The sequence below is a fragment of the Brevibacillus sp. B_LB10_24 genome (genome assembly GCF_046036945.1).
Lineage (GTDB): Bacteria > Bacillota > Bacilli > Brevibacillales > Brevibacillaceae > Brevibacillus_C.
This window is the reverse complement of sequence record NZ_JBJQOQ010000001.1, coordinates 1-56,123: the sequence shown is the minus strand read 5'-3', so window position 1 is coordinate 56,123 and position 56,123 is coordinate 1. Positions and strand designations below refer to the sequence as shown.

Genomic DNA, 56,123 nt, shown 5'->3' with positions numbered 1-56,123 from the left:
GAGATATTTACCTGCAGGAAGCAGGGAACGACAATATTCAAAGCCGCTGCCCGTTTTTCGATCTCCTCCGCCAGCGACATTCGATCAAGCGAATGGATATAGTCAAACCGGCCCACCACTTCTCTTACCTTGTTGGTCTGCAGGTGACCGATAAAATGCCAGGTCCCCTTCTCGCCAAAACACTGCCACTTCGGCAAAGCGTCCTGTACCCGATTCTCTCCGATATGCCCGACGCCTGCAGCCAGAATTTCCCCAACGGCGGCGGCATCGACGTATTTGGTGACGGCGATGATTTTTACGTCTTCCCGGTCTCGGCCGCTGCGCCGGCAGGCAGCCTCAATCCGCTGCTCAATCTCCCTAAGGCGGTTTTGCACCATTTCTTTCGTCACAAGTTGCTCCATCCTAAGTAACATCCCCTTCCGCTCGCCAACCGATGAACGACGCCATTCGGCCGGTCTTACCCGCTTCTCCGCGATGAGAGAAAAACAGATCCTTTCGACAGTTCGTACACCATTCCGTACGCAAAATCCGCTCTTTTGCCACTCCCGCCTCTTCGAGGAGCAGCTCATTGAGGAGCGGCAAATCAAGCAAATAACGGCCGTCCTCTTTATCTGGCACCACCGCCGCGCTCCAGCGAGCGGTTGCGGCTTGCACCTGTTTTATAATTCGCTCGTCCACCTGGTAGCAGCACCCGCCGATCGCAGGACCGATTGCCACCAGCAGTTGGGACGGATCACTGCCGTACTCTCTTGCAAATGCCTTGACCATTTCCGAGGAAATCTTCCCGACCGTGCCCTTCCAGCCGGCATGTGCAAGGCCGACCGCCTTGGATTTGGGATCGAGAAAGTACAGCGGAACACAATCGGCATAAAAGGATGTGAGCAGGATGTCAGGCAGGTCTGTATGTAATCCGTCTACGGAAGGAATCGCCTCCCGCAGCTGTTCTCTTCCCGCTCCCCGTCTGTCTGCCGTTACCCGGCAAGCAGCCGTGCCGTGTACCTGGTCGCCGCAAGTCCAGGATGAAAAAGGAAACCCCAGCCGCTTCATCAGAAGTCGCCTGTTGGCAGCAACCTCCGCCGGATCGTCCCCCACGTGCAAGCCGTGATTCTGGGAGGAAAACGGAGGCCGGCTGTTGCCGCCTGTCCGAAGCGTAAAACCCGCGCATAACCCGGGATGCATCGCCTCCCACTCGACCAGGCGGAGCGTATGGGTATGATCAGACTTGACAAATGATTCCAACTTGACAACCTCCCGGCACGTTCTCAGCTACTCTCATCTTACCCAGTTTCGACCAAAGCCGCAACACGTACAAAAGTACCACCTCACGGCCAAGAGACCCGAGTCTGCCTCTGCAGCCCGGGCCCGATGTGAGATCGCATCTTCATGCACGGTATTCATCGTCCTGTTTTGCCTCCAGCCGAAGCGCCTCCTCCAGCCGCACCAGAACAACGTCTTTGCCTATTTTTACAATGTTTCTCCAGGGGATCACATAGTCGTTTCCAGAGCTGAACAGACCGAGGAACTTTCCCGGACCGGGAATGATAATCGCTTCGACCCGGCCCTGCCGAAGGTCAATCTCCAGGTCGGATATCTGTCCCAGACGTTTGCCGTCCAGGATGTTGACGACCTCTTTCGTCTGAAATTCCGATATTTTCACCATACCGCTCACCCACTTTTTATCCTCCATACACCATGTATATGTAGGCGGGTGCTGCTTTACTCCAAGAAACCAGACCGGCAAGGCCATTATTTGGCCCTTGAGCTTCCTTGACGTCCTCTTGACATGTACATTTCAGACGATTACGATGCTAAAAAACAGTAAGGAGATTGCGATGAAAAAAAGCATCGGATGCTTTCACGCCCATTACTCCAATATCGTCCATGTAGAACATGCGCTTGCACCCTATGAGGTTGAACTTGTCCACTTTGTCGATCCTGGCTTGGACCGGCTCAAAGCGGATGCGGATTTTACGCCGCAAATCGCTCAGAAAAAAGTAAAAGATACGCTTGATTGGATCACTGCATGCCGTGCAGATGCAATTCTCATCACCTGTACGTACTTTTCGGCCATGATCGAGGACAACCTGTTTTCTTCCGTTCCCGTCATCGCCATTGACGATCCCTTATTTCACCTCATCTGCGAAAGCGACAAGCCTTACATCCTGGTTTTTACCAACCCGGAGACGGTAGACGGCACCATGAACCGCTTGCATCTGTTCAGCAAGCGGCATGGCAAAGCCATTCAGGTACAGCCGTTCTTGTTGGAAAATACGTTTGAACTGATCATGCGGGGGAGGCAAAAAGAATACACAGAAAAGGTCGCGGCTGAATTGGAACGGCTCACGGCCATACACCCGGACAAGGCCATTTCCGCCGCGCAGTTGTCCATGGCTCCGGCAGCAGAAATCGTTGAAGCCAAAACAGGGCCTTTATTGGAAATCACTTGAAGTCACTGCCTGCCTATCTGGAAGACATTCTGGAATGTAAACGAAAAAGAAAAGAATAGAATGCATAAAAAGGAGCTTCCGCCTGGCAGGAAGCTCTATTCAAAGGCTAAATTTGCACGTGTTTTTGCATGTGGGCGATGGCCGCCTTTTCCAGCCGGGAGACCTGTGCCTGTGAAATCCCGATCTCCTCCGCTACTTCCATCTGTGTTTTCCCTTCGTAAAAGCGCATGGATAAGATCATTTTTTCCCTTTCTCCCAGCCGCTGCATGCCTTCCCTGAGGGCGATTTCCTCTACCCACAACACGTCCTTGTTCTTCTCGTCGCTGATCTGGTCCATGACATAGATCGGATCGCCGCCGTCCTGGTAAATCGGCTCAAAGAGCGAGACGGGGTCCTGGATCGCGTCGAGTGCGAATACGACGTCTTCCTTGGGGACGTTCAGCTCTTCTGATATCTCCATGATCGTCGGTTCACGCGAGTGCTTGTTCGTCAGGTTGTCCCGTACCTGAAGGGCTTTGTAGGCGATGTCGCGCAGAGACCGCGAGACGCGAATCGGGTTGTTGTCGCGCAGGTAGCGGCGGATTTCCCCGATAATCATCGGTACAGCGTACGTGGAAAATTTGACGTTCTGCCCCAGATCAAAATTGTCGATGGCCTTCATCAAGCCAATGCAGCCTACTTGAAACAAGTCGTCGACATATTCCCCCCGGTTGTTAAACCGCTGGATGACGCTGAGGACGAGGCGCAAATTGCCGTTCACCAGCTTTTCACGCGCGGAATACTCGCCACCTTGCAATCGCTCGAAGAGTTCCCGCATCTCCTTATTGGTCAGTACGGGAAGCTTTGAGGTGTCTACTCCACAGATCTCTACCTTGTTGCGCGTCACGTCATTCCCTCCTTGGAGAAGCAAAAGTTCCTATTCCGGATGTCGAAAGGCCGCGTGGCGGGCGCCTTAGCTGCCGAGTGGAGGGGTCCGCAAAATGGACATCCACTTTCTGGTACGGTCTAGGAACAGTATCTCCCCGAGGTGGGAAATTATGCGTTACACCATCTTGTTGAATTCTTTTCGCAAACGCTTGATAATTCGCTTTTCAAGCCGGGAAATGTACGACTGGGAGATGCCCAAAAGATCGGCCACGTCCTTCTGGGTCTTCTCTTCTTCACCGGAGAGGCCGAAGCGCAGCTCCATGATCGTCCGCTCCCGTTCGGTAAGCTTATCCAACGCCTTTTTCAACAGTTTTCGATCTACCTGATCTTCGATATTGCGGTAGATCGTATCGTTCTCCGTTCCCAGCACATCGGACAGCAAGAGTTCATTTCCGTCCCAATCGATATTGAGCGGTTCATCAAACGAGACCTCCGAACGGATCTTGTTGTTTCTGCGCAAGTACATCAAGATCTCATTTTCGATGCAGCGAGATGCATACGTCGCCAGTTTGATGTTCTTCTCGGGATCGAATGTATTGACCGCTTTGATGAGACCGATCGTCCCAATGCTGACCAGGTCCTCGATGTTGATCCCGGTGTTTTCAAACTTTCGGGCGATATAGACAACCAGCCGAAGATTTCGCTCGATCAGCATGCTTCGTACGGCCACGTCTCCAGATGGAAGGCGAGCGAGCAGAATTTCTTCTTCTTCCCGGGTCAGAGGGGGTGGCAGGGCTTCACTGCCGCCGATGTAGTAGATCTCTTCTCCGCGGACACCCAGCAGCAATAAAAGTCGATACCAGAATAATTGGACAGAGAGACGAATTTTTACGTACATTGCTAGCCCTCCTGTTCAAAAAGATTAGACTCCTCTTCTGCAGCAGCCTGCAAAAGAGCGGGATGAACGATGGCCTGGTAGTTGCCGTTGGCCGCCAATGGGATTGGATTCAGTCCGATGAGAACCTTCTGGCTTTCAAATCGTCTGCCGTTTTGTCTGACGACGAGCGTCTCCGGCTTGATTGCGACAAGAAAATCCATGCCGCGCGATACACTGCGAAAGGGAACCAGCCTCAGCCTGCTTTGCCACTCTTGCGGCAGCCTGGGAATGATCTGCTCGAGACTATCCAGCTTCTCCTCCCGGGCGACCAGACCGGTCAATTCGGCAGGCAGCAGGTGAGTGAACAGACGAGCCTCCATAATCGTTACGGGTATCCGCGTGATCGGCTCGTAGAGCTGGTTGCCCGTGTCAACCAATCCTCGGCAGATCACGCTTTCCCCGGCCACCTTGGCTGCTACTTCCACGAGGAAGGCCTCTAACCGCCTCGGTTCCGAGATGGCTTGATAGCTCCGCCGGCTGAGAAAGTAGACCAGCACAAAACCGGACAGAACCACGATCGCCGTCGGCTTGGAACCTGCTCCAAAGCTGTCGCTGTGCACCGCCAAGATCCCGCCGACCACTTCACTCTGCGAGGCCAAAAGGTAATGCAGTCCAAATACCCCGCCACCGAATACAAAGGCGACAAAATAAAAGATGCAGAGGTTTTGCAGGAAGCCGAGCAGCCTGCGAAAACCAAAGGCGATCCACAGCATCACTGAGGAGAAAGACAGCTTGACCGCCCATTGAAACAGCCCGGCGAATTCGGGCAAAAAGTAAAAGGCGACATAGGCAGTACCGAACGCTGCCGCTGCAGCCAATCTCCACCAGTTGATTTTTTCTTTGCGGAAGAAGGCGGTAAACCACAATAACAAAACATCGATCGCAAAATTGAGGAGTAAAATGATATCGAGGTAGACAACCACCATCCTCACCCCCGTCCGGCAAGGACAGTATATCTCAATGTTTATTCAAAGTCTGTCACTTCTTGACAGCTTACCTGCACTTTTTTTGTAGAAAGGAGTGGACAAAAAAACAGCCTATCCCGGCAGGATAAGCTGTTTTTAAAATCGATTTGGTTCATCATCCGGACTACTTCTTGTTTCTTCGGCGATTGCGCAGGAAGGCGGGAATGTCCAGATTGTCGAGATTGCTCATCGAAAAGACGGACTTCTCGGCTTCTTCTTCGCGGCTTCTGGTGGTTTGCGAAGCAGACGGCTGCTGCTGTGCCGGACGGGCGCTGCCTGCCGCGGGACGGCGTTCTGCAGCGCTTTGCTGCTGCTTCTCTTCAAATCCGGTGGCGATTACCGTAACGACGATCTCGTTTTTCAGGTCTTCGTTGATCACTGCGCCAAAAATCATGTTGACGTCGAGGTCGGCAGCAGATGAAACGATATCGGCTGCTTCATTTACCTCGTACAGGCTCAAATTCGTTCCGCCCGTAATGTTCATCAAGACGCCGCGTGCTCCGTCAATCGAGGTCTCCAGCAGCGGGCTGGAGATGGCACGGCGGGCAGCTTCCGCAGCGCGGTTTTCCCCGCTGCCGATACCGATCCCCATCAAGGCGGAGCCGCGTTCGGTCATAATCGTCTTCACGTCGGCGAAGTCGAGGTTGATCAAGCCAGGTACGGCGATCAACTCGGAGATGCCCTGGACACCTTGACGCAGCACGTTGTCCGCCTCGCGGAACGCTTCGAGCATCGGCGTGTTTTTATCGACAATTTCCAGAATCCGGTCATTGGGAATGACGATGAGTGTATCCACTTTTTCTTTCAGACTGGCAATCCCGCTCTCCGCTTGCAGCGAACGCTTGCGGCCCTCAAAGGAGAACGGACGCGTGACTACGCCCACTGTCAGGGCACCAAGCTCCTTGGCGATTTCTGCGATGACAGGGGCGGCACCAGTACCTGTGCCTCCGCCCATCCCAGCCGTAACAAACACCATATCTGCACCCCGCAGGGCGTGTTCGATCATTTCACGGCTCTCTTCCGCCGCTTTTTTCCCTACTTCCGGGTTGGCTCCGGCTCCCAAACCGCGAGTCAGCTTCTCGCCGATCTGCAGTTTCGACTCGGCACCGGACAGGTGAAGAGCTTGAGCATCCGTGTTGACGGTAATAAATTCTACTCCTCTAACGCCTGCAGCGATCATGCGGTTGACGGCATTGCTCCCGCCTCCGCCGCATCCGATCACTTTAATTCGGGCAAACTGTTCCATCTCTAAGTCAAATTCCAGCATCTTGCCTGTTCCTCCTCATCTTTGCTACACGCGAAAGGAGCATCTGCCCACGATAAGTCCTGAGGGCGCCCTTGTTTTGTATTTCTGAATGATATTTAACCGCTAAATAAACTCGCTAAACCAATTCTTTACCCGCTCCATAAAATTGCCTGATTCCTTCTGCTTGGGAGCGGCCGGTTTTGCACTTGGCTTGACGGCGGCTGGCGCGCGTCCGCTCTTTCGTTCGACAAAGGAAGTGGCGTATTGAATCAACCCCACCCCGGTCGTGTAAGCGGGATCGCGGACTCCTATGTAATTGGGGATCGCGATGCGGACAGGAGCGTCCAATTCCTCTTTGGCCAGCTCAAGCATCCCCGGCATTGAGACGGTTCCGCCTGTCAATACATAGCCGCCGGCGACGTCTTCGTGGAAGCCCATGCGGTACACTTCTTCTTCGATCAACGCAAAAATTTCCACAGCGCGCGGCTCGATAATGTTGGCCAGATCCACCTGTGTAAACTGCTTTTCCACTTCGCTGCCAATCCGTGTCACCTTGAACCGCTCTTCCTCCGATGCCTCGTCAACCAGTGCACAGCCGTGCTTTACCTTGATCTTTTCGGCTACATCGGTATGGGTTCTCAGCCCGAGGGCAATGTCGTTGGTAATGTGATCGCCGCCGATGCCGATGCAGGAAGTCGCAACCAGCTGTCCCTGCTCGAATACAGCGACAGTCGTGGAGCCTGCCCCGATGTCCACCAGGACTACACCCAGGTTTTTGTCGTCTTTGGTCAAAGCAACCTGGCTTGCTGCCAGAGGCTGCAAAAAGATCCCGGCAACTCGCAGGTCGGCGCGCTCGACACAGCGTACGATGTTGTGCATGATCGTTTTGGAACCGGTCACAATCGTTCCTTCCATCTCCAAGCGGACGCCAATCATCCCTCGCGGGTCTTTGATGCTTCCCAAGCCGTCAACGATAAACTCCTTGGGTACGACTTCGATTATTTCGCGGTCGGGCGGAAAAGCAACGACTTTTGCCGCTTGTATCACCCGCTCGATATCTTCATCTCTTATCTCCCTGTCTTCACTGGAAACAGCTACGACACCTTGAGTTTCAAACAATTCGATGTGGTTGCCGGTAATCCCGACAAACACGTTTTCGATCGAAACGCCTACCATGCGCTCGGCGTGATCGACGGCTTCCCGGATGGCATGCACGGTTTGGTCGATATCAACAATAGCCCCTTTTTTGATCCCTTCGGAGTAGGCTTGTCCTACACCGATGATGTTGATCGAGCCAGTCCCGATTTCGCCGATAATGACGCGAACCTTGGACGTCCCGATGTCTAAGCTGACAATAAGTTCGTTATGGTTACTCACCAAACCAGTGACACCTCCTCCATCAAAACTTGACTATCTTCGCAACACCTGCATATTCTATTCCACACCGGACAATCATTCCCTTTTTTCTCATGATGGTTTTTCAAAAAAAAAGTACATTGTACCTAGATCTCTGGAAGGATTTGTCGGAACACCCGCTTAATCGCGCTGGCTCAGCCATTTGGAGAGGATAATCCGGCGGATGACAGCCAAGTTGTTAAACAAGCGGACGCCAAAGGCGACAATCGCAGCCAGATATAAATCTATACCCAAAAACGCGCCAAGAAACGCCAGTCCGGCGGCCAGTGACGTGTTAAAAAAGAACCCGGAAATAAACACTCTCACGTTGAACATGCGCTCCAGATAAGAGCGTATGCCACCGAAAATCGTGTCAAGTCCCGCAAGCAGGGCAATCGACAAGTAATTGCTGTACTCCTGCGGGATTCGCAAATCCAGCAAGAACCCAACTGCAACGCCGATGATCAATCCTAGTACCGGAAGCCACATTGTTTTACGAATCTCCTTTTGCTTTCACTGGTTTCATATAGTGAATCGTCTGATTCCCTGTATAAGGCGGCAGCGTCAAGGCATCCCGTTTTTCCAAAACGACCGTCTTGTTGGCGAGCTGGAACGTTTCTTCAATGCCGCTTAACTTCAGGCCCGATACCAGCACCTCCGGGTCGCCTAAAGCAGCAATCTCGTAAGGCGGCCTGATCGTGTTGGTGTTTACCTGAATGTACTGTCCGACATTGCGGATGGCGCTCGTGGACACCAGCCGCTGGCCGTTGATCGAAACGGCTTTTGCCCCGTTGACCAAGAGCTCGTTGACCAGCCAGCGAAGGTCTTCATCGATTAGCAGATCCGGCAGCGCGGCTGCCTCGGCGGGACTTCCGTCGTCCGTGCCAAGCGGTCCCGGCGGAAGCTTCATGTCCTCGATGCGCACCATCACACCCGCGCCCTCTGCTTTTTCGAGGCCGGCGAGCTTGCGGGCGCGCGCCAGCTCTTCCCTCATGACCGAGATGCTCTCCCGCTCGTTTAAAGACGTGTCGTACTGGTACAGCAGGTGCTCGAATTTGGAGATGTCGTTTAACAGGTTCTGATGCTTCTCTATTTCTTTTTGCAGGGATATCCGAAGTTCATTCAAGCTGCGTGACTCCACCTTCTCCGGTTTGAGCGTACTCTGCAATTGAGTAGCCAGCATAACTCCAATAATAACACTAATAGCTGTCAGAATAAACGTAATTTTACGGTTTTGTCCCAGCATTCCAAACGCTTCCTTATCCCCTTACGATGAGGTATTTTGGGTTTTTACATCGCCCACCAGGGCTGGTATTTGCAACAGGTCTTTTTTTGCGGTTTCGATCTGGACAAACCCCTGCAGGATGTCCATGACGCCGCCGGGAAGATTTAAGGCGTTCTCCAGGGTAGCGGGGTCGCCGATCGCGCTGATGACGAACGGCACGGCTGACTTGACGCCGTTGACGATGATCGTCGGTCCGACACAGCGGATCGCCGAGTTGCCCATGACCCGCTGGCCGTTGATGCTGATCGATTCCGCCCCGGCGGCACGCAGTTCATTGACGACGAGGCGGACATCCTGCTCGTGAATGATGTACTTCGTCACGTCGCCGGAGTTGGACGCATTGGGATTGTCCTTCATCGTCACGACAATGCCCGGTCCCTCTACCGGAACCATCCCCGCCATCATCCGGGCTGCCTCCAATTCGTTCAGAATGGCCGCTGCTTCGGTCTGGTGCTCCGCCATTTTCTCCTCTTCCTCCGCAACCTGGCGCTGAAGCTTCAGTAAATCTTCCTCCAATTGGCGGGTTTGTTTCTTTTCCGCCAGGATCCTTTCGTTCAGACTGACCTCTTGCTGCCACTGCTGATCACCTTGTCTCTCCATCGCCCGCAGCCTGGTCAATTCGATCGAACTCGCAATGAGAAAGCCTGTACATATGGTCACAAACGTTAAATAGATGTGAAATTTACGTACCCTCATTACCTTGCGACTCCTTTTGTTCATCCGGCTTGTCCGGTTGGTCAGTTTGTCCCTGCTGCTGGTCTCCCGATCCCTCCGTTTCCTTCGGGGCGGCGTACTCGCTGAACCATGTAGCCTCCAGCATATTTATCACACCTTTTTTGCCTTCGGGAATATCGCTGGCTATCGCCGGGTAGTATGCCATCCTCTCCGCCAGTTGGTAAATCACCGTTCTCACCTCGTTGCCGTCCCTCATGTACAGCGTCAGCCGCTGCTTGTCGTACGGGGTCGGGGTCAGGGCGATCTCCGAAATTTCATTGCGAATCGACACCGGAAGTTTGGCCAGTGCAGCGGAGAGTTCCGGCAGCAGCTCAGGTGACGTCCAATTGCGGACGAGGGGGTCGTCTATCACATTCGCTTTCATTTTGTTATCGTCTAAATGAACCCCATTTTCCAGCAGCGGCAGAAAGTCTCCTTTGGCGTCAACGAGAAACGCGACCCGTTTGTACTCGATGACGTCAAGCCGGATTACGCCGGGAAACTTGCGGGATACGGTGATCGATTTGACTCCGGCAAGCTGCTTGAGGTTTTCCTGCACGTCCTTTTGCCAAACGTTAAAAAACTGCATACCAGGAGCGAGGCCAGAGGCGGCCGTGATTTCTTCCTTGGTGTACAGCACGTTTCCCGTAACCTCTATCACCGCTACCTTGCTGTACGAGGAGCGAAAAAACAGGACGGCCAATACGAGCAGAAAAAACAGCAGAAGCAAAAACAGCACGCGGCGATTTCCCTTGCGCTTTGGTTTGATTTGCTTTACCTGCGGAATGCGTTCCTCATAAACCGCCATCTCTTGCCCCTCCCGTTGTGTCTGCGGCAATTTGCCCTCATTCCCAAAAGCATTGAAAAGCGGCATACCTCGATATGCCGCTTTTCCTTCATCATCAGCTTATACTAGTTGTACGCTGAATGTCAGCACCCAGTTGTTGGAGCTGCCACTCTAGCCGTTCGTATCCACGGTCAATGTGATGTACTTGCTCGATCGTGGTAACCCCCTCAGCGCCTAAGCCGGCTAATACGAGGGCGGCTCCAGCACGCAAGTCCGTCGCTTCCACCGCAGCACCGTACAATTTATTGACGCCACGAATAAACGCAGTACCCAAATCTACAAAGATAGAAGCACCCATTCGCGTTAATTCATTGACGTGTTTGAATCTTCCTTCAAAAATGGTCTCCTTGATCATGCTTATTCCTCTGGCCTGTGCCAGAAAAACCATCATTTGGGCTTGTAGGTCGGTTGGAAAGCCGGGGAACGGTTGAGTAATGATCCGATCGATTGCACGCGGCCTGGTAGTGCTTTTAATTTCCATTATATCATGGTAGGTTTTGATTTCAACACCGCAGTTGCGGGCAATCTCGATTAATGCTGTCAAGTGTTCCGGCATGGTATTGGTCAGCTGAATATGGCCTTGGGCCACGCCAACCGCAAGCACGTGAGTACCGGTGACAATTCGGTCTGGAATGATGCGATAGCTGACAGTCCGCAGGCGGGGAACGCCCACGATCTCGATCGTATCCGAGCCTGCCCCCCGTACCCTCGCCCCCATCGCATTCAGGAAGCTTTGCAAATCGACAATCTCCGGCTCGCGGGCTGCATTGCAAATCCGGGTCGTGCCCTTGGCCAAAACAGCAGCCATCATGAGATTTTCTGTTGCCCCAACACTGGGAAAAGAGAGAAAGATATTGTTTCCACGAAGCTGTTTTGTACGAAAAGTGGTATACCCATCAACCTCTTCAATTTTCGCGCCAAGCGCTGTTAACCCGGAAAGGTGTAGATCAATCCGCCGCTCTCCGATGACGCAGCCACCAGGGCGGGAAATGGTCACTTCACCAAACCGCGAAAGGAGTGGCCCCATCAAGAAAATCGAAGAGCGCATCAACCCCATCAAATCATCCGGAACATGCGTGACAGAAATGGAGGTCGTATCCAAACTGACACATCCGTCTACGTGGCTGGCTTTCGCACCGAGGGCTGTCAATATTTGTAACATTACATCAATATCTTTTAAATGCGGGACGTCGTAGATGTGAAATTGCCCCTCCGCGAGTACGGTGGCCGCCAGGATGGGAAGGGCCGCATTTTTAGCACCATGAATGCGAAGCGTTCCGGACAGAGGTCTTCCACCTTCGATAGTAAAAGTTTCCAAACTTTCACCTCCGTGTTACCCCTCGCCCACCACCAGTACTTCCGGATGCAAGTCGATGCCATCTCTCTCTTTAATCGTTTGTCTGACATGCTCCATCAGGGTGAGGACGTCGGTAGCCAAGGCACCCCCACGATTGACGATGAAATTGGCGTGAATCTCCGAGATTTGTGCTCTTCCGTAACTGAATCCCTTCAGGCCTGCCGCTTCGATCAACCGACCGGCGTGATCTCCGGGGGGATTGCGAAATACACTACCTGCGCAGGGCATCGTCAAAGGCTGTGTCTGACGGCGGCGATTCTTGTTGGAAGCCAAAGTAGCGGCTATCTTTTTGCGATCACCTGTACGCAGTTGGAAGACCGCTTCCAGCACGACGCCTTTCTTTGCCTGCAACAGCGACGTGCGATAACTAAACTCCATTTCCTCGTTAGTCAACACCTTCGTTTCGCCGTCTTCAAAGAGGACTTCGGCTTCTTTAAGAATACGTGAAAGATCTGATCCATGGGCCCCTGCATTCATGTACACGGCTCCGCCAACCGTACCTGGAATCCCGCCGGCAAACTCCAATCCCGTCAACCCCATTTTTCCTGTTTCAACCGTCAAGCGAACCATGGAATATCCGGCACCAACACGCACCTCTTCACCCTTAAACTCACAGTGACTTAAGCCCTCAGTCACTTTGAACACAACTCCACGAATCCCTCCATCCCTCACTAGAAGGTTGGAGCCGCGTCCAATTACACTCCACGGGAGGCCGTGACGATTGACAATCTGTACTGCTGCAATGATGGACGCTTTGTCTTTCGGCTGGATTAACAAGTCTGCCGGACCGCCGATTCGCCAAGTCGTATGGTTGGCAAGAGGTTCATTGACTAACACTTTACCAACGTCAGCTTGTATCAACTCTTCTGCAATCTCTTTCATCTTCGAACCTCCTGACACAAATGCTAGGTAGGAACCTGAGTCTTATCACGTGTTTGCTTCATACTATGCTGCCGCCTACAACGGCGTGACAGACGCCTAGCGGCGGGAATCGCACAGGTTTCCGAGCAGGTGGCTGATGGCGCGGGCGGCGTCCGGTTTGCCGAGCGAGAGAGAGCTCGCGTGCATCTTCTGCCATCGCTCATCGTCCAGCAAAATCGCTGCCAGCGCCTGTTCCAGCGTCTTCCCTGAAAGTTCGCTCTCCAAGAGGACAGCGGCAGCACCCGACCGTTCCAGACCTCGGGCGTTTTTCTCCTGATGGTTGTTTGTCACATACGGAGATGGAATCAAAATGGCGGGGATGCCGAGCGCTGTCAACTCGGCCAGCGTCGAGGCGCCTGCACGTCCAACGATCACATGGGTTGCCGCCAAAACATCCGGCATGTTGTGGATAAACGGCAGCACTGACACGTTGCCAGGCAGCTCCCCTCTTTCCCTTACAGCCGCGGAAATACGGTCATAATGGACCTCTCCGGTAACGTATATAAAATGATAACCAGTATATGTCGACAGGACTGGGATGAGTTCTAGTGTAGCGTCATTAATAGCTTTCGCCCCCCGGCTTCCGCCGACGATCAGGACGATTCGCTTCCCATCCGCCACTCCGAGCGATTTCCGCCCTGCCTCCCGGTCGCCGTGAAGCACTTCTGTCGCGCAAGGATTGCCCGTAAAGACGGCCTTTTCCCGCGGAAAGGAGTCCAGCGAGTCCGCAAACGAGACAGCTACCTTGTCCGAAAAACGGGCCAAAAAGCTGTTGGTCAAACCGGGAACGGCATTTTGCTCGTGGATCAGCGTCGGAATCCCGAGGCGGGCTGCCGCATAGACGACTGGCCCGCAGACGTAGCCGCCTGTTCCAACCACGACGTCTGGCTTCCACTCGCGCAGGATCTCCTTGGACCGCCCCACCGAGCGAATGAATTTCCACGCTGTCCGCAGGTTTTCCCACGTCAGCTTTCGCTTGAGCCCGGCGATGTCGATCGCTTCAAACGGAATGCCCTGCCTCGGCACCAGCTTGGCTTCGAGACCGCTCTTCGAACCGATATACAAAAAGCTAGCCTGCGGTTCCTGACGCAAAATTTCTTTTGCTACCGCAAGCGCTGGATAAATGTGTCCGCCTGTACCTCCACCGGTCAGGACGACGCGCATATTCATCACCTATTTTCTAAACTTCCGAATTAGCGGGAGAAGCGGGATATGTTAAGCAATACCCCCACTCCCGTCAGCACCAGCGTCAGGGACGATCCCCCGTAGCTGAGAAACGGCAGCGTGATTCCGGTTACCGGGAACATGCCGGTCACGACCCCGACGTTGATGATCACTTGCACCGCGATGGTTCCGATAATCCCCAACGCCAACAGGTTGCCGAACAGATCCGGGGCGGTGATCGCCACCCGCATGCCTCGCCACAACAAGAGCAAGAAAAGCAGGAGGACGAAGGTTCCGCCGATAAAACCCAACTCTTCGGCAATAATCGAAAAGATAAAGTCGTTATACGGTTCCGGCAGGTAAGCAAACTTCTGCCGGCTTTGGCCGAGGCCGAGTCCAAAGAGTCCGCCCGGACCAATCGCATAGAGCGATTGGATGATTTGATAGCCGGCGCCGCGCGGATCGCTCCACGGGTCGATGAAGGCGGTGATCCGGTCCATCCGATAGGGAGCGGAGATAACCAGCCCGGCAAACCCGACCAACCCGAGAAAGGCAAAAAAGAGGTAGTGGCTGATCCGCGCACCGGCGGCGAAAATCATCAGGATCGCCGCCCCCATCAAGACCGTTCCTGTCCCCAGGTCGGGCTGCAGCATGATCAAGCCAAAACAGGCGACCGGGATGGACAGGGCGGGCATCAACCCTTTGCGAAAGAGCACGATCTCCTTTTGACGGTCGGAAAGCCATCTGGCGAGAAAGGCGACCACGCCAAATTTGGCAAACTCCCCCGGCTGAATGCCGAACGAACCGATTCCCAGCCAGCTCTTGGAGCCGTTCACCTCGATCCCGACCAGCAAAACCACGACCAACAGTCCGATGCTGGCCAGGTACCCGACCTTCGCCCATTTCTTCCAGACCCAGTAATCAATGTTCATCATGATGTACATCGCGGTGACTCCAAGCAGGGCAAAGATAACCTGACGCTTTACAAAATAGTAAGGATCGTGCAGGATGTTTTCTGCGTAAACCGCACTGGCGCTGTAGACCATCACAATGCCGATTCCGAGCAGGCAGAGCGTTGCAAAGAGAATTACGAAGTCAGGAGCAGTACGTACCTTCGTCATCGCAAGCCATCCTTTCTTGCCCCGCCCCGACGAAGGGACGGACTTATAGGCTTGTTTTCAGTCTATGCACGCTATTTTTAAACATGCTCCCCCGCACTTCAAATGACGGGAACATATCCCAGCTCGCACAGGCAGGACTGAGCAGTACGACGTCGCCTTCCTGTGCCAGTCCGGCAGCGGCGCTGACGGCCTCATCCACAGTATCGACGCGAACGGACTGGCTGATTCCTGCCTCAACGGCCCGCGCAAGCAAAATGTCCGCTGTCTGGCCGTACGTGACGATCGCCTTTACATGCTGCCTGAGTACGGGCACCAGCTCGCGAAAATCGGTCCCCCGGTCCAATCCTCCGGCGATCAGCACCACCGGCTGCCGGAAGACGCCGATCGATCGGCTGGAGGCTTCCGGATTGGTCGCTTTGGAATCATTGTAATACTTTACACCGGCAATTTCATCGACGTATTCCAGACGGTGCTCCACTCCGCGAAAGCGGGACAACACCCTGGCGATTGCTGCATCATCCGCACCGGCCAGCTTGCAGATCACGATCGCTGCAAGCGCATTTTCCAAATTATGGTCTCCCGGCAGGGCAACATCGGCTGCTGCCATGATCTCCTTCGGCTCGCCGCCCGCTTCCCTGAACAAGATTCGCCCGCTCTGGACGAACGCGCCTGCCGAAACCGGCTGCGTCCGGCTGAAGTAGTAGATCTTGGCCGGCAGGTGAAGTCCCCATTCCCTTACCTCTGCCTGATCGTAGGAGAGGACAGCGTAGTCGTCCGCCGTTTGATTGGCGAACAGCTTCGCTTTGCTCTCCCGGTAATCCTGCACCGTATGGTGGTAGTCGAGATGGGCCTGATACAGGTTGAGCAGGGCGCCGATTCGCGGCCGAAACGAGATCGTCCCCTTCAGTTGAAAGCTGCTCAATTCTGCGACCAGCCACTGGTCTGCCGTGACCGCTTCCGCCAATTCGCAGAGCACGGTTCCGATATTGCCGCCCACCTTGGCGTCGATCCCGGCCTCCGCCAAAATCAGACCGACGAGGGTAGTCGTAGTCGTCTTCCCGTTGGAACCGGTAATGCCGATCAGCGGCGCCTTGGACAATTGGTACGCCAGCTCTACCTCCGTCATCACCGGGATCCCCAGTTCCAACGCTCTGGCGACCGGTCTTGTCTCGTAGGGAATGCCCGGATTTTTGACGACGAGGTCAACACCGGCATCGATCAAATCCTCTGGATGTCCGCCTGTTATGACGTGAATGCCAAGGGCCTCCAGTTCCTCTGCTCCAACTGCTTGTTCGCGCGGCTTTTGATCGTTGACCACGACCTTAGCACCAAAGCGGTGAAGCAGTTTTGCAACTGCCACACCGCTTTTGGCCAGGCCCAGAACGACTGCGCGCTTGTCTCGATAATATTCCATGTCAGCGAACCACCTCTAAGTAAACACCTAATCCGGCGAAGACCATCGCCACCAGCCAAAAGGTCACGACTACACGCCACTCAGACCAGCCGGTCAGTTCGAAGTGATGGTGCAGCGGACTCATGCGAAAAATCCGCTTGCCTCGCGTCTTGAACGAAACGACCTGAAGAATGACAGAGAGTGTCTCCACCACGAATACTCCCCCGATCACAGCCAGAAGCAGCTCCGTCTTGGTCATGATGGCGACACCTGCCAGCGCCCCGCCAAGTGCCAGGGATCCGGTATCCCCCATGAACACGCGGGCCGGATGTGCGTTGAAGACGAGAAATCCGAGTACGGCTCCTACGATTGCGGCGCTGAATACGGCAGTGTCCGCTTTGCCCAGCATCCAGGCGATGATCGCATAGGCTCCGAAGGCGATCGCGCCGGTCCCGGCCAGAAGTCCGTCCAGGCCGTCCGTGATGTTGACCGCATTTGTCGTGCCGACGAACAGAAAGACGAGAAAGGGAAAATACAGCCATCCCAAGTGAATGTCCCAGGAGGTTCCCGGCACGTGCAAGCTGGTATCGTGCCCCATTGTAACCAGCAAGGCATAGGCGAGGATCGCCAGCAGAATCTGGGCGAGAAACTTTTGTTTCGCCGTCAGGCCGAGATTTCGCTTCTTGTTAATCTTAATAAAATCATCTAAAAAGCCAATGAGTCCATAGCCCAAGGTAACGAGCATCAGAAAGAAGATCTCCATCGACAGATTGGCAAATTTGAGCACTGTAAAGATCAGAGCAAGCATAATGATCGTACCGCCCATCGTCGGCGTTCCCGCTTTTTTTTGATGGGACTGGGGTCCCTCGACGCGGATGCTCTGGCCGAACTTCATCCGGCGCAGCACCGGAATAAACAGCGGGCCCACCAGGACGGCGATCAGAAATGCAGCGATTATCGTAATGATAAGTACGTTGTCAAAGAGCATGCCATAACCTCCTTTCTTGATGTGTTCGCCCGTTCAACACCACCTCGTCACTTTTTTGGACGCAGCGCAGCGATTGCTTCGCGAGCTGCTTCCCGATCGTCAAACGGCAGCACCTCGCCCTTGATGATCTGGTAAGTCTCGTGGCCTTTTCCGGCGATTAATATCACATCGTCGGCGCCAGCCTGGCCGACAGCGTAAGCGATCGCTTCCCTGCGGTCCGGCAGACTGAGGTAGCGGGAGGCAGGCACACCCGCAAGCCCCGCAACCATGTCAGCGATGATTGCTTCCGGGTCTTCCGAGCGCGGATTATCTGAAGTTAAGACGGTAAAATCAGCGTATTTTGTTGCAATTTGCGCCATAATCGGGCGCTTGCCCCTGTCCCGGTCGCCGCCGCACCCGACGACGCAAAAAACCCTTCCCTGGGCAAATTCCTTAATTGTGGTCAAGGCATTTTCCAAGCTGTCCGGAGTATGGGAGTAATCCACCAAGACCGCAAAGTCCTGGCCAGCCTTGACCGCCTCAAAGCGGCCGCTGACTCCTTCAACGGCCTCCAGTGCCTGCTTGATATCGGCGAGCGGAATCCCTTCCACCAGGGCTGCCGTCAACGCCGCCAAGGCATTGTAGACGTTAAACTTGCCCATTAGGCGGAGGCTCAGCTTTACGTCACCGGCGAAGGTGCGGGCGGTGAAGGTAACCCCGCCGCTCGACAGTTTGATCTCTTCCGCCCGCACGTCGGCGGGCCGATCAATCCCGTATGTAAGCACGCGTGCCGCGGTGACCCGGGCAAACTGTGCCGAGACCGGATCGTCCGCGTTCAGCACGGCAGTCTTTGGCGAATCGTGACGATAGCCATTGCCGAGCTGGGCAAACAACAGCGATTTGGCCGCAGCGTACTTCTCCATCGTCTGGTGGTAGTCAAGATGGTCCTGCGTCAAATTGGTGAAGACAGCCGTGTGGAAGTCAACCCCCCAGACCCGCCCCATGTCGAGCGCGTGGGAAGAGACCTCCATAATCGCGTATTCCGTATGCGCATCCAGCATGCGCCGGAAGCTCTTTTGCAGGAACAGGGCATCGGGTGTCGTGTTCTTCAGCTCTTCGCTGACGTCTCCGATCCGCATATGTATCGTGCCGATGAGACCTGTTCGTTTTTGCTTGTGGCGCAAAATGTGATCCAACAAGTGGGTCGTCGTCGTTTTTCCATTTGTTCCCGTTACCCCGATCACTTTCAAGGCTGCAGTGGGCGACCCGTAAAACTTATCGGCGATCATGGCTGCCGCCCGGCGGGTATCGGGTACAACGATCACCGTTCCGGCAAGGTCCAGTTCCTTCTCCGCCAGCACGGCAGCGGCTCCCTGCTGCAGGGCCTGCTGCGCAAACGCATGGCCGTCTACCGTAAACCCTGACAGACAGACAAACAAATCTCCCGGACGTACCTCGCGAGAGTCAGCCGTTATGCCTGTAATCGCGACCTGATCGTCGCCCAATATGCGAACTGGCAACAGCGGTGCAAGTACATTCCTCAGTTGCATGACAGAGGCACCCCATTTTCCAACTAGTATAGACAAAAGCCTTGCGGTTTCAAAACCGGAATGACTTCCTCTACGAAATTTCATTTTATAGCTAATTGGATGTTTTGTCACCAAGGTAGATACGAATTTTTGAACCTTCTTGGACTTTTTCTCCCGCTGCAGGAGATTGCTTGACGATGTAGGAGCCCTCTCCCGCTACGTCGAGCGGAAGCGTATAATAGGAGCCGGCGACTTCGTCGATCTTCATGCCCAGAAGGTTGGGTACTTCGATGAATTTGCTGTCTCCGTACCTTTCCTCGCGCTCGATCTGTCCTTGCCGCTTGGGTACTTTCATATACTGCAAAGACGATTCCAGTATGTTTCGCACCAACGGAGCCGTGACCGTGCTGGCAAACGCTGCCGTCTTCGGGTTGTCGACCGCGACGTAGACGAGGATCTTCGGGTCGTCCGCCGGGGCAAATCCGATGAAGGAGACGATGTACTCGCTCGCAGAATAGCCGCCCCCTTTTACCTTTTGCGCCGTACCGGTCTTGCCCCCGACACGGTAGCCTTCGATAAAGGCGTTTCGCCCTGTCCCTTTGGCGACGACGCTCTCTAATGCATAGCGAACTTTTTCCGAGGTCTCCGGAGTGATCACCTGCCTGACTTCGACCGGTTCCGTGCGGCCGACGACACTGTGCGTAATGCCGTCGCGCCACTCCTTGGCGATGTACGGCTTCAGCAGCTTGCCGCCGTTGATCGTCGCGGCGACTGCCGCCATTTGCTGAATCGGCGTTACGGAAACGCCCTGGCCAAAAGAGGTCGTCCCCAGTTCGACCGGTCCGACGCGATTCAGTTTAAACATGACGCCGTTTTCTTCGCCGTTTAAATCGATCCCGGTCTTGTGGCCGAACCCAAATTTGTCGATGTAGCCAAACAGCCGATCCTTGCCCAGCCGCTGACCCATGGTGACAAACCCGGGGTTGCAGGAGTTCTCGACGACTTCCAGCATCGTCTCCTGGCCGTGCCCCTGCCGCTTCCAGCAGCGCAGCTTGGCGCCGGCGACCATGATGTAGCCCGGGTCGTAAAAGCCTTCATCCAAACTGACGACTCCTTCGTTGAGCGCGGCGGCAAGGGTGACGATCTTAAACGTGGACCCGGGCTCAAACGTTTTCCAGATCGGCAGGTTGCGGTTGTAGATTTCTTGCGGCACGTCCTTGTAAGAGGACGGGTCATAGGTGGGACGGCTGGCCATTCCCAGAATCTCGCCGGTATTCGGGTCCATCGCAATCGCCAGCGCGTCGTCGGCTAGGAAGGTGACCATCGCCTCGTCCAGCTCCCGCTCCAGGAATCGCTGAATCGTGCTGTCGATCGTCAGGTACATGTCCATTCCGTTAATCGGCGGCACGTAGGTGTCTGATTCGCCCGGCATCAAGCGGCCTCTCGCGTCCGAGGGAAACGCCACGTAGCCGTCTTTCCCTTGTAAAAACTGATCGTAGACGCGTTCCAAGCCGGTTAGCCCCTGATTATCAATCCCGGTGAAGCCCAATATATGGGAGGCAAACGCGCCTTCCGGATAAAAGCGCTTGGAGTCCTCCGCCACTTGGATCCCCGGCAGGGCCAGCTTCTGGATCTCCCGGGCCTTCTCTTCGGGAATTTTTCGACCGCCGGGTACACGCTGGATCATCGCCCGCTTGGTGATTACCTGATAAATTTTATCTTCGTTTTCTCCGAGGACCACGGCCAATTGCTTCGCTGTAGACTTGGGATCTTTAATCTGTGCGGGAATAGCCCATACGGTGGGAACACTGACGTTGGTGACCAACTCATTTCCGTTTCTGTCGAATATTTTCCCTCTTTGGGCAACAAAGGGAATATTTCGTCCCCACAATTTTCCTGCCTCGTCCGACAGCCACTCCCCTTGGGCGAATTGGACGTACCCCAGCCGTGTAATCAAAGCAGCGTACAATACGGTTCCGATGATGAGAGCGATGAAGATGCGGCGTCGTACGGTTACATTGGATACCCGCACAGCACAGCCCCCCTAACGAACAAGAATAGGTTTGTCTCTACCTACCCTATTCGCAGGGGGGTGGGGTTAGAACTGCTATGGCGAGGAGGCGGCGGCAAGGGTTACACGCAGCGTTTCGCTGCCCTTGATCACCGTCCCCGGTGGGATGCTCTGCTCTTTGACAAAACCGCTGCCCGTCGGATTGACGTTAAGCTTCAGCATCGAAGCGTACTCCATCACTTCACGCAGCGACTTGCCGGTAAAGTCCGGCATTTTTGCGCCCTCCACCTTGTCGGTGAGCAGCAGGATAGTACTGTTTTGCGGGGCTGTCTCATCTGCTGCCGGATACTGCTGGACGATCTTCGTTCCCGAGCCGATCAGTTCGGTCTGAAACCCGGCCTGTTTGGCCCGGGTGACTGCATCGTTCGCCGCCATGTCTGTCAGCTTGGGCACCGCCCGTTCGGTGAGCGCAGTTGTTTTTGCCGTTTTCTTGAGACTGGCCGCATCTACGGTACCGCTGTCCGGCACCTCTTTCAGGTACTGCAGGCTTTTTTCCATAACCGACTTAAAGATCGGGGCGACGATCTCTGAGCCCCATGTCGTTGAAGGCAGGTTCGTCTCCGGATCGTTGACGACGACGTAGACCAACAGCCTCGGATCGTCCTTGGGAGCGAAGCCGATGAACGAGACGACGTAGCGGCCCGGAACGATCTTTCCGGTTTTCGGGTCGTAGATCTGCGCCGTTCCCGTCTTCCCGGCGACGTGGTATCCGTCAATCTTAAAGGATTTGCCGGTACCGTGATCGCCGGTGACGACTGTCTCCAGGATATCCCGCGTCTGTTTCGCCGTGGCCTCGGAGACGACCCGGCGCACCACTTCTTTGTCAAACTTCTTGGTCACCTTGCCGGTGTGAGGGTCGCGCAGCTCCTTGACGATGTGCGGCTTCAGCAGCTCGCCGCCGTTGGCAACCGCTCCGACCGCCGCCACCTGCTGGATCGCCGTCACCGCCACCCCTTGTCCGAAGGTGGTGGCCGCCACGTCCCGCTGGGAACGGGGATGCTTCAGATCAAACATGATCCCTTCGGCCTCTTTGGGCAGGTCTATCCCCGTCTTCTTGCCGATCCCGAACAGGTCAAAGTACTTGGCCAAAAGATCTGCCTTCAGCCGCTCGTAGCCGAGGATGACGAAGGCCACGTTGCTGGAGCGCTGCACGCCCTCCAGGAAGGTGATATTTCCCCAACCGTTCCCCCAGTTGTGGTCGCGGATCGGTTCCCCGGGCAATTTGGTGTATGTACCTGATTGGTAGTGGTCCCCCGGATTGAACTTGCCTTCCTGAATCGCCGCTGCCAGGGTGATGATCTTGAACGTCGAACCCGGCTCAAACACACTGCTGATCGCCTGGTTGCGATAGTCGGTGATGCTCCAGTACTGGTTCGGATTAAAACTAGGGCGGCTGGCCATCGCCAGAATATCGCCGTTGTTGGGGTCGGCGACGACGACCGTCATGCTCTTGGGCGTAAACTTCTGCTGCGCTTCTTCAAGCGCCGCTTCGACGTAATCTTGTATCTGCTGGTCGATCGTCAGCACGACGTTCTGCCCGTCTTTGGCCGGCTTGAACTTCTGTTCTCCATCCGGCAGCTGATAGCCAGCGCCGTCCGTCAGCACCTGCAGCTCTCCCGGTTCGCCGGACAGCTCCTTGTCGTACTGCTTCTCGATGCCCATGTGCGCCTCGTCCTCGCCTTCCCCGTAGCTGATGTAGCCGAGCACGTGCGCAGCAAAGCTGTTCTTGGGATAGTAGCGCCGGGTCGTGGGCTGCAGTACCACGCCGGGCAGTTGATTTGTCTTCTCTTTTTCGCCATTGACAACGGGATACATCAAGGCGTCAATCTTCTTTTTCTGATCTTCGGTCAGCTTCTTCCCGACCATCCCCAGTTCGATGCTGTACGATGATTTCACCGAAGTCATTTTGTTTATGAGAAAATCAGGCGTCACGCCAAGTATGGGAGCCAATTTTTGGGCAGTCATGTAAGGGTCTTTGACGTAGTTGGACCTGGCCCAGTCGGGCATATCCTCCTCTTTTTTGTCTGCCGGTTTTACCTGCAGGATCAGATTGTACGCCTTCTCCTCATAAGCCAGCATCTCTCCGTTGCGGTCCACGATCGAACCGCGTTTCGGCTTGAGGATCTGCTGCAGCTCCCATTGGTCTTTTGCCCTTTCCAAATTGACCTGGGCATCTACTGCCTGAAGCCACCAGAGGCGGGTAATCAGACCGCCAAACGTCAAGATGAAACTGAGTCCCATCAACAGGCTCCGCCATTTTATCCGCTGTTTCGTCCCCATGCCGGTTTCACCTCAAAAAGCGATTTTTTCTATCAGCCTGGTGAAAAAAGAAAAGTTACTCTGTTTTGTCGTCAGAGTAACGCAACTAATTTGCTTTGCCCGCCTTCGCCTGCTGTGGTGACTTGCCGCTTTCGACGACATGGACGGAATCCGGCGAAACGACCAGTCCCATCTCCGCCGCTTCTTGTCTGATTCTGTCACCTGTATTCATTTGTTCGATTTTCAAGCGAAGCTCGGCATTGTCTTCCTGCACGGATGTAATCGCTCGTTTTGTGCTCTGTATCTGATAGTTGTACTCTGAGATCTGTACGTAGCGAACGCCGATAAAGCCCACTCCTGTAACGATCACGCAGATAAAAAACAGGTACAGGAGCTTTTCTTTCGCCGGAATCCCCGGCTTGACCGTGATTCTGCGCTTCTTTCGCACGGACGGGCTGTCTGGGTGTTCCACCTCGACCGCGAGATTCCCTCGATAGTAGTAACGCAAAGCGATCCCCCTCTCTGACTGAAGTATCTACAGTTTCTCTGCAATCCGCAATTTGGCCGATCGCGCCCGCGGATTTTGCTCCAGCTCCGCTTCGCTGGGCAGTATCGGCTTCCGTGTGACGACGCGGACAATCGGCTGGTTGCCGCAGACGCACTGCGGAAAGTCGGGCGGACATGTGCAGCCCTTGGCGTAATCCTGAAACGTCTGTTTGCAGATGCGGTCTTCTAATGAATGAAATGTGATGACGCTGATCCGCCCGCCTGGGTTCAGCAGGAGGATGGCGTCATTGATCGCTTCCTGAAACGCGCCCAGCTCGTCATTGACGGCGATGCGGATCGCCTGAAACGTCCGCTTCGCGGGATGCGGTCCGCTCCTGCGGGCCGGCGCGGGAATCGCCTGCTTGATCAACTCGACGAGCTGACCCGTCGTCTCGATTGGCGCCTCCGCCCGCTGCATGGCAATTTGCCGGGCAATCCGCCGGGAAAATTTTTCTTCTCCGTACTCCCAAATGACTTTGGCGATTTCCGCTTCGTCCCATTCGTTGACGATCTCATAGGCGGACAGCTGCGCGCTCCGGTCCATCCGCATATCCAGCGGCGCATCGGCATTGTAGCTGAAGCCCCGGTCCCCTTCGTCCAGCTGCGGCGAGGAGACGCCGAGGTCAAACAGAACGCCGTCAACACCGGACAAGCCCTGGCCGTGTATGACTTCCTTCAAATGGCGAAAGTTGCTTTTTACAAGCGTGACTCGCTCCTTCAAGCTGCCCAGTTTCGCTGCCGCGTTCTCCAGAGCGGCATCGTCCTGGTCGATGGCGATCAGCCGACCCAGGCCGCTCAGCCGGGCGGCGATCAAGCTGCTGTGTCCTGCTCCTCCGAGCGTGCAGTCGACGTACACGCCATCCGGACGAATGTCAAGCCCGGCAACGGCTTCTTCTTTTAAGACAGTTATATGATGAAACAATCCTGCTTCCTCCCGAACCTGACCCAAACAGCAAGCGCTTCACAGCCTCCAGCTCTTCGAGTCTGTTTTTACAAGTTAAAATCGACGAGTTTTTCCGCTATTTCACTGAAGGAGCCCTCCGATTGGGTGCAGTAATCATCCCAACCTTCCTTGCTCCAGATCTCCACCCGGTTGGAAACGCCGATAACCACGCACTCTTTTGCCAACTTGGCGTGCTGCCGCAGGTTGACTGGTATATTTACCCTTCCCTGCTTATCCCATTCGCATTCAGTCGCTCCGGAAAAGAAGAACCGGGTAAAAGCGCGCGCATCCGCTTTTGTAAAGGGCAGAGACTTCAATTTTTCTTCGATGACTTTCCACTCATCCATCGGGTAGACAAACAGGCACTGATCAAGCCCGCGGGTAATGACGAAGGAACTTCCGAGTTCATCGCGGAACTTGGCAGGGATGGTAAGCCGGCCTTTCTCATCGATGCTGTGCTGATATTCGCCCATGAACATGCCGCTTCCCCCACTCCCTTCCCGCTATCCTCCACTTTCCCCCACTTCTCCCCACTCAAACATTATTATACAAAAAAAACCCTGCATGTGTATGCAGGATTTTTTCATCAGTTTCTGATTGTATGTAACAGCAGATTTTTTTAAGATTCGACCCAGCTGTCCAGGTAGTCTTTTTGCTTTGCTGTCAATTTGTCGATTGAGATTCCAAGGGCCTCCAGCTTGTAGCGAGCGACCATCTCATCCAGCTCGTACGGCATGTTCAGCACTTGTTTGCCGATCGATTGGTAATTTTTATTGATGTACTCCAGTCCTACTGCTTGCAGGGCAAAGGTCATATCCATGATCTCTGCCGGGTGTCCGTCGCCCGCAGCGAGATTGACCAGGCGTCCTTCCGCCAGCAGGTAGAGTTTGCGGCCGCCTGCCAGTGTGTACTCCTCAATGTCTTTGCGAACGACACGCTTTGCTGTCGAGAGAGCCTCCAGCTCCACCTTGTTCACTTCGACATCGAAATGGCCGGCATTTGACAGAATCGCGCCGTCTTTCATCACTTCGAAGTGCTCTTTGCGAATCACGTCGCGATTGCCCGTCACTGTCACGAAGTAGTCGCCGTGTTTCGCAGCTTCGCTCATCGGCATCACTTCAAAGCCGTCCATGTAGGCTTCGACTGCTTTAATCGCGTCGATTTCGGTCACGATGACTTTCGCTCCAAGACCTTTGGCGCGCATCGCTACGCCTTTGCCGCACCAGCCGTAACCGGTGACAACTACGGTTTTGCCGGCTACGACGAGGTTGGTCGTCCGGTTGATGCCGTCCCATACAGACTGGCCCGTTCCATAGCGATTGTCAAACAGGTATTTGCAGTAAGCGTCATTTACTGCCATCATCGGGAATTCCAATTTCCCTTCTTTTTCCAACGCCTTGAGTCGCAGGATGCCGGTCGTCGTCTCTTCCGCACCTCCGCGCACCTGTGCAAGCAGGTCACGCCGCTCGCTGTGAAGGATCGTCACCAAATCTCCGCCATCGTCGATGATCAGGTCGGGACGAGTCTCCAGCGTTTTGATCAGGTGGCTCTTGTATTCCTCAGGCGACGGATTGTACTTGGCGAACACGCGAATGCCGTCTTCGACCAAGGCCGCACAAACGTCGTCCTGGGTAGACAGCGGGTTGGATCCGGTAATCGTCACTTCTGCTCCGCCGGCTTGAACCACTTTCGCCAGGTAGGCGGTCTTTGCTTCCAGGTGAAGCGAAATCGCTACTTTCAGTCCGGCAAACGGCTTTTCTGCTTCAAAGCGTTCGCGGATCCGGTTCAACACCGGCATGTGCGCCTTTACCCAATCGATTTTCAAATGGCCGCCATGGGCAAGGGACATGTCTTTTACAATGCTATCTGCTGCTGTGTTCATAGGTCAAACGGGCCTCCTTCTTAAACAACACTCATCAGTATCTTATCACAAGCTTGGGTGCGCTTCACCTATTTTGTCTTCGCCAGCCCCCTTCTAACCGGCAGGATCGGCAGACGGCAGCCGTCGTTCTGGAGGAACCGCAAACCACATATATATGTATAATGCAATACCAGTGTTACACCAATCGTTTCCTGTCTTGGTTGCCACATCCTTAGAACGGCGGGAGGGAATGACCATGAAATACGTCAAAGCTTTCTTCTACGGGCTGCTGTACGCCTATGTCGCGATCGGCACGCTGCCTTTCCTGTTGATCAAAATATTTGAGGATTTATAAGAAAAGCTGATAAGCGGCGCAGCTGACCGGTACGGCAACCGGTCCGCAGCGCCGCTTTTTGCCGCCTTCGCCAGGCGATCAGAAAAACTTTTCCCAGACAACCAGCTGCTCGAGCGGAAAACGGCTGGTTTCGTGGGCAGGTGCGGCCGCTTTGCCCAGCGTGATCATCATCACCGGCAAGAAGCGGTCCGGGATGTTCAATTCTTGCCTGATCTTGACGCGGTCAAATCCGCCCATCGGACAAGTGTCATATCCCTTTGCCTTTGCCGCCAGCATCAGCTGCATGGCCGCCAGGGCGGCGTTGCGATTGGCCTCGTCACGCGGCCCCTCGGGACCGCCGGCATATGCGCCGGCAATGTTGCCGAGCAGGGTGTCGTACGCCCGCTGACTCATCGCTCCCGATTCCAGCATCGGGCGGTAAACCGCTTCCGCCGATCGATTCGCTTCGAGATCTCCCAGGACGATGATGACCGCAGAGCAGTCGGCAACTTGCTGTTGGTTAAAGGCGATCGGCAAAAGACGTTTCTTGTTCTCCTGCTCCGTCACGACGAGAAAACGCCAATGCTGCAGGTTCCAGGAGGAAGGCGCCGCAGCGGCCAGTTCCAGTATTTCCTGCAAATCCGCCTGGGGAATGCTTACTCCCGGGACGTATCTGCGGACAGCGTGGCGACTTTGCATGACTTCTTGGGCAGACAGACTTCCTTGCAGCGCTTCTTTCATGGCAATCCTCCTCTTTCACCTTGTTCAAAGCCTTCCCGAAAAGGGGGCCGCAAAGAAGCGTATGTCGCTGGAAACCCGCCCAAAAAAAAGAGAGCTTTCCGCTCCCTTCCCATGTCAGTATTAGAGGTAGACCACCTTGTGTTCAGGGCCAAACGCAAGCGGCGCAGCCACCAGCCGATCGACGAAGTCAAGTCCGTACTTGTTCATGAAGCTAAAGACCGAATAGACCCTCTCCTGCCAGATGCCTTCGGGAATGAGGGCAGCCTCGATTCGCTTCAGCCGGTTTACCGATACCTCGTGACGGCGAAGCAGCGATTGCTGTACCCGCTTTTCCAAAAAATCTACCTGGGAGAGCAGCAGCTCCAGGTTCTTGTCTGCCAGCCCGCTCAGGCCGGCATCGAAGCGAACCACGTCTTCCAGCAGAGGGCGGTACAGGTCCTCCATCTTTTTCCTGGTGCGGCCAAATTGTTCGGCGAGTCCATCCTTCTGCAGACTGGCCAGCCAGTCATCCTGCCATTCCCGAAACCCGCTCATGACCGTCTCGATCCCCAGCCCGAACTGCTGCATGCTGCGCTCAATCGTCCGGTCGACCAGGGTGATGGACGTGCGCGGGAGAACAATCGGCAGTTGATAGCCCAGAGCGGCAAAGCATTTCTTGTAGAAGGCCCAGTAGGCGATCTCTCCCGGTCCGCCTGCAAACGCCAGGGTGGGAAAGATGTGTTCCTGACTGAGCGGCCGTGTCACCACGTTCGCGCTGAATCTCTCCGGCTCTGTCTCCAGCAGGCCGAGCAGCTGCTCGCGGCTGTACGAATTTCTCCCGTCTTTGGTCGAGAAGCGGCCGTCCTCATACTCCAGAAGTAAGCGTTCCCCTGCTTCGTACAAAAACAGATTGGCCCCGCGATCAGGGAGCTCCAGTTGCGGTTCATAGCCAGCCAGGCGGATGCCGCGCTCTGCCTCCTGGAGCAATTCGGCCATTCTCTCGGGCTGCTCAATGAAATGCCGAAACACAGGCTGCTGGATGGAGCGGATAAACGGCGAGGAGGACTCGACGAGAACCAAACCGTGTTTGCCGAACAACCGGGCCATCAACAGCGAAAACCACTCGACCAGCGTACTGGCGCGCTCCGCCGTCTCGTGCAGCAGCCGGCGCAGGGAAGCAGTCGCGTCGGTCTCGGGATGCACGGCCAAAAACTGGTCTGCATAGCGAATCATCTCTTCTGAAGCTACCGGCAGCATGCTTGCGGAGAACCTGCCCCGCTGTTTGATCGCCAGCTTGAGCTTTTTTAGCTGCTGCTCCTGCGTCCCGTAGTAGAGGTGGTTGATCTCCTCGAGGTCGTGATCTTCTCCGGCGATCCAAAAGACAGGCACGATTTCCACCTGCAGCAGATCCTGCAGATGGCGAGCGGTTTGAATCAGGGTAATCGCCTTGTGGATCGTATAAAGCGGTCCGGTCATGACACCTGCCTGCTGCCCTCCGATCACGACATATGTATCTGAATGTCTCAGTTTTTCGATCTGACGAAACACCTCGGCGTCGTTCTCCAATTGGCGGTTATAGGCAAGGAGGCCATCGGCCAGCTGTTCCCGATGGGGGCAGGGCTGTCTGCGAAGCCAGTTTAGCCGCTGGCGGTACGATTCTTCTTCATAGGGCAAATACGTAAAGAATGAAGCGGCTTTCGAGTCGCCGCGCAAATAATCGTCTGCCAGCCTGTTCGAAAGCGGCAATGAGACGCTTTGAATGTCCATATGTGCTCCTTCTTTCCTCTCGTGCTTACCCTCGCATTATATCATGTCACCAAGCAGCGAAAAACAAGTCAACCTGCTGAAATCGGCTGACTTGCTTTTTTGGGGGTTGCGTATTAGAGGAAAAACTCCATTCCCTCTTCGGCGATGAAAAATCCGTTCTCCTTGATCGCATCCCGCACCTGATGTTCGGGATCGACGACGGGATTGGTGTGATTGAAGTGGGTAAAATACACTTTTGTTCCTGCCGCTTTTACCGTATCCTGCAGCAACTCCATCGTTGCCGTCAGGCAGGGGTGAGGTATTTCGCGGTAATCCCTGCCGCGGGCAGCGAGCTCCGCTTCGGAGTAAAAGGTCGCATCCAGCAAGCAGTAGTCGACACTGGCCACGAGCTCCCGCAGATCTTGATCCCACAGCTCCCACCGGTCGATGTCCGGAATATACAGCAGCCGCTTGTTCCTCCCGGAAAAAATAAACCCAAACGTCTCCGAGTATTCATTCCGATGCGGAACCTCCAACGGGGTGACGAGCAGATCGGTATCCAGTTCAAAAGTCTGTCCCGCAAAAATCGTGGTGATGCTGATATTCTCAAGGTCCACCAATTGTTTCCAGGGGACGTTCGTGCGGAGCGTATCGGCCATTTTGCTCCCGGCATAGACGGGTACGCCTTTCGTTGCCATGGCTTCCCGCCCCAGGTACATCAATCCCGTGTAATGGCCGAGATGGGCATGCGTCAGCACGACGCTGTTCATCAGTCCAAGCGCAGGGAAAGCGCTTCTGACTACTTCCATTTGGCTGGCGATGTCGGGTGTCGCATCAATCAAGTGCCAGGTTTGATTTCCCGGAACAATCACAGCCAGCGCTGCGGGGTAACGCCTGAGCTGGGGCTGCTCCCAAGCCCGCCGGCAGTGTTCGCAGCGGCAGTGTATATGCGGGATCCCGGCGTCTTGCGCCGTTCCGATCACTTTTACGATAACTTGATCCTTTTCCATCTGCTTACTCCTTTGTCAAACAATGTTCCGCCTATGTCAGATCTGCTTTGGCGTTTGCGGGACGAGCCGTTTCCGGATACGTCTTCTTCGCGATCGAGAACCCGGTGTAGCCGTAAATCACATTGAACAGCGGGACGAGGAAGGCAAAAAAGATGTACGGAATGAATTCCATTGGGCTGACCCCAAGCATGTTCGCGGCAAATACAGCAGGGACGCTCCACGGCACGAGGTTAATCCCAACCGTCCCGGCAGCTTCAACGCATCGCGACAGATTCTTCGTATCCAATCCGCGCTCCTTGTACGTGCCTGCGAAGGCCCGGGCGGGCAGAATGATAGCCAGAAATTGGGCGCCGCTGGCAAATGCGATAACCAGAGTCGAGACGACCGTAGACAAGATCAGGGACCCTGTCGTACGAGCCCGCTTGATGATCGACTCCAAAACAGCTTTGAATACTCCCGTGCCTTCGAGAATTCCCCCGAGTGCAGTCGCCAGCAGCAAGAGGCCGACCGTCTGAAACATCGAAGTAATCCCGCCCTGCTGCAGGAGCGAATCGAGGGTCGCAACGCCGGACTTCCCGGTGTAGCCGTTGGTCAAAGCCTGGATCACATCGGTGATCGTACTTCCTTGAAAAATCATTGCTGCAATTCCGCCCAACAGACTGACGAGCAGCAGAGAAGGAACTGCCGGCAGCCGTTTGACCATGATGACGATCGTCAATACAGGCAGCAAGAGCAGCAGAGGCTGGATGTTAAAGGTCTGCTTGAGGGCGTCCATCACCTGGTCCACCTGCTCTAAATGGGCCGTATTCCCTGCGTATTTCATCCCCAGGAACCAATACAGCGCCAGCGAGATGGCAAAGGCGGGGATGGTATCCCACATCATATGCCGCACATGGCTGAAGAGATCGGTGTCGACCATCGCCGGCGCCACGTTGGTCGTATCGGACAGAGGGGATATCTTGTCGCCCAGATACGCTCCGGATATCACCGCCCCGGCAATCAGTGCGGGAGGAAATCCCATGCCTTGTCCGACTGCCATGAAGGCCAAGCCAACGGTAGCAATGGACGTAAAGGAACTGCCTGTCGCAATGGCTAAAATGCCTGTGGTCAGGGCGACGGCGGGCACGAAAATACTCGGGTTGATAATCGCCAACCCATAATAGATCAAGGTAGGAATGACTCCGCTTAAAATCCATGTGCCGCAAATGGCTCCGATAATAAAGAGCATAAAAAAGGCGACAAGCGCCCGGGAAACCCCTTCGCTCATGAACGTTTCGAGTTGTTTCCACGAATACCCGAGATAGATCCCTAGCAGCGCAGTGGCAGTAATCCCGGCAATTAACGGAACGTACATCCCCGCCTTCCAGCGGAGGATGGAAAATGCTGCCGTTACGACCAGCAACAACAGCGGCAAAACAGCTTGCAAAACATGAGGTTTTTTTACACCAGGCATACAATTCCCCTTCGTTTAATGTTAGTGAATAATTATAAGTTTGATTGCGGTTTTTTTCAAGCAAACAGTTCTGACCAAAGAAAAAGAGCTGCAGCTGCAGCTCGTCAGTTCCAAAGGTTTACAATTGAGGCGGCGTCACGGCCCACAAAACAATCGCTTCTTCCTCCCCCTGATTGGAGATGACTCGCTGCTGTATGCTGTCTATGTGAAGGCTGTCTCCAGTCTTGAGGGTAAAGATGTCTTCACCTGCTTTCACTTCTACCGTTCCTTTGGTCACAACCAGGCACTCTTCCCCCTCCTGCAAAGCGAAGCGGTCTCGCGCCACATCTCCCGGCTGCAGGCGGACTTCAATCAAGCCAAGCTTGGCGTTTCCGCCCTTGGAGAGCAGGGAATAAGAACCGGTGGATTCCGGTAACAACATTTCTCTGCGCTTCTCTTTGTAAATGTGGTAGACGCGTTTTTGGTCCAACTCCTCAAAAAATTGCGCAAATGAAGCTTCCAAGGCACGGGTGATCTTCCACAGCGAATCGAGTGACGGCTGGGAAATGCCCCGCTCCACCTGGCTGAGCAGCCCTTTGCTAAGTCCTGTCTTATCTGCCAATACCTCCAGGGTAAATCCCTTTTCCTTGCGAAACATTCGGATTTTTTGACCGATTGTATGTATTGGATGGTTCATCAGTATCACCCCCTCAACTTATACACTTTGCATGGTCTTCCACAGGCCGGCACTAAATAAGAACACATGGGCAACGCATAAGATGAGAAAGGAGAGCCGCCACGTGGAAAACCCGATTTTACGAATCGAAACAGAACCTCTCAGCCGCATTTGCAGATAGCCCAAGAGCCCCGCCAAACCGGCGAACAGCAAAAGGATTCCCCACCATGCGGACCAGGCTTCGGGCCAGTTTTGCGCGTGCAGGACGAGGATGGCATGAATTAAGAAAATATTCGTAATATTAATCGACCAGCTGAGAGCGCGGCGCCGATCGCTCTTCACAGCGTAAACGATCAGGTACACCAAGACAAACCCTACAAAAGGTATGGTGGTGAAAATGCCCCAAACGCTAGCCAGAATCCCCATGCGACGCCCCTCCCTCTCCCCGGTGCACAGTTTGCTTGAGGAGTACGGCACGGCGCAAAGTCTCATGAAGTGGTGTCGAAATGCCGTTTTCTGTCCCCTTGCCCACGATGTAGCCGCTGATCGATTCAATCTCAGTAGGCTTGCCGTGCCGCAAATCCTGCAACATCGAAGAATCATTTCGGAATGTATTTCGGCAAATGGTTACAATCTCCTGCCAATCTTTCTCAGTGATTTTTTGTCCCGCTGCATTTGCAACATCTGCCGCCTCCCTGAACAATTGGCGCATGAGGGACGTCAATGACGGAGACTGCACGAGCATCCCGTTGTGAACTTCAAATAATGCCGTGAGCGGGTTGATGCAGGCGTTCGCCAGTAATTTCCGCCACATAAGCCCGGACGCTTCGTCAACGTACTCAGCATCGATGGCGCACGCAGACAGCAATTTGACTAAATCAGCGATGAGCGGGTCTCGGAAGGCACGTTTTCGCCACGGTCCCAGGCGCAGCCTGCCGCGGCCGGTATGTGCCACTTCAACCGGAGACAATCGCTTGGCTCCTTCTGTGTTCACGGCGAAAAAAAGGCGTTCTGACGGGATGACGGAACGGAGCAGTTCTTCATGCCCCATCCCGTTTTGCAGCGCAACGACCCGAGCCGTATCAGGCAGCTTCGCCAATGCCGGCAACAGGTCGGGAAGAACCGGCTGTTTTACGGCCAAGAGGTAACAGTCCGCGGCAGGAAGCGGGTCTGAAAAGGCACATGCCGCAACCGGCGTCTGCAAACACTCGCCTGACAAGGTATGGATCGTCAGCAGCTCGCGCTTCAGCCGCTCCGCCTGTTCTTCGCCGCGCGTCAGCAAGACAGCCGTCTGCCCGCCGAGCTGCAGCCGTCCCGCCAGCAGCATTCCGACTGAACCGCCGCCAATTACGACCAGGTGCATACGAGAATCCTCCGAATGATGTAAGAGATAGTATTAGCATACCAAAAAATGGCGGCGGTGGAAAATGGTTTTTGGCTCTATACCGGGTAGACGGGATGCTTGCGGTCGGTAAAACGCTGCGCTTTGCTGCTGTACACCTGATAGCGGCTGATCAGTTCTTCGCGCAAATGCCCGGGGGCGACGATGCCGTCGACGATCAGATTGGAGGCCAAGAGGTAAATGTCGATGTCCTCTTGATACAAACGGCGCTGCTCCATGATAAACGCCTGCCGCTCCTTGGGATCTTCAATCGCCTGGATCTTGTTGCTGTACACGGCATTCACGGCTGCTTCGGGTCCCATCACGGCAATCTGCGCTCCCGGAAGCGCCAGACACGCATCCGGCTCAAACGCCGGGCCTGCCATTGCGTACAGCCCAGCCCCGTAAGCTTTGCGGACGATCACAGAGATTTTCGGCACGGTAGCCTCCGACACCGCCGAGATCATCTTCGCTCCGTGGCGGATGATGCCTGCCCTCTCTACCGCGGTGCCGATCATAAACCCGGGGACGTCTGCGAGGAAGAGCAGCGGGATGTGGAAAGCGTCGCACAAATTGATGAAGCGCGCCGCCTTGTCAGCGGAATCGACGAACAGAACTCCGCCCTTCACCCGCGGTTGGTTGGCGATAATGCCGACCGGTTTGCCGTCGAGCCGCGCCAGTCCGGTAATCAGTTCCGGTGCAAACAGCTTTTTCACCTCAAAGAATGAGCCTTCGTCGATCAGGGCGTCGATAAAGTCGTACATGTTGAAAGGCGCGTTTTGGTTTTCCGGGACGATCGACGCCGGGTCCTTCGCTTGCGGACTCGGTGGTTTCGCTGCCGCGGCCGGGGGCTGCTCCGTGTAGTTGGCCGGAAAAAACGCCAGGTAACGGCGGGCCGCCTGAATCGCTTCTTCCTCGCTCGCCGCCAGCACATCCCCGCAGCCGCTCACCGTACAGTGCATCCGGGCGCCGCCTAATTCCTCGAGCGACACTTTTTCCCCGATGACCATCTCCGCCATCCGGGGCGAACCCAAGTACATGCTGGCGTTCTGCTCCACCATGATCACGATGTCGCAAAAAGCGGGGATATAAGCCCCGCCCGCTGCAGATGGCCCAAACAGGATGCAGATTTGCGGAATTTTTCCAGACAGCTTCACCTGGTTGTAAAAAATTCGTCCCGCTCCGCGCCGGCCGGGGAACATGTCCAGCTGATCCGTAATGCGGGCGCCTGCCGAATCGACGAGATAGATCAGCGGCACGCGCATTTTTTCGGCCGTCTCCTGGATGCGGATGATTTTTTCCACCGTACGCGAACCCCATGATCCTGCTTTGACGGTGGAATCGTTGGCCATGACACAGACGGTCTGTCCGTTCACCCGACCAATCGCGGTGACCACGCCGTCAGCCGGCAGGTCTTTGGCGAGGAAATTGGCGAACAGGCCGTCTTCTACCATAAACTCATCATCGAACAACAAGGTCAGCCGGTCGCGAACAAACAGCTTGTTCTGCTCCTTCAGCTTCTCGTGGTATTTTTGCTCTCCGCCCCGCTCCACTTGTGCGATCCGCTCGCGAAGCGTCTCCTCCCATTGTTTGCTCATCTGGACCCTCCTCTTTCTCTTTATTCGCCGCGGTATACCGGCTTCCGCTTTTCCTGGAATGCGGCAAGGCCTTCCAGGCGATCCTTGGTCGGAATCGTGACCTGGTAGGCGCTGCTCTCGATTGCGAGGCCTGTCGCCAGGTCTGTCTCCATGCCGTAGTCGATGGCGTATTTGGCCTGTTCCAACGCGATCGGCGCGTTCATGGCGATCTCTTTCGCCAGCGTCAGGGCAGCCGAAAGCACTTGCCCCGCCGGAACGACGCGGTTGACCAAGCCGATGGCCAAGGCTTCGCGCGCCGTGATCCGCCGGGCAGTGAAAATCAGCTCTTTCGCCTTCCCTTTTCCCACCAGCCGCGGCAGCCGCTGGGTTCCGCCCGCGCCAGGAATGATGCCGAGCGACGTTTCCGTCAGGCCCATTTGCGCGGTCTCGCTCATCACCCGCAGATCACAGGCCAGCGCCAGCTCCGTCCCGCCGCCAAAGGCTGCTCCGTTGATCGCGGCAATAACCGGTTGAGGCAGGCGTTCCAGTTCGCTGAAGGCATCGCGAATGGCGCGGATAAACACTCGCACCTGCGATTCGCTCATCGTCCGCCGCTCCTTCAAGTCCGCTCCGGCGCAAAACGCCTTGTCGCCCGCACCGGTGACGATCACCACTCGCACATCCCGATCCGCGCTCAGTTGACTCACCTGCTGCCGCAGCATTTGCACTGTCTCAAGATTGAGACAGTTGTGCACTTCCGGCCGCTCGATCGTCAGGATGCCGACCTGCTCCTCTCTTTGCAGGGTTATCGCCATGAAGAGTCTCCTCCCTCACTTGTCCGTTTGGCCGCACAATGGGCCTGCAGCATCCTGGAAGGCAGCTGTCGCCCCAGGCGGCTTTGGATGTACTGGCCCGCTTCCGCCAGCCGCTCCAGATCGACGCCGGTGCGATACCCCATCCCGTGAAGCAGGTAAACCAGATCTTCGGTCGAGATGTTGCCTGCCGCCCCCGGTGCATAGGGACAGCCGCCCAATCCGCCGAGCGAACTGTCAAAGGTGCAAATCCCCTCATCCAGTGCGGCTGTGACGTTGGCCAGACCAGTGCCGCGGGTGTCGTGGAAGTGGGCAGCCAGCCGTCCGGGAGTAAACGCTTTCACCAGGACGGCAAATTTTTCCCGGACCTGTTTGGGAGTCGCCACCCCGATCGTATCCCCGATCGATACTTCGTAGACACCCATGTTTAGCAGCCGCTCCGTCACTTTCACCGCTGCCGAGACAGGCACATCTCCTTCGTAGGGGCAGCCGAACACGGTCGAGACGTAGCCGCGCACGCGCAAACCCATGCGTTTCGCCTCCTGCACCACCTCTTCCAGGACCGGATATGTCTCGGCGATCGATTTGTTGATATTTTTCCTGTTGTGGCTCTCGCTGGCCGACATGAACACGGCAATTTCCGCAAGTGCCGTCCCCCGGGCCCGCTCCAGACCGCGAAGGTTGGGCACGAGCGCGCTGTAGGCAACCCCCGGCTGCCTGGCGATGCCGCCCAGCACCTCGGCTGCGTCGGCCAGCTGCGGAATCCACCTCGGATCGACGAACGAACTGGCTTCAATAAAGCGCAAGCCCGCTTGCGACAAGCGGTTGATCAGCTCGATCTTGACGTTTGTCGGCACGACAGCCGTTTCGTTTTGCAGGCCGTCGCGGGGGCCTACTTCGACGATGCGCACATCCATTTCGCTACCTCCTCCGGCAAACCTAGCGGCCGCTCAGAATTGACGCAAAATTACTCCAGGACAAGAATGACGTCGCCTTCATTGACAAAATCGCCGGCGCTTACCTTTACTTCCGCGATTTTGCCATCTGCCTGCGCCTGAATCGGCACTTCCATTTTCATTGACTCCAGCAGGATGACGTCTTGTCCGCTGCTGACCGTATCTCCTGCCTGGACAAGCAGGCTCAAGACTGTGCCCGCCATGTTGGCTGTGATGTTTTTCATTGCCCAACGCTCCTTTTACTGTTTTTTCGCTCAATGAACTGTGTCGTGTAATCGCCGGCTTGAAAATCCGCATCAGCCAATACTTCCTGCAAAAACGGCAGGTTGGTCTTGATCCCGTCGATCTGATACGCCGCCAGCGCTTCTGCAGCTCTCGCAACGGCTTCGCCGCGCGTCGTACCGCTGACGATCACCTTGGCGATCATCGGATCGTAGAACGGAGAAACCTGGATGCCCGCTTCTACCCCATCGTCGATTCGCACATGCGGCATGACCGGGGGCTGGTACCTGACGATCCGGCCCGGCGACGGCATAAACGTCTGCGGGTCCTCGGCGTAAACGCGCAGCTCAATCGCGTGGCGAAGCGCTTTGACGTCCTCCTGTTTCAGCGGGATCGGCAAACCGCGGGCAATATCCAACTGGATCGCCACCAGATCGAGTCCGGTCATCTCTTCCGTTACCGGATGTTCGACCTGCAGGCGCGTGTTCATCTCCAAAAAGTAAAACTTTTTTTGCTCGTCCATGATGAACTCGACGGTCCCCACACCGGTATACGCTACAGCGCGCGCAGCTTCAACGGCGGCCCGGCAGATTTTTTCGCGCGTTTCCTGATCGAGAAACGGGGATGGGCTCTCCTCCACCACTTTCTGATGGCGGCGCTGGATCGAGCATTCCCGCTCCAGCAGATGAAGGCAGTTGCCATGCTGGTCGGCGGCTATCTGCACTTCGATGTGGCGGGGGTTTTCCACGTATTTCTCCAGGAACATCGTATCGTTGCCAAAATAGGCCTTGGCCCGTCCCTTGGCAGATTGAAACGCGCGGCGCAGCTCTTCGTCGTCGCGCACGACCTGCATGCCGATTCCGCCGCCGCCCGCACTCGCTTTCAACATCAAAGGGTAGCCGAGTCCCTGCGCTTTGGCGACCGCTTCCTCCGCTGTCTCCAGCTGCCCTTCAAATCCGGGAACGACCGGCACGCCGGCTTCGCGCATAATCCGCCTCGCTGTCACCTTATCGCCCATACTCGCAATCACGCCGGCAGGCGGCCCGATAAAGGTCAATCCCGCTGCCGTGCAGCGCTCGGCAAATACAGCGTTTTCCGACAGCAGCCCGTAACCGGGATGAATGGCATCCGCTCCGGCTGTCTGGGCCGCTTTTATCATGGCGTCAATATTTAAATAACTCTGGGCCACGGGCGGCGGTCCGATATGCAGAGCCTCGTCCGCTTCCCGCACAAACGGCATTTCCTTGTCCGCGTCGGAGTATACGGCTACCGCAGCTACTCCCTGCTTGCGGCATGTTCGGATGATCCGGCGGGCAATCTCTCCGCGGTTGGCGATCAACACTTTTTGCATGGCGACTCTCCCTTCTTTACCTTGCTATCACCTATTTTGCCATTTCTTCGGGAATTGTTCTAGCAGAAAATTTGAAATTGTGTGCACCATGACAATAACATTTCCTTCCAGTGTTTCCTTTGCAACTCATTGGAGAAATTGTCACATCATTCGTGTATAATAGAAGAGGATACCACTGAAGGACTGGTTCGGGAGGAGTGCATGATCGATGTATGAAGTAGAACGGTTGCGCATTAACTACAAGACGCTTGAGGAATTCCAGAAATTTCGTGAATTCGGCCTGGAAGAATTGTCGATGAAAGAGGACCTGGAAGCCAACATCGTCGAAAACGATTCCGATTCTCCGTTTTACGGCATTTATTACGGCAATCGGCTGGTTGCCCGCATGAGTCTGTATAAAATAGACAGCAAGTACGACCGTTATTTCAGCCCTGCCCAGGATTACTACGAATTGTGGAAACTGGAAGTGCTGCCGGATTATCGAGGCAAAGACTTTGGCACGGCGCTGGTGAACCATGCGAAAAGCTTCGGCTCTCCGATTAAAACCAACTCGCGCTGCCGGGCTGACGAATTTTGGACCAAGATGGGATTTACCCCGGTCAAGTACAACCCGATTCGCGACCGCGGCGAAAACCCTTACGTCTGGCTGCCCGAAGGCGTTGGTTTGCAAGACTGAACCGACATGAAAAAAGACCCGGTCTCTCGGGTCTTTTTGCTGTCTGCAAGCTTATTCGACACGTTCAAGGTTTCCATTTTCATCCATCTTAAATACCGGTTTTGCGCCCGCCTCCTCTTCTTGCAAAAAGGCCAGCTTCCGCGCCCTCTCCATGATTTGGATGAGTGCTTTGTAATCGTCGTTTACTCCCTGAACGCCTTCCAGTTCTTTCTTGTATTTGCTGTTCTGTTCCTTTAGTTCGTTGACCTCCCGTTCCTTGTCTTCAAGCTCTCGTTCCAGCTGTTTGAGTCGACGGATGATTTCCTTTTGGTTCATTAATACACGTATCGCCGCTTCAATCTGCTCTTCCTCGTTATTCTTTGCGGATGACGCTGCCGTTCCCTTGGACAGCGGTTTTAACGTATCCTGTTCTTCGGCAAATTCTGTATGTACCGCCACCCTGCCAATTTTTTTCAACTGCTGCCGCTGGCTTTTGGCGATCGCAATGGCCGCCTCATACCGCTTCCTGACCGCGCTGTTCCAGCGAAAACCGCAAGCTGCAGCCGTCCTGCCCAACCGCTGGCCTACCTCTTCAAAAGCCGCAAGTTGAGTTCCGCCCTCGCGAATGTGGCGGAGCGTGACTTCTGCAAGCACCAAATCGTCATCTTCTGTCCATGCATCCTGTCTTGAAGCTACCATATAGAACGTCCCTCCCGTTTGCCATTGAGGTTAATGTACTTCATTCTATGCTTTTCCCTACTCTCATAGAATCTCTTTCTACTAGAAAAGTATCTCCAAGCCCCATGTGCTTTAAACGGGAAGGGACTCTATTTTGACTCTTTGGGCAGACTAGCTAGCTTTTTGCAGGAGAGACATAAAAAACCGCGCTGTTCGCGCGGTACATTGGCTTTACGCCAACAGCGATTTCATGGCGGATTGGTTGTAGCCGATGATGACGTTTTCTCCGTCGGTCAGGATCGGCCGCTTCAACAGGCGAGGCTCTACACTGAGAAAGTCGAGCAGCTCCGATACGGTCATTTCGTTAATGTCAAATTCCAGCTGTTTAAACTTTTGGCTGCGGGTCGACAAAATTTCGTCCGTTCCGTTGTTGGTCATTTTGATGATCTCGAGCAGCTCCCGGGGAGTGGGCGGATCCCTAAAGAGATGGCGCTCCTCGTACGCCACATTGTTTTCCTTCAGCCATGCCTTGGTTTTCCGGCATGATGTACAGCTCGGATATGTATAGAAAGTCAGCTTTTCCTTGTTCATACTTTTTCCCATGACAACCCCTCCTATCCAGAAGTAAATATGATAAGGTTCATCCCTTACTTTTTTCAAGTAAATTATATGACTCCTATAAACACTATGTCAATAGTGTTTAATATATTAATTATCTTTTTGTTTTGTTTCCCAAAACAGTTTCAAGCTTAACAATCCGCGTAAAATCAGCTACACTAATAAGCGAAATTGAAAACAAGGGGGTAGCTCATGGACAACAATACTCAAAAACTGACGAGTACGCTAGCCGACCCCACCCGTTTCGCCATTTACCGTTTTATCGCCTCCCGCGGTCAAGCTGTAACCGTGCAAGAGGTAGCCGAGCATTTTTCCATCCATCCCAACGTTTCCCGCTTGCATCTCGGCAAGTTGGAAGACGTCAACCTGCTGCAATCCACTTCTGATAAATCGGGAAAGGGCGGCCGTCCCAGCCGGCTCTATTCTCTCTCTGATCAAGTCGTCAGCTTGCAGTTTCCGCCGCGCGATTACCAAATGCTTGCCAACATCGCCATCGAAAGCCTGATGTCACTGGGAGACGTGGGTGAACAGGCCATGATAAGCATCGGGCGGCGAATGGGGACCGAAGCGGCCAAACAGGCGCTGCTGGCTGACAGCCTCGATCCGCGCAGCATGTCCTTTGAACAAGCGCTGGACCACATTCACCGCCTGATCCTCGCACAAGGGTTGAACCCGGAAATCCATGTGCGCGGCGAGGACCAGATATGCTTTCGCATCCACAACTGCACGTTCCTCGACTCGGCCAAGCGGTTCCCCACGCTCGTCTGCAAGATGCATAATTCGATGCTGACCGGAATATTTGAGGTGTACTTTGGGGAGATTGAACTACAAGAAGAAGACTCGTTCATCAGCGGCTGCAGATCCTGCAATTACACGCTGGTGCGGATTCAAAAGCCATTCGGGCGGTAGCCGCGGCGCTTCCGTCCGTTGTCATCAAACCGCCATACGTTCTGGTTTACACAGGACATAGTGTCCTTTATAATGAGGAAGGAAATCTATCCGCTATTCATCGCTGCCGTAAAGGGGGGATACAAATGGATCGCATGTATCGTGTACTCAGCTTCTGGACATTGGTAATCGCCATTATGGCCTACTGGGGCGGGCTTATGAAGATGTCACTTCTGTTCTTCGGTTTAACTGCCATTTTCCTGTCATTAAGCTATATGAAATTAACCGAACGAGCGTACTTACAAATTTTCTTCGGGTTCATGTTCTTTTCGTTTGTCGGTTTCACATATTATACATTCTTCGTAATGCCGCCAGCAGGTGCAGGCGAACAATCCCTCTCCCTGCTGCTGATGTAGGGCGTAGGCAAAGAAAAAAGGATGCTCCTAACGAGCATCTTTTTTTTGTGTCAGCACCCGGAATGTCCCTCCCATGCCATCCGGGCTGATCAACTGCCGAATCGCCTGATTGCTGCGCATCGCCTCGCTGGTAAAAGGGTTGGTGTCTTGATGTTCCCGCAGCTTTTGCAAAATCCCCGCCTTGACCAAAAACTGGCTTTGACTCTCCAACGAGACAGGGACCAGCCCGGCCTCCTCCCCCCACTTCATCAGCGCCGAAAAATTGACGTGGGCTGTGATGTCCTGTTCCCCGACGAAAACGAGGGGATCGTCATGGGCCCGGTGCCGGTAGTAGCATTGGAGCGTTCCGCTCATCCGGCGGGCAGAGTACAGCTCATCCTGCAGACCGCCGTAATCGATGGTGATAACATACCCCCGCACGAGCATTCGGGACACCTCGTGGATCGCCCGGCGCATCCCCAGATTGATCTCCAGCTGCATCCCGGTCGGGAGGGCCAGTTTTTCTTCTGCCAGGTAGTCCGCCGCCTCCGGCGTCAATGCAGGCAAATCCATCCACTTCAGGCATCCTTCCCCTTCGTCCCAGGTCACCCCTGCTTCCGTCCAGCCAGCCGCTTGCCGCTTCACCAGATGAACCGGAAAGGCGTCGAACCACTCATTGGACAGGATGACCCCTTCGATCGCTTCCGACTGCACCGCTTCTTCCACAGCGGCATACCAGACGACGTCCGCCTGGCAGCCGGCCAACGCCTGGCGCTGGCATTCGCGGTGATACGGGCTGGACTCAATCATTACCAGCCGCATCCTGTCGGCCAGCAGCGGCGCGGCCTCGTATATGCGGGCCGCCAGATGCTTCATCAGGATCCCGGTGCCGCCGCCGATCTCGACCAGTGCAGGCCGGCTGTATCCTTCCTCCTGCCAGATGCGGATGATCGCATCAGCCAGGGTTTCGGCAAACACCGGATGCACCGTGGCACTCGTATAAAAATCGCCTTCCTTGCCTACTTTCACTTTTTCCGACATATAATAGCCGTAATCGGGGTGGTACAACGCCAATTCCATAAATCGGACAAACGGGATTGCCCCTATTGCGCTTCTTCTGATCTCATCGTGGATGCCGCGAACGGCTTGATTCATTTTCGGCCCTCCTGCCATCCGTTTTTTCACTTGTACGTGCAAAAAATCATCAAACCGCTATAATGGAACAAGCGGCATTGTAACCGTCTGACGAAATAGAGTTTTCTGAAGCGTGTGATGAGATGGATTGTAGCATGCCGGGCAAACCGGAATCAAGCTTCCCAGAAAACGGTTGAAGGTGAACGTATGCGAAAATGGTTGTTCCTGCTTCTCGCCCTGTGCCTCGCTGTCGTGCCTTGCATCGGCTGGGCGGAAGAAGGTCAAACACTTGAACAACTCATCCTGCAAAAACATTTTACCCAAAAAGAGCTGGAGCGCAACCTGACGATTGTCAAGGCAGAAGAACAGGCCTTGCTTGACGAGCTGGCCCAGTTGGATTTGCAGATGAACCGGCAGGCTGCGGTGATCTCCGCGATGCAGCGGCGTGCCGGCCAGATCACCCGAGCTTATTACACCGGCGAGCGGGTCTCGCTTTTAACGCTGTTTTTTAATGCGAAAAATTTCAATGACATTCTCATGCTGTCGGAGTTCTTGCAGCGCCTGTTTGAGCAGGATATGAACACGTTGGCCAGCTTCCAGTCCGAACGGCAAAAGGCGGCCTCCCTGCTGGCGGAAAAGCAGCAGCGGCTGGACAAGGTGAGGGAATTGCGGGCGCATTTTGAGCGCCAATTGGCACTCATCCTGCAATTGGAAAAGGAGAAAGAAGAAAAGCTGAAGCTTGTGGGTGACGTGACTTCCATGGAATCGCTGATGGATCATCTCGTCACGGACTGGCGCAAACGGGGGCTTCCGGCGTTTCGCAGTTACTTTGGCGTATTGGCCCAGGTGATGAACTCTCTGCCCGAGCTGGTCACGTCTGACCGCTTCAAATCCAACGGCCTGTTAACCCATACGCTGACGATCGGCGAAGCTGAGTTCAACGAGTTTCTCGCCTCCAAAAACGAGATCTTCAAACAGTCCCACTTTCAGTTTTCCGACAACCAGTTGACCGTCGACGGGGTGTACGAGGACATCCATATGAAGATCATCGGACATTACGAGCTCGTCTCCCCGACAGAGCTGCGATTCAAGATGACCGACCTCTACTACGACGGCTTTGAACTGCCGGAATCGACCATAGCAGAGATGGAAAAGGAGTACGATTTGGCATTTTACCCCGCAAAGATCGCACCCAACATCCAGGTCGAAAAGTTTTCGCTCGAAGACCAGGAGCTGCAGCTGCAAATCAAAATCGGTTTGTCCTTTGACTTTGGGGCAAAACGATAGGCCAGTTTCGTCAACTGGCCTTTTCTTTTGGCTGAAGAGACTCTACGTGTCTTTGTATCTCTTTGTAGATGCTGTCCATTTTTTGCAGGACCTGGGGTGTCAGATGCGTCTCTTGCTTGTTTTGTCCGACCGCTTCCTGCGCATACGGCAGCGGGTAAATCACGTAGTTTCGCTTTCCCCCTGTCCGGTAAAAGTGCACATAGGTCGGGACCACCTTCGCCTCTTCCACCGCCGTGCGCCCGTCTGTGCCCTTGTGCAGGACGAGCCGCAAAATCACGCCTGCATCCTTGTAATCGCCGCGCTGGGCGGAGATGAAGTTGCCGAGCGAATAGATCGCGAAGACTTTGCGCTGTACTCCGTCAGCTCCTGTGACCGTCCGCCACTCATACGGTTGAACCACGTGCGGGTGCGAACCGAGCACGATATCCACTCCGGCTGCAAAGCACTGATCTACCCATTGGCGCTGTATCGAATTGGGCATCCGCTGGTACTCCGCCCCGAAGTGAAGGGCGACGGCGACGACATCCGCTCCCAGTTCGCGAGCCCTGGCGGCGTCCCCTTTCAGCAGTGCCTGGTCGTACAAATTGACCAGATACGGCTTCCCTTCCGGAAGCGGAATGCCGTTCGTGCCATAGGTATAGGCCAATACCCCAATGCGAATTCCGTTTTTTTCCAGAATCAGCGGTTCGTTCCGCTGCTCGGCGCTGCGAAACGTCCCGGTATGGGGCAGCCCCGCTTGATCCAGTACATCCAGTGTGTGCAAAACGCCCGCTTCGCGCCGGTCGAGCGAGTGGTTGTTGGCTGTGGTGACCGCAGTAAAGCCTGCCTGTTTTAAGGTTTCCGCCAGCGTTTCCGGTGAATTGAACTCCGGGTACCCCGTGTAACGCCGCTCCTTGCCCGCCAGCGTCGTCTCCAGATTGCCGATGAGGATGTCCGCCTCCTGAAAAATCGGGATCACTTTCGCGAAAGACGGGGCGAAGTCGTAGCTTTTCCGCTGCTCATCCCAAGCTGCCTGCAATTGTTCATCGTGCACCATGATATCTCCGACGACCATCAGGGTCAGCCATCGATCCTCCTGCGGCTCCGTTTCTGCCGGTTCAGGTTCAGACACAACGGGCGGGTCCGGCAACTCGGGGGTTGTCTCGGCATTGTCCGGGACTGCGGTTTGAGGAGCAGGCGCGTTTTTTTCTCCGGTGCCGACAGATGCCGGAACCGCACACCCCGACAGAATTAGGCAGGCCAAGACAACGGCCATGATCTTTACACCATTCATGTTTACTCTCCAATTCCATTCGTTTTCCATGAGCTATGTACTAACTTTCCACACGAATCGACATCTTCCTGCTATTTCCTTTTTTCCGGATCTGGAAAGAAACGATTCTGCCTCCTTGGCGTCTTAGTGAGTAAAGGCATGATCAATGAAGGGGTGATTCTATGAAGGATACCTCGAGCAAGTTCATCAGACTCGGATTGCTGGTCCTGTTGTGGGGGATTCTCTTCAACCTGGAAGGACGTGGTGATTTGGTTGCCTTTGACTTTGACCCGCAAGCGGGACATGAACAAACCGGCCGTCGTCCTGCCATTGTGCTGTCCGAAGCGGATTTTAAAATCGTGGGGAATGTCAACGCTGAATCCGAATGTATGAAGGCTGTTCTTCGCAATACTCGATCAATTCTGGCATAACTTTGAATTATCTTTCAGATCAGATGATCTTTCCATTTGAAGAAGCATCCCGGCGCAAGCATGGCGTCCGGGATGCTTTTGCTGCTGTCAGCGCAGCAATCCAGTGACGAACGGATTGGTCATTTTTTCGGTCTCAACCGTCGTTTTCGGGCCGTGCCCGGGGTAGACAATCGTGTCGTCATCCAGTTCAAACAATTTGTCCTGAATGCTGATCATCAGGGTCTCAAAGTCGCCTCCCGGCAGGTCCGTCCGGCCAATTGAGCTGGCAAACAGCACGTCGCCGCCAAAACAGTGCTTGCCAATCACGAACGAGCAGCTTCCGGGAGAGTGGCCGGGCGTGTGCAGGACCTGAAAGCTCATCCCCGCCAACTCCAGCGTCTGTCCATCCGTGAGCTCGTGCTCGGCTGGCTCGCATCGGATCTCCTCCGACAGGCCGAACCGGGCGGAACCGTTCAAGCGCGGATCTGTCAGCCAGGCCATCTCAAGCGGGTGAACGTATACAGGCGCCTTCGTCAGACTGCGGAGTTGATTCAGTCCTCCGATGTGGTCAAAGTGGGTGTGAGTCAAAAGAATCGCCGCGACTTTTTCTCCCTTGACAGCATCCAACAGCGCCTGTGGCTGCATGCCCGGGTCGATGACGATCGACTCGCCGGTCGTCTCGTTTTTCACGAGGTAAGCGTTCGTCTCAAGCGGCCCCAAGGCAAATGAGCGAATTGATATAGACATGCCTGTCTCCTCCTGTTTTCTTGTACCCCCAGTAAAATTCCGGTAAAATGAGAAGGGATTGAATCCATAGTAGCAGAGAATGACGAGGTGAAACAATCATGCGGCACATGTTTGGGGTGGAAATGCAGATACCCAAGGGCAAACTGCCCGGCTTTTACGCACAGGTCATCCATAAGATCGGCGATGCGGTGGCGGTCTTCGACCGCGATCAGCAGTTGTTGATCGTCGAGAGCGAGACTGAACGCGACAAGCTGCTGGCCATTCTGTCAAAGCACGACATGGTCGCCGATGAGTTCGGGCTCTGGCTGGTTCCCGAGGAGATGGATGTGCCCCTGCTGGACGATTACGGCTTTACCAGCGTATCCGGCCGCCGCTATTTGTACGATCACCTGGCCGCCCCGTTTGCCGTCCCCGATCAGGCAGGCGCTGACAAAGACCGCTGGGCCGCGCTGGAGCAGCTACGCGAGCACCTGATCGGCACCCCCCTGCAGTTGGATGGCGGATCTGTCTGCTTCGCCGACGCCAGCCAGACGGAACTGATCGAGGGGATTGCCAAAGCGTTTCAGGTAACGGTCGAGTGGCAATCCGTTTAGACAGTTCTTATTGCGCCTGCTTCTCTTCCTGCTCATATATTTCGATCAAGTAGTTGACCCTTCGCTCGACACCTCTGACTGTTTTAGCAAGGTGATCGACCTCTTTTTTTGTCCGGACAAGATCTCCAATAATAAATAACAACGAACCCATGACCAAGCCAAAAGCGATGACGCCGCCAAAGATCGGCCCTAGAAAAAGCAAGCCATAACCGGCCAGCGAACAGACGATGACGTTAACAATCCATTTCCCCATCTGATTTCCCTCTCCATTTTCTTCCTATTCTACTCAACGGCAAGACCCCGCGGCAAGCCGGAAAACAAGAAACCGCCTCCGAAAAGGAGACGGTTATGATCGAGTCCGGTTGTTTTGGGGTGTTCCGGTTATTCTCTTTGGCAGTTCTACCTCCATGATAGAGTCAAACACTCAAAGAGCTGTTCGGCATCCCTCAACATGACTGTTGTCAAGCGGTGACCCATCCACGGCAGTTCGCCTCCCTACAAGCTGTTGCTTGCAAAGCTGGATTGTCTTAAGACCACCGGACCCGATGATCATAGTATGGAGCGCTGGGTGAATTTTATGCATCCCGCTATAAAATATCGGCAGCCAGCTGCGCCAGGACGCTTCGCTCGCCCTTTTCCAGCTTGATGTGTCCGGCCAGCTTTTGATTTTTGAACATCTCCACTACATACGTAAGGCCATTGTTGCTCTCGTCGAGATAAGGATGGTCGATCTGCTCGGGATCTCCCATCAGAACGATCTTGGAAGCTTCCCCCACTCTCGTCAAGATCGTTTTCACTTCATGCTTCGTCAGATTTTGCGCCTCGTCAATGATGATGAACTGCTCAGGAATGGAACGGCCGCGAATGTAGGTCAGCGCCTCTACTTGAATGCTGCCCATTCCTGCCAGTATTTTGTCCAGATCGCCGGTTTTCTTCGTATTGAACAAGTATTCCAGATTATCGTATATGGGCTGCATCCAGGGACGCAGCTTCTCCTCCTTTTCGCCCGGTAAAAAACCGATATCCTTCCCCAGCGGGACAATGGGCCTGGCGACCAGCAGCTTTTTGTACTTTTGCAAATCTTCGATCTGCAAAAGCCCTGCCGCCAATGCCAACAGCGTCTTGCCTGTTCCTGCCTTTCCGGTCATCGTCACCAGGGGAATCTCCTCGCGCAGCAGCATTTCGATGGCCATTCGCTGCTGTGCGTTCCGCGGCTTGATCCCCCAGACCGGATCGTCGCTGACGACGAGCATCTCCAACATTTTGGCGTCTGCGTCCACCTTGCCGATCGCCGAAGCGGACGGGTTGCACTGATCTTTCAAGATCAGAAATTGGTGAGGGCAAAACGTCTGGTTGGGAAAATGGATGGGAAGCGGCAATTTTCTGCTTGTGTAAAAAGCTTTCAAAACCTCCGGCGGGACCTCAAATTTTTCATATCCCAAGTAGAAGCTGGAGTACTCCCTGACGACCCGATCGGAAAGAAAGTCCTCTGCCCGCAATCCAAAAGCATCCGCCTTCACCCTGATCAGGGCATCTTTGCTGACGAGGATCACAGGCCGTGGAGCAGCGGTTTCATCCTCCTCCTGCTGCAGGTTGAGGGCGACAGCGAGAATCCGGTTGTCGTTCGTCATTTCGTGAAAATGGGACTGCAGTCTGCTCATGGAAGAATGGTTCAATTCCACGCGTACGATCCCGCCTGTCTCGAGAACGACCCCTTGGTCAAGCCGTCCCGCTTCGCGCAGTTTGTCAAGCAGGCGAGCCACATGCCTGGCATTTCTGCCAATTTCATCGGTATAACGCTTTTTGGCGTCGATCTCTTCCAAAACGACTGACGGGATCACAACTTCATTGTCAGCAAACGAGTAAATCGCCATCGGATCCTGCAGGAGTACGTTTGTGTCAAGGACGTAGATTTTGTTCAAGATCTCGCCTCCCATTATCCATCTGTATATAGTTTATGCAAATGCAATGATGATGCTCAGCATGCTTCATGGCGAGTGTAGTAAAAGTGTATGTCGTCCGGAAGGGAGATAGACGGTTTCCGAATGAAATTGAACCTGGTGGCAAACACTACGGGTACTATCTGCTTCTTTACAGAAAGGATGGTATTCGTTGAAACGTATTGCAGCTTTACTGGGAATCTGTCTGCTGCTCAGCGCTTGCCGCACAGCAAACGTACCTCCTCCCAGCACACAGCAAGCGCCACCCAATCAGACACAGACCCAACGCGTCCAGCAAACTGCTCCGCAGCCTGCCTACAATCAATCTTCTCAGGCGACGGCAGACCGTTTAGTCCAGATCGCATCACGCGTAAAAAAGGTTCAAAAGGCAACCGCTGTCGTCCTCGGCAAGTACGCTGTCGTCGGAATTACAGTGGATCCGCAATTGGACCGCTCTGAAGTCGGCGTAACCAAATACAGCGTGGCAGAAGCCCTCAAACACGATCCCCAGGGCGCCAAGGCGGTAGTGACCGCCGATCCGGCCGTCGTCCAGCGGCTTCGCGAAATGTCCGACGACATCCGAAACGGACATCCTGTTGCCGGCATCGCCCAGGAGCTCGGGGACATGGTGGGAAGAATGATGCCTCAGCTTCCCCGGGACGTGGAGCTGCGCGAACGCCCGACGTCGCCGCGGAACCCCGAGAAGGTCCGTCAGGGAGGACGTTAAATTAAGAAACGCTGCCTGCTGCCGGTTGGTTAGTACCGGCAGTACCAAGCCTTCCATTCAGCCGAAGCGAATGGGAGGTTTCTTTCTTTCACAAAGCTGTAAGAAAACGGATGCCGCTTATGATGTTGTCCGAGAATGGGAAATGATACAATGGGGTCGTGAACATGAACCTGAAGGAGAGATGGAGATGAAGTACAGAGCACTCCCAGGAACAAGCCTGACAGTATCCGAGGTAGGCTTCGGAGTCTGGTCGGTCGCAACCAAGTGGTGGGGCGTCTCCGATACGGAGCTGGGTAAAAAACTGCTCCGTTCCGCTTACGAGGATTACGGCATCACGTTCTTCGATACAGCAGATGTGTACGGCAACGGTCTCGGTGAGACAATCATCCCTGATGCGCTCGGTAACGTTCGCGATAAAATCATAATTGCTACGAAATTCGGCTACGATATCTACAACCTGCCGGGCGAGAGGAAAGGACACAGCGAGCTGCCGCAAAATTGGACAAAAGAACATATTCGCTACGCTTGTGAACAGAGCTTGAAACGGCTCCGCACTGACTACATCGATTTCTTCCAGCTGCACAATCCGCGGATGGAAGCCATTCACAGCGACGAGGTGGGCGAGGTGCTGGAACGCCTGAAAGAAGAGGGGAAAATCCGCGAGTACGGTGCGGCTATGGGGCCGGACATCGGCTGGAAGGAAGAGTCGATCGCTGCCCTGCGCCACGACGGCTACGCAGCAATTCAAATCATCAACAACATGGTGGAGCAAGACCCGGCCCGCGACCTGTTTGCCGTCGCCGACGAAGAAAAACGGGCGCTGATCGTCCGCGTCCCGCATGCATCCGGCCTCTTGGATGGGAGCTACGATCCGCAAAAGCACTTCGACAAAAGCGACCACCGCAGCCACCGCCCAGTCGAATGGATGCAAGCCGGTGTGGAAGTCGTAAAGGAAATGAGAGAAAAAGGACTGTTTGACGCAGCAAACCGGACGATCGGACAGCTGGCCATCCAATTTTCACTCTATCGCCCGTCTGTCGTTACGGTTCTTCCCAATTTTACCAGCGAGCAAAATTTAAAAGAGTTTGCCGGCGCGTCTGAAGCTGCTCCGCTTACCGACGCTGAATTCCAGATTATCGATTCCCTCTGGGTAAACGGCTACAACGAGAGACTGAAACAGCACATGTCCGATTCGAAAAGCAAACCGACGCCTGTTCTCCAGCCGTAAGACCCATCTAAAAAATAGAAATGCGCCTTTCCAAGTAGTCAGAAAGGCGCATTTTTTTATTTATGGCCAAACAGGCGAACTGTTGGTGGTGACTCCTCCTGAACCTGAACTGATGGGCCAGACTGGTGATTTGGCAGAAGCTCCGCCAACAAAACCGAATACAGCTGTAACCAACGCAACAGATAGGACGATAGCCCTAATTTTCTTTTTCACAATCAGCCACCTCTTTTCAAAATTTTAATTTTTCTCTTTACTATAACGATATTAACTGGAAAATATTAATATGTCAATTATCAAAAAATATTGTATAATAGTTAAAAATAGGACAAAGGGTGGAATGGATGACACAAGTAGGTAAACGTTTACGAGAATTTCGTAAAAATTTACGCATGACACAGGAGGACCTAGCCCAGGGTATCTGCAACCGAAGTTACGTGAGTCAGATAGAAAAAGGCCAAGTAATCCCTTCTCCCGAAATATTAGAGCAGTTGGCAAAGAGATTACATACCGATTTACGCGAGTTGTGGACCGAATCCCATAACCCCTCCTTTACCCAAGTGGAAATTCAAAATGCGCTGCGCCACATTGTGAACCGAATTGAACAAAAAGAGTGGGAAATTGCACGGAAATGGCTCTTGAAGCTGTCTGGCGTATCGCTATCTCCTCTTGATCAGGGCATCTATCTCTGGGCGAAGGGAAAAATCGCCGAGGCAGACAGACGACTGAACGAGGTTGAAGAATTATTTCTTTCCAGCATCGAACGAAACCGAAAATTAGATGACCCCATCCCGCTTATCCGTTCGTTGGATTCGCTCGGTTCCTTCTATTGCAACCACGATCAACCGGAAAAAGCGGTTACGTATTTGAACGAAGCCTTCCAATCCTTGAACCGGTATGAAGTAAGCGGACTCTTGCGGATATCCGTTTTATTTCATTTAGGGGCCATGCACGGCAAATTGGGAGAATATTATTCGGCGATTGAACAGCTTCACAATGCAGAGCACTTGAACAGTACATATGGAACGTTATATAAAAGCGGAGAGATTTTTATGGCGCTTGGCATTTGCTACTGCCATATCAAACGGTACGAGGAAGCGGAAAGGTATAATCAGCGTGCCGTCGCCGTATTCGAAGTCTCCCCAGACCCGAAACGCCTTGCCGGGGTGTATACGAATATCGGGATTCTTTACCGAGAAATGAAACAAATGGAAAAAGCTGTCGACTATTTGTTGAAGGCGATTCACTCCTATGAAAAACAGCAGGAGCTGCAGGGCAAGCACAACGCATCGATCGAGCTGGCCACCGTGTACAAAAGCCTCGGCCGTGTCGAAGAAGCCAAACAATTATGCCAATCCGTGATCGAAACCGGCAGCGACAAGGTATTGGCGGAAGGTCAGCTGGTTCTGGCAGATATTATGAGCGAAGCAGGTGAAGACGACGAGGCGCTCTCCCATCTGGAAAACGCCCTCGGCTTCTTTACGTTAAAAGGCATGCAGGACTTTCAAAGGAAAACCTACCGCCTGCTGGGCAAAATCCACATGAAGAACAAGCGTTATGAACAAGCGGCCCACATGTATGAGAAGTACATCTCCTGCACCCCTACTCCAATAGAATCAGCCCTTCTCGATTGAGACGGGCTGTGTTCTTTTTGCTCATCATATGCGATTCTGGCGTGCAATGCCGGCTGCGTTATTTCCGCAAAGCCGTCATCACTTGGTTATCCAGTTTTGCTGCGGCGTTTTTGTCATATGTCTTTTCATATTGCGGTTCTACAGAAATGCGCGAGCCGTAGAACATCACATCGCGAACCGTATCAATCGTCACTTCGATCATCGCCAGCTTCAACGGTACCTCTTCCATCCGCTCAACGGCGACCTTCGCGTGACCGTTAATGGAGTAGGTTGATCCATTCCCGATCAGATTGAGTACGACTTTCGGTTCTTTGTTGATATTGGCGATAATGCGCGAACGGTTATCTACTGCAAATCGGATTTGCTGATGGGTTGGGGCAAATGTCCAGGATATGGCACTCAGAGTGGGGGCACCCGATTCGTGATCAATTGTGCCAAGCAGGATAAAGCGCTCTTTTTGCAGCAGACTGTACAGCTCTTCGGACAACGATTGTGCTACCGTTTCGGCCATGATGTTTCCCCCTTTTTAGCAAAGTTTGTACCATTATTTTACCCGTGGCCGCGCCATATGGCAAATGCCTTCTTCACTTGCTTCCCTCATCCGTTTCTCTTACACTGGAAAAAATAGTACCTTTCGGGAGGTATTGTCATGTCCCATTCCTCTTCTCCGACAGAAGAGTTTTTGGTAAAAGTGGATGAGCTGCTGGAAGAACTAAAAGAAGTCCGCAAATTAAACGAGCGGATGGACCGGATTGCCATTTTTCTTCAGGAAATCGAACTTGCCGACGTGCTGTTAAATTACACAGCCCCGCGCAGGCTGCTGATGACCAATTTCTTGGCCGGGCTTGCGCGAGGCTTGGGTCTGACGATCGGGACCGCCTTGATACTTGGGCTGTTTGGCTGGTTCTTGGGTCAATTTTTGTCCATCCCCTTTATCGGGGAATACGTCCGCCAATTGCTTGACTACGTCAACGAGTACCGATAACCGAATTAATCTTCGTCATCATCATCGTCATCGTCGTCATCATGATGTCCCTTTTTATGGTCTTTGTTCTTTTTTTTGTCTTCCTGTTTATCATGTCCCTTGGCTTTTCCTTTGCCAGGCTTTTCGGCCGGCTTAGCGGGATTTACGGTATAGGCGATATCGGCCTGGGCGATCAGCTTGTCATCGCTGTACAGCTCCAAACGGACAGTCTTTGCGCTGTTAGAGCGGTCATGGTAAGAGATCTTTTCGTCAAACTGATTGTCCTTCAGCTTAACCTCGTGTTTTTTTCCATCCGGGGCCACTACATACAGCTTTACCTTCCCCTTGGCTGCAGTCTTTTGGGCTGAGATGCTGCCTGATACATGCAGTTCTTTGCGATTCGGAACGATCTCGGCTGTTCCCTTGATCGTATAGGTGAGATCGGACGGCTTGCCGCTGTTGATCGTAACCAGCTTGACAGTGGCACTGTCGACCTTTGTCCCGCCTTTATAGACCTCAATTACCGCCTGACGCTCATCGCTCTTGACTTTCAGCGTAAGGGTGAACGATCCAATCCCGTTCCACAGCTTCTTCACGTTTACCCGCTTTTTCTCTCCGCCGTAGGTGACGTACACTTCGTCAGCATCTGTGGAGACGATCCCTTTTACCTGTACTTCCCCTTTGGCCTGGTTATAGGTTCCCTCGGTAAAAATCAGCAGGTCATGGTCGACGACGTTTTCTTTATCCGTATTGACCCGAATTTTTTGCTCGGATACGACCTTGTCGCCGACATATGCTGTGAGCGTCGCGTATTTCGGAGTCGTGCTGTTCACCGCAGGGATGCTCAGCGTAAATTCGTTATCGGTGAAGTGCAAAATCTCCACTTGATCGCCGTTTGGCTTGGTAGCGACGACCTTCGTGACGTCATCAGCCACCTTGCCTTTGATGCGAATCGTGTCGTTTACCTGTTCGTAATCCAGTTTGACAAATCCGTCTTCGACCCCGTAGCGCACCTCGAAGTAAATATCCTTATAATGTTTGTAATATAAATCCAGCCATTCATCGTTGTGCTCGTCAATGTACGTGACCCACTTGGTATCCAGATGGATGTCTCCGGTGTCGACGATCAAATAGAGGTTATCCGTTTGGGTATTCAAAAGCATTTGTAAAAACTCAGGATTGTTTTTTTGCAAATCACTTAAATTGTAGCGGACGTATTCATGGTTATCCGCTCCAAAGACAATCTTTGTGGGCGTTGACGTGGTGCCGGACACGGCCAGGCCGCTTCCCGAGCTGGCCCACGCCCAGACGGGTGTAAATCCCCCTGCGATTGTCGCTGCTGCAAGTACCGTAAGCATCGGTTTCGTTAAAAGTTTCTTCATCTGTCTTCCCCTCTCTCACCTTGCTCATTCCCTCAGACGGCAGGGGTTGGAGAAAAGTTGCAAACAGAAAAAAGTTTTTTAGCAAGTGAACCTCCCCGACTTACTCGCTAACGCGAGTTGAAGTCGGGGCTTCTTACCATGGGCAACTTCATGTACCGATTGTAGATAGGGATTTGCCCCATCTACTCCATATCCAAATACGGGGTATCTGTGAAGTTGTCTTAGTAAGCAACCAATGTCTCTTTGAGACATCGGGGGCGGAACAGCCCATCTACTACTTCTTGCCTACGCAATCCGTAGATACTTCCTCTTGCTCTCTACATCAAAATGCAGGAATTCGCCATATAATGCTCGGCTGAGAATATTCCTGGCTCCGTGCAGATCCCGATGCTCGCTGTACCCGCACCTACAGCGATAATTCCTGGAAGCTGTTTTGTTCCGCTTCCCGCAGACAGGACATGTCTGACTCGTATACGATTCATCTACAAGATGGAGTTCGATCCCTTCTCGTTCCAGTTTATAGGTCAAATACTCCTTTACCT

58 protein-coding genes (1 of these 58 running past the window's edge) are annotated in these 56,123 nt (G+C 54.1%); 11 read left to right on the top strand and 47 right to left on the bottom strand.

The features are described from left to right. From ACI7RC_RS00290 to ACI7RC_RS00280, 3 genes are all read right to left on the bottom strand, one after another. Positions 1 to 401, bottom strand: partial view of a YggS family pyridoxal phosphate-dependent enzyme gene (locus ACI7RC_RS00290; RefSeq protein ID WP_408106224.1) — the 5' portion only. 301 nt of this gene lie to the left of the window's left edge; the window shows 401 of its 702 coding nt (coding positions 1-401); its start codon is at positions 399 to 401; its stop codon lies beyond the left edge, outside the window. A 1-nt stretch (position 402) separates the two neighbouring features. Continuing rightward, the gene (pgeF, locus tag ACI7RC_RS00285; RefSeq protein ID WP_408106223.1) at positions 403 to 1,239 is read right to left on the bottom strand and encodes a peptidoglycan editing factor PgeF; all 837 of its coding nucleotides are present in this window, start codon (positions 1,237 to 1,239) and stop codon (positions 403 to 405) included. Between the two features lie 142 nt (positions 1,240 to 1,381). Beyond that, positions 1,382 to 1,660, bottom strand: coding sequence for a YlmC/YmxH family sporulation protein (locus ACI7RC_RS00280; RefSeq protein WP_408106697.1), 279 nt, complete (start codon positions 1,658 to 1,660; stop codon positions 1,382 to 1,384). 172 nt (positions 1,661 to 1,832) lie between these two features. Between ACI7RC_RS00280 and ACI7RC_RS00275 the strand changes: the two genes are divergently transcribed. Beyond that, positions 1,833 to 2,447, top strand: coding sequence for a hypothetical protein (locus ACI7RC_RS00275; protein ID WP_408106222.1), 615 nt, complete (start codon positions 1,833 to 1,835; stop codon positions 2,445 to 2,447). Between the two features lie 106 nt (positions 2,448 to 2,553). On the opposite strand, the gene sigG is transcribed toward ACI7RC_RS00275, so the two are convergent. The 34 genes from sigG to ACI7RC_RS00105 all read right to left on the bottom strand — a co-directional run bounded on the left by sigG (position 2,554) and on the right by ACI7RC_RS00105 (position 39,052). Continuing rightward, positions 2,554 to 3,333: an RNA polymerase sporulation sigma factor SigG gene (gene sigG, locus ACI7RC_RS00270; RefSeq protein WP_408106221.1), complete on the bottom strand. Its 780-nt coding sequence runs from the start codon at positions 3,331 to 3,333 to the stop codon at positions 2,554 to 2,556. 156 nt (positions 3,334 to 3,489) lie between these two features. Beyond that, on the bottom strand, positions 3,490 to 4,212 hold the full coding sequence (gene sigE / locus ACI7RC_RS00265) for an RNA polymerase sporulation sigma factor SigE (RefSeq protein WP_019120690.1): 723 nt from the start codon (positions 4,210 to 4,212) through the stop codon (positions 3,490 to 3,492). 2 nt (positions 4,213 to 4,214) lie between these two features. After that, positions 4,215 to 5,174, bottom strand: coding sequence for a sigma-E processing peptidase SpoIIGA (gene spoIIGA, locus ACI7RC_RS00260; protein ID WP_408106696.1), 960 nt, complete (start codon positions 5,172 to 5,174; stop codon positions 4,215 to 4,217). Between the two features lie 166 nt (positions 5,175 to 5,340). Further along, a complete protein-coding gene (ftsZ, locus tag ACI7RC_RS00255) occupies positions 5,341 to 6,483 on the bottom strand; it encodes a cell division protein FtsZ (RefSeq protein WP_408106220.1) in 1,143 nt (380 codons plus the stop codon). Between the two features lie 102 nt (positions 6,484 to 6,585). Then, the gene (gene ftsA, locus ACI7RC_RS00250) at positions 6,586 to 7,842 is read right to left on the bottom strand and encodes a cell division protein FtsA (protein WP_408106219.1); all 1,257 of its coding nucleotides are present in this window, start codon (positions 7,840 to 7,842) and stop codon (positions 6,586 to 6,588) included. A gap of 156 nt (positions 7,843 to 7,998) precedes the next feature. After that, positions 7,999 to 8,346 carry a small basic family protein gene (locus tag ACI7RC_RS00245; RefSeq protein ID WP_019120694.1) on the bottom strand — a complete coding sequence of 116 codons (348 nt, stop codon included), beginning with the start codon at positions 8,344 to 8,346 and terminating at the stop codon, positions 7,999 to 8,001. Positions 8,347 to 8,350: 4 nt separating this feature from the next. Further along, on the bottom strand, positions 8,351 to 9,103 hold the full coding sequence (locus ACI7RC_RS00240) for a DUF881 domain-containing protein (protein ID WP_408106218.1): 753 nt from the start codon (positions 9,101 to 9,103) through the stop codon (positions 8,351 to 8,353). Positions 9,104 to 9,124: 21 nt separating this feature from the next. Next, complete coding sequence (locus tag ACI7RC_RS00235) at positions 9,125 to 9,838, bottom strand: DUF881 domain-containing protein (protein ID WP_408106217.1); 714 nt, start codon at positions 9,836 to 9,838, stop codon at positions 9,125 to 9,127. Continuing rightward, the gene (locus ACI7RC_RS00230) at positions 9,825 to 10,664 is read right to left on the bottom strand and encodes a cell division protein FtsQ/DivIB (protein WP_408106216.1); all 840 of its coding nucleotides are present in this window, start codon (positions 10,662 to 10,664) and stop codon (positions 9,825 to 9,827) included. Before ACI7RC_RS00230 ends, ACI7RC_RS00235 begins: the two co-directional genes overlap by 14 nt. A 94-nt stretch (positions 10,665 to 10,758) precedes the next feature. Beyond that, the gene (gene murA, locus ACI7RC_RS00225) at positions 10,759 to 12,021 is read right to left on the bottom strand and encodes a UDP-N-acetylglucosamine 1-carboxyvinyltransferase (protein ID WP_408106215.1); all 1,263 of its coding nucleotides are present in this window, start codon (positions 12,019 to 12,021) and stop codon (positions 10,759 to 10,761) included. A 15-nt stretch (positions 12,022 to 12,036) separates the two neighbouring features. Then, complete coding sequence (murB, locus tag ACI7RC_RS00220) at positions 12,037 to 12,942, bottom strand: UDP-N-acetylmuramate dehydrogenase (RefSeq protein WP_408106214.1); 906 nt, start codon at positions 12,940 to 12,942, stop codon at positions 12,037 to 12,039. A gap of 96 nt (positions 12,943 to 13,038) precedes the next feature. Then, positions 13,039 to 14,145, bottom strand: coding sequence for an undecaprenyldiphospho-muramoylpentapeptide beta-N-acetylglucosaminyltransferase (gene murG / locus ACI7RC_RS00215; protein ID WP_408106695.1), 1,107 nt, complete (start codon positions 14,143 to 14,145; stop codon positions 13,039 to 13,041). A gap of 29 nt (positions 14,146 to 14,174) precedes the next feature. Then, on the bottom strand, positions 14,175 to 15,266 hold the full coding sequence (gene spoVE, locus ACI7RC_RS00210; protein WP_408106213.1) for a stage V sporulation protein E: 1,092 nt from the start codon (positions 15,264 to 15,266) through the stop codon (positions 14,175 to 14,177). Between the two features lie 43 nt (positions 15,267 to 15,309). Beyond that, positions 15,310 to 16,680 carry a UDP-N-acetylmuramoyl-L-alanine--D-glutamate ligase gene (gene murD / locus ACI7RC_RS00205; RefSeq protein ID WP_408106212.1) on the bottom strand — a complete coding sequence of 457 codons (1,371 nt, stop codon included), beginning with the start codon at positions 16,678 to 16,680 and terminating at the stop codon, positions 15,310 to 15,312. Position 16,681: 1 nt separating this feature from the next. After that, the gene (mraY, locus tag ACI7RC_RS00200; protein WP_408106211.1) at positions 16,682 to 17,647 is read right to left on the bottom strand and encodes a phospho-N-acetylmuramoyl-pentapeptide-transferase; all 966 of its coding nucleotides are present in this window, start codon (positions 17,645 to 17,647) and stop codon (positions 16,682 to 16,684) included. Between the two features lie 47 nt (positions 17,648 to 17,694). Then, entirely contained in the window at positions 17,695 to 19,176 is a 1,482-nt protein-coding gene (locus ACI7RC_RS00195; protein WP_408106210.1) for a UDP-N-acetylmuramoyl-L-alanyl-D-glutamate--2,6-diaminopimelate ligase, read from the bottom strand. Between the two features lie 91 nt (positions 19,177 to 19,267). Then, the gene (locus tag ACI7RC_RS00190) at positions 19,268 to 21,187 is read right to left on the bottom strand and encodes a stage V sporulation protein D (RefSeq protein WP_408106209.1); all 1,920 of its coding nucleotides are present in this window, start codon (positions 21,185 to 21,187) and stop codon (positions 19,268 to 19,270) included. Between the two features lie 75 nt (positions 21,188 to 21,262). Further along, the gene (locus tag ACI7RC_RS00185) at positions 21,263 to 23,506 is read right to left on the bottom strand and encodes a penicillin-binding protein (protein ID WP_408106208.1); all 2,244 of its coding nucleotides are present in this window, start codon (positions 23,504 to 23,506) and stop codon (positions 21,263 to 21,265) included. A gap of 85 nt (positions 23,507 to 23,591) precedes the next feature. Beyond that, a complete protein-coding gene (gene ftsL2, locus ACI7RC_RS00180) occupies positions 23,592 to 23,993 on the bottom strand; it encodes a cell division protein FtsL (protein WP_408106207.1) in 402 nt (133 codons plus the stop codon). Between the two features lie 27 nt (positions 23,994 to 24,020). Continuing rightward, entirely contained in the window at positions 24,021 to 24,953 is a 933-nt protein-coding gene (rsmH, locus tag ACI7RC_RS00175; RefSeq protein ID WP_408106206.1) for a 16S rRNA (cytosine(1402)-N(4))-methyltransferase RsmH, read from the bottom strand. Positions 24,954 to 25,021: 68 nt separating this feature from the next. Beyond that, a complete protein-coding gene (mraZ, locus tag ACI7RC_RS00170; protein WP_408106205.1) occupies positions 25,022 to 25,453 on the bottom strand; it encodes a division/cell wall cluster transcriptional repressor MraZ in 432 nt (143 codons plus the stop codon). 140 nt (positions 25,454 to 25,593) lie between these two features. Continuing rightward, entirely contained in the window at positions 25,594 to 26,856 is a 1,263-nt protein-coding gene (locus ACI7RC_RS00165) for an adenosylhomocysteinase (protein WP_408106204.1), read from the bottom strand. 412 nt (positions 26,857 to 27,268) lie between these two features. After that, complete coding sequence (locus ACI7RC_RS00160) at positions 27,269 to 27,910, bottom strand: nitroreductase family protein (protein WP_408106203.1); 642 nt, start codon at positions 27,908 to 27,910, stop codon at positions 27,269 to 27,271. A gap of 120 nt (positions 27,911 to 28,030) precedes the next feature. Next, complete coding sequence (gene bshC / locus ACI7RC_RS00155; RefSeq protein WP_408106202.1) at positions 28,031 to 29,656, bottom strand: bacillithiol biosynthesis cysteine-adding enzyme BshC; 1,626 nt, start codon at positions 29,654 to 29,656, stop codon at positions 28,031 to 28,033. Positions 29,657 to 29,769: 113 nt separating this feature from the next. After that, entirely contained in the window at positions 29,770 to 30,645 is an 876-nt protein-coding gene (locus ACI7RC_RS00150; RefSeq protein WP_408106201.1) for an MBL fold metallo-hydrolase, read from the bottom strand. Between the two features lie 31 nt (positions 30,646 to 30,676). After that, positions 30,677 to 32,098, bottom strand: coding sequence for a Na+/H+ antiporter NhaC (nhaC, locus tag ACI7RC_RS00145; protein ID WP_408106200.1), 1,422 nt, complete (start codon positions 32,096 to 32,098; stop codon positions 30,677 to 30,679). Positions 32,099 to 32,216: 118 nt separating this feature from the next. After that, positions 32,217 to 32,774, bottom strand: a complete 558-nt coding sequence (locus ACI7RC_RS00140) for a helix-turn-helix domain-containing protein (RefSeq protein WP_408106199.1) — start codon at positions 32,772 to 32,774, stop codon at positions 32,217 to 32,219. A gap of 18 nt (positions 32,775 to 32,792) precedes the next feature. Beyond that, positions 32,793 to 33,179 (bottom strand): DUF3397 family protein, encoded by a 387-nt coding sequence (locus ACI7RC_RS00135; RefSeq protein WP_408106198.1) that lies wholly within the window; start codon positions 33,177 to 33,179, stop codon positions 32,793 to 32,795. Then, positions 33,163 to 34,116 (bottom strand): ketopantoate reductase family protein, encoded by a 954-nt coding sequence (locus ACI7RC_RS00130; RefSeq protein WP_408106197.1) that lies wholly within the window; start codon positions 34,114 to 34,116, stop codon positions 33,163 to 33,165. Before ACI7RC_RS00130 ends, ACI7RC_RS00135 begins: the two co-directional genes overlap by 17 nt. Positions 34,117 to 34,193: 77 nt before the next feature. After that, positions 34,194 to 35,732, bottom strand: coding sequence for an acyl-CoA carboxylase subunit beta (locus ACI7RC_RS00125; RefSeq protein WP_408106196.1), 1,539 nt, complete (start codon positions 35,730 to 35,732; stop codon positions 34,194 to 34,196). Between the two features lie 20 nt (positions 35,733 to 35,752). Continuing rightward, positions 35,753 to 36,526, bottom strand: coding sequence for an enoyl-CoA hydratase (locus ACI7RC_RS00120; protein WP_019120718.1), 774 nt, complete (start codon positions 36,524 to 36,526; stop codon positions 35,753 to 35,755). Then, positions 36,517 to 37,440, bottom strand: a complete 924-nt coding sequence (locus tag ACI7RC_RS00115; protein ID WP_019120719.1) for a hydroxymethylglutaryl-CoA lyase — start codon at positions 37,438 to 37,440, stop codon at positions 36,517 to 36,519. Before ACI7RC_RS00115 ends, ACI7RC_RS00120 begins: the two co-directional genes overlap by 10 nt. A gap of 50 nt (positions 37,441 to 37,490) precedes the next feature. Next, on the bottom strand, positions 37,491 to 37,703 hold the full coding sequence (locus ACI7RC_RS00110) for an acetyl-CoA carboxylase biotin carboxyl carrier protein subunit (protein ID WP_019120720.1): 213 nt from the start codon (positions 37,701 to 37,703) through the stop codon (positions 37,491 to 37,493). Continuing rightward, entirely contained in the window at positions 37,700 to 39,052 is a 1,353-nt protein-coding gene (locus ACI7RC_RS00105) for an acetyl-CoA carboxylase biotin carboxylase subunit (protein ID WP_019120721.1), read from the bottom strand. The genes ACI7RC_RS00110 and ACI7RC_RS00105 overlap by 4 nt, the downstream gene beginning before the upstream one ends. Before the next feature lie 208 nt (positions 39,053 to 39,260). On the opposite strand from ACI7RC_RS00105, the gene ACI7RC_RS00100 reads away from it, so the two are divergent. Next, the gene (locus ACI7RC_RS00100) at positions 39,261 to 39,728 is read left to right on the top strand and encodes an N-acetyltransferase (protein ID WP_019120722.1); all 468 of its coding nucleotides are present in this window, start codon (positions 39,261 to 39,263) and stop codon (positions 39,726 to 39,728) included. Positions 39,729 to 39,779: 51 nt separating this feature from the next. On the opposite strand, the gene ACI7RC_RS00095 is transcribed toward ACI7RC_RS00100, so the two are convergent. Then, positions 39,780 to 40,406 (bottom strand): RsfA family transcriptional regulator, encoded by a 627-nt coding sequence (locus tag ACI7RC_RS00095; RefSeq protein WP_019120723.1) that lies wholly within the window; start codon positions 40,404 to 40,406, stop codon positions 39,780 to 39,782. A gap of 210 nt (positions 40,407 to 40,616) precedes the next feature. After that, positions 40,617 to 40,988, bottom strand: coding sequence for a Spx/MgsR family RNA polymerase-binding regulatory protein (locus tag ACI7RC_RS00090; protein ID WP_019120724.1), 372 nt, complete (start codon positions 40,986 to 40,988; stop codon positions 40,617 to 40,619). Between the two features lie 207 nt (positions 40,989 to 41,195). Here ACI7RC_RS00090 and ACI7RC_RS00085 point away from each other — a divergent pair, with 207 nt between their 5' ends. Together ACI7RC_RS00085 and ACI7RC_RS00080 are read left to right on the top strand one after the other, a co-directional pair. Next, positions 41,196 to 41,912, top strand: a complete 717-nt coding sequence (locus tag ACI7RC_RS00085; protein WP_019120725.1) for a helix-turn-helix transcriptional regulator — start codon at positions 41,196 to 41,198, stop codon at positions 41,910 to 41,912. 125 nt (positions 41,913 to 42,037) lie between these two features. Then, positions 42,038 to 42,307 carry a DUF2626 family protein gene (locus ACI7RC_RS00080; RefSeq protein ID WP_019120726.1) on the top strand — a complete coding sequence of 90 codons (270 nt, stop codon included), beginning with the start codon at positions 42,038 to 42,040 and terminating at the stop codon, positions 42,305 to 42,307. Between the two features lie 27 nt (positions 42,308 to 42,334). On the opposite strand, the gene ACI7RC_RS00075 is transcribed toward ACI7RC_RS00080, so the two are convergent. Continuing rightward, the gene (locus ACI7RC_RS00075; RefSeq protein WP_019120727.1) at positions 42,335 to 43,441 is read right to left on the bottom strand and encodes a class I SAM-dependent methyltransferase; all 1,107 of its coding nucleotides are present in this window, start codon (positions 43,439 to 43,441) and stop codon (positions 42,335 to 42,337) included. Positions 43,442 to 43,627: 186 nt separating this feature from the next. Here ACI7RC_RS00075 and ACI7RC_RS00070 point away from each other — a divergent pair, with 186 nt between their 5' ends. After that, the gene (locus tag ACI7RC_RS00070) at positions 43,628 to 44,707 is read left to right on the top strand and encodes a coiled-coil domain-containing protein (RefSeq protein ID WP_019120728.1); all 1,080 of its coding nucleotides are present in this window, start codon (positions 43,628 to 43,630) and stop codon (positions 44,705 to 44,707) included. A gap of 10 nt (positions 44,708 to 44,717) precedes the next feature. On the opposite strand, the gene ACI7RC_RS00065 is transcribed toward ACI7RC_RS00070, so the two are convergent. Beyond that, entirely contained in the window at positions 44,718 to 45,980 is a 1,263-nt protein-coding gene (locus tag ACI7RC_RS00065; RefSeq protein WP_408106195.1) for a CapA family protein, read from the bottom strand. Between the two features lie 161 nt (positions 45,981 to 46,141). Between ACI7RC_RS00065 and ACI7RC_RS00060 the strand changes: the two genes are divergently transcribed. Further along, positions 46,142 to 46,390, top strand: a complete 249-nt coding sequence (locus ACI7RC_RS00060) for a type II toxin-antitoxin system PemK/MazF family toxin (protein WP_408106194.1) — start codon at positions 46,142 to 46,144, stop codon at positions 46,388 to 46,390. An 87-nt stretch (positions 46,391 to 46,477) separates the two neighbouring features. Here the strand turns inward: ACI7RC_RS00060 and ACI7RC_RS00055 are convergent, their stop codons facing one another. Continuing rightward, a complete protein-coding gene (locus ACI7RC_RS00055; RefSeq protein WP_408106193.1) occupies positions 46,478 to 47,116 on the bottom strand; it encodes an MBL fold metallo-hydrolase in 639 nt (212 codons plus the stop codon). A 98-nt stretch (positions 47,117 to 47,214) separates the two neighbouring features. Between ACI7RC_RS00055 and ACI7RC_RS00050 the strand changes: the two genes are divergently transcribed. Next, positions 47,215 to 47,709 carry a hypothetical protein gene (locus ACI7RC_RS00050; protein ID WP_408106192.1) on the top strand — a complete coding sequence of 165 codons (495 nt, stop codon included), beginning with the start codon at positions 47,215 to 47,217 and terminating at the stop codon, positions 47,707 to 47,709. 7 nt (positions 47,710 to 47,716) lie between these two features. Here ACI7RC_RS00050 and ACI7RC_RS00045 read toward each other — a convergent pair whose 3' ends face one another. Beyond that, positions 47,717 to 47,962: a hypothetical protein gene (locus ACI7RC_RS00045; protein WP_408106191.1), complete on the bottom strand. Its 246-nt coding sequence runs from the start codon at positions 47,960 to 47,962 to the stop codon at positions 47,717 to 47,719. 334 nt (positions 47,963 to 48,296) lie between these two features. Then, positions 48,297 to 49,631, bottom strand: a complete 1,335-nt coding sequence (locus ACI7RC_RS00040; RefSeq protein ID WP_408106190.1) for a PhoH family protein — start codon at positions 49,629 to 49,631, stop codon at positions 48,297 to 48,299. A gap of 190 nt (positions 49,632 to 49,821) precedes the next feature. Here ACI7RC_RS00040 and ACI7RC_RS00035 point away from each other — a divergent pair, with 190 nt between their 5' ends. The 3 genes from ACI7RC_RS00035 (at position 49,822) to ACI7RC_RS00025 (ending at position 53,235) form a co-directional block, all read left to right on the top strand. Further along, positions 49,822 to 50,376 (top strand): YhcN/YlaJ family sporulation lipoprotein, encoded by a 555-nt coding sequence (locus ACI7RC_RS00035; RefSeq protein ID WP_408106189.1) that lies wholly within the window; start codon positions 49,822 to 49,824, stop codon positions 50,374 to 50,376. 187 nt (positions 50,377 to 50,563) lie between these two features. After that, positions 50,564 to 51,604 (top strand): aldo/keto reductase, encoded by a 1,041-nt coding sequence (locus ACI7RC_RS00030; protein WP_408106188.1) that lies wholly within the window; start codon positions 50,564 to 50,566, stop codon positions 51,602 to 51,604. Between the two features lie 341 nt (positions 51,605 to 51,945). Then, positions 51,946 to 53,235, top strand: coding sequence for a helix-turn-helix domain-containing protein (locus ACI7RC_RS00025; RefSeq protein WP_408106187.1), 1,290 nt, complete (start codon positions 51,946 to 51,948; stop codon positions 53,233 to 53,235). A gap of 58 nt (positions 53,236 to 53,293) precedes the next feature. Here the strand turns inward: ACI7RC_RS00025 and ACI7RC_RS00020 are convergent, their stop codons facing one another. Continuing rightward, positions 53,294 to 53,746, bottom strand: coding sequence for a pyridoxamine 5'-phosphate oxidase family protein (locus tag ACI7RC_RS00020; RefSeq protein ID WP_408106186.1), 453 nt, complete (start codon positions 53,744 to 53,746; stop codon positions 53,294 to 53,296). 138 nt (positions 53,747 to 53,884) lie between these two features. On the opposite strand from ACI7RC_RS00020, the gene ACI7RC_RS00015 reads away from it, so the two are divergent. After that, positions 53,885 to 54,220 (top strand): DUF5665 domain-containing protein, encoded by a 336-nt coding sequence (locus tag ACI7RC_RS00015; RefSeq protein WP_408106185.1) that lies wholly within the window; start codon positions 53,885 to 53,887, stop codon positions 54,218 to 54,220. Between the two features lie 5 nt (positions 54,221 to 54,225). Here the strand turns inward: ACI7RC_RS00015 and ACI7RC_RS00010 are convergent, their stop codons facing one another. Continuing rightward, positions 54,226 to 55,581: a hypothetical protein gene (locus ACI7RC_RS00010; RefSeq protein WP_408106184.1), complete on the bottom strand. Its 1,356-nt coding sequence runs from the start codon at positions 55,579 to 55,581 to the stop codon at positions 54,226 to 54,228. Positions 55,582 to 55,866: 285 nt separating this feature from the next. Next, a partial coding sequence (locus tag ACI7RC_RS00005) for a zinc ribbon domain-containing protein (RefSeq protein ID WP_408106183.1) occupies positions 55,867 to 56,123 on the bottom strand: 257 nt, incomplete at its 5' end.

Excerpts from the sequence above, each read along its gene's own strand:
- ACI7RC_RS00280 (WP_408106697.1), bottom strand. The coding sequence starts at position 1,660 with ATGGTGAAAATATCGGAATTTCAGACGAAAGAGGTCGTCAACATCCTG.
- ACI7RC_RS00275 (WP_408106222.1), top strand. The coding sequence starts at position 1,833 with ATGAAAAAAAGCATCGGATGCTTTCACGCCCATTACTCCAATATCGTC.
- sigE (WP_019120690.1), bottom strand. The coding sequence starts at position 4,212 with ATGTACGTAAAAATTCGTCTCTCTGTCCAATTATTCTGGTATCGACTT.
- ftsZ (WP_408106220.1), bottom strand. The coding sequence starts at position 6,483 with ATGCTGGAATTTGACTTAGAGATGGAACAGTTTGCCCGAATTAAAGTG.
- ACI7RC_RS00245 (WP_019120694.1), bottom strand. The coding sequence starts at position 8,346 with ATGTGGCTTCCGGTACTAGGATTGATCATCGGCGTTGCAGTTGGGTTC.
- ACI7RC_RS00240 (WP_408106218.1), bottom strand. The coding sequence starts at position 9,103 with ATGCTGGGACAAAACCGTAAAATTACGTTTATTCTGACAGCTATTAGT.
- ACI7RC_RS00235 (WP_408106217.1), bottom strand. The coding sequence starts at position 9,838 with ATGAGGGTACGTAAATTTCACATCTATTTAACGTTTGTGACCATATGT.
- ACI7RC_RS00230 (WP_408106216.1), bottom strand. The coding sequence starts at position 10,664 with ATGGCGGTTTATGAGGAACGCATTCCGCAGGTAAAGCAAATCAAACCA.
- murB (WP_408106214.1), bottom strand. The coding sequence starts at position 12,942 with ATGAAAGAGATTGCAGAAGAGTTGATACAAGCTGACGTTGGTAAAGTG.
- murG (WP_408106695.1), bottom strand. The coding sequence starts at position 14,145 with ATGCGCGTCGTCCTGACCGGTGGAGGTACAGGCGGACACATTTATCCA.
- spoVE (WP_408106213.1), bottom strand. The coding sequence starts at position 15,266 with ATGACGAAGGTACGTACTGCTCCTGACTTCGTAATTCTCTTTGCAACG.
- murD (WP_408106212.1), bottom strand. The coding sequence starts at position 16,680 with ATGGAATATTATCGAGACAAGCGCGCAGTCGTTCTGGGCCTGGCCAAA.
- mraY (WP_408106211.1), bottom strand. The coding sequence starts at position 17,647 with ATGCTCTTTGACAACGTACTTATCATTACGATAATCGCTGCATTTCTG.
- ACI7RC_RS00195 (WP_408106210.1), bottom strand. The coding sequence starts at position 19,176 with ATGCAACTGAGGAATGTACTTGCACCGCTGTTGCCAGTTCGCATATTG.
- ACI7RC_RS00185 (WP_408106208.1), bottom strand. The coding sequence starts at position 23,506 with ATGGGGACGAAACAGCGGATAAAATGGCGGAGCCTGTTGATGGGACTC.
- mraZ (WP_408106205.1), bottom strand. The coding sequence starts at position 25,453 with ATGTTCATGGGCGAATATCAGCACAGCATCGATGAGAAAGGCCGGCTT.
- ACI7RC_RS00165 (WP_408106204.1), bottom strand. The coding sequence starts at position 26,856 with ATGAACACAGCAGCAGATAGCATTGTAAAAGACATGTCCCTTGCCCAT.
- ACI7RC_RS00160 (WP_408106203.1), bottom strand. The coding sequence starts at position 27,910 with ATGAAAGAAGCGCTGCAAGGAAGTCTGTCTGCCCAAGAAGTCATGCAA.
- bshC (WP_408106202.1), bottom strand. The coding sequence starts at position 29,656 with ATGGACATTCAAAGCGTCTCATTGCCGCTTTCGAACAGGCTGGCAGAC.
- ACI7RC_RS00150 (WP_408106201.1), bottom strand. The coding sequence starts at position 30,645 with ATGGAAAAGGATCAAGTTATCGTAAAAGTGATCGGAACGGCGCAAGAC.
- nhaC (WP_408106200.1), bottom strand. The coding sequence starts at position 32,098 with ATGCCTGGTGTAAAAAAACCTCATGTTTTGCAAGCTGTTTTGCCGCTG.
- ACI7RC_RS00140 (WP_408106199.1), bottom strand. The coding sequence starts at position 32,774 with ATGAACCATCCAATACATACAATCGGTCAAAAAATCCGAATGTTTCGC.
- ACI7RC_RS00135 (WP_408106198.1), bottom strand. The coding sequence starts at position 33,179 with ATGGGGATTCTGGCTAGCGTTTGGGGCATTTTCACCACCATACCTTTT.
- ACI7RC_RS00130 (WP_408106197.1), bottom strand. The coding sequence starts at position 34,116 with ATGCACCTGGTCGTAATTGGCGGCGGTTCAGTCGGAATGCTGCTGGCG.
- ACI7RC_RS00125 (WP_408106196.1), bottom strand. The coding sequence starts at position 35,732 with ATGAGCAAACAATGGGAGGAGACGCTTCGCGAGCGGATCGCACAAGTG.
- ACI7RC_RS00120 (WP_019120718.1), bottom strand. The coding sequence starts at position 36,526 with ATGGCGATAACCCTGCAAAGAGAGGAGCAGGTCGGCATCCTGACGATC.
- ACI7RC_RS00115 (WP_019120719.1), bottom strand. The coding sequence starts at position 37,440 with ATGGATGTGCGCATCGTCGAAGTAGGCCCCCGCGACGGCCTGCAAAAC.
- ACI7RC_RS00110 (WP_019120720.1), bottom strand. The coding sequence starts at position 37,703 with ATGAAAAACATCACAGCCAACATGGCGGGCACAGTCTTGAGCCTGCTT.
- ACI7RC_RS00105 (WP_019120721.1), bottom strand. The coding sequence starts at position 39,052 with ATGCAAAAAGTGTTGATCGCCAACCGCGGAGAGATTGCCCGCCGGATC.
- ACI7RC_RS00100 (WP_019120722.1), top strand. The coding sequence starts at position 39,261 with ATGTATGAAGTAGAACGGTTGCGCATTAACTACAAGACGCTTGAGGAA.
- ACI7RC_RS00095 (WP_019120723.1), bottom strand. The coding sequence starts at position 40,406 with ATGGTAGCTTCAAGACAGGATGCATGGACAGAAGATGACGATTTGGTG.
- ACI7RC_RS00090 (WP_019120724.1), bottom strand. The coding sequence starts at position 40,988 with ATGGGAAAAAGTATGAACAAGGAAAAGCTGACTTTCTATACATATCCG.
- ACI7RC_RS00085 (WP_019120725.1), top strand. The coding sequence starts at position 41,196 with ATGGACAACAATACTCAAAAACTGACGAGTACGCTAGCCGACCCCACC.
- ACI7RC_RS00080 (WP_019120726.1), top strand. The coding sequence starts at position 42,038 with ATGGATCGCATGTATCGTGTACTCAGCTTCTGGACATTGGTAATCGCC.
- ACI7RC_RS00075 (WP_019120727.1), bottom strand. The coding sequence starts at position 43,441 with ATGAATCAAGCCGTTCGCGGCATCCACGATGAGATCAGAAGAAGCGCA.
- ACI7RC_RS00070 (WP_019120728.1), top strand. The coding sequence starts at position 43,628 with ATGCGAAAATGGTTGTTCCTGCTTCTCGCCCTGTGCCTCGCTGTCGTG.
- ACI7RC_RS00065 (WP_408106195.1), bottom strand. The coding sequence starts at position 45,980 with ATGAATGGTGTAAAGATCATGGCCGTTGTCTTGGCCTGCCTAATTCTG.
- ACI7RC_RS00060 (WP_408106194.1), top strand. The coding sequence starts at position 46,142 with ATGAAGGATACCTCGAGCAAGTTCATCAGACTCGGATTGCTGGTCCTG.
- ACI7RC_RS00055 (WP_408106193.1), bottom strand. The coding sequence starts at position 47,116 with ATGTCTATATCAATTCGCTCATTTGCCTTGGGGCCGCTTGAGACGAAC.
- ACI7RC_RS00050 (WP_408106192.1), top strand. The coding sequence starts at position 47,215 with ATGCGGCACATGTTTGGGGTGGAAATGCAGATACCCAAGGGCAAACTG.
- ACI7RC_RS00045 (WP_408106191.1), bottom strand. The coding sequence starts at position 47,962 with ATGGGGAAATGGATTGTTAACGTCATCGTCTGTTCGCTGGCCGGTTAT.
- ACI7RC_RS00030 (WP_408106188.1), top strand. The coding sequence starts at position 50,564 with ATGAAGTACAGAGCACTCCCAGGAACAAGCCTGACAGTATCCGAGGTA.
- ACI7RC_RS00025 (WP_408106187.1), top strand. The coding sequence starts at position 51,946 with ATGACACAAGTAGGTAAACGTTTACGAGAATTTCGTAAAAATTTACGC.
- ACI7RC_RS00020 (WP_408106186.1), bottom strand. The coding sequence starts at position 53,746 with ATGGCCGAAACGGTAGCACAATCGTTGTCCGAAGAGCTGTACAGTCTG.
- ACI7RC_RS00015 (WP_408106185.1), top strand. The coding sequence starts at position 53,885 with ATGTCCCATTCCTCTTCTCCGACAGAAGAGTTTTTGGTAAAAGTGGAT.
- ACI7RC_RS00010 (WP_408106184.1), bottom strand. The coding sequence starts at position 55,581 with ATGAAGAAACTTTTAACGAAACCGATGCTTACGGTACTTGCAGCAGCG.